Genomic DNA, 54,807 nt, shown 5'->3' with positions numbered 1-54,807 from the left:
GCCCAGGCCTGGTTGAGCCTGGCAGCGGCACTCAACGAGCGCAGCCTCGCCTATGTGCATTTGAGCGACCAACTGACCCTTGGCGCCGAAGCGATCCCGGCCGGGTTCGCCACGCAGTTTCGCCAGGCCTACCAGGGCACGCTGATCGCGGCGGGCGGCTTCAACCGTGAACTGGCCGAAGCGGTGCTGGAAAAAGGCGACCTGGACCTGGTGGCATTCGGTCGCCCATTCATCGCCAACCCCGATTTGGTGGAACGCATGCAGCACGACTGGCCGCTAGCCGACGGTGATCGTGCCACGTTCTATGGCATCGACGGCAGCCCGGCGCGGGGCTACACCGATTACCCGACGGCAACCGTCACACCGGCACGTGCAACCCGACAAAGCTCACATTTTTAAGCCGGAGGGTGTTAAGGCTTCACCCCGTCACGGATCACGGCTAACCTTGGCCACCGGCCAAGCCTGCGATCGCGCTTGCCGAACATCATGATTTCGGAAGCTGCTGCCACCATGGATATTTCCTCGACTCCTCCCTCGCCCGCCAGCAACAAGGAAAATGCCGGTGGGCGCGTTCAGGTCATCGACCGTTCGATTGTGCTGTTGCGCACCCTCGCCAGCCTCAAGCATGGCGCCAGTGCGCTGGACCTGGCGCGACTGACCGGCATCGACCGCACCACCATCCACCGCCTGCTCAAGACCCTCACCCACTGGAGCCTGATCGAGTCCCAGGGCGGCACCTATCGCATCGGCCCGGAATGCCTGATTTATTCGGCGGCGTACCTCAATCGCCTGAACCTGCGCAAGATCGCCCTGCCCTACGCCATCGAGCTGCAACGGTTGATTGGCGAGCGCCAGGCGATTGTGTCGCTGTCGGTGCCGGTGGGTGACCAGGTGGTGTTGATCGAGCGGATGTGGACGCCCACCACGCCCCTCAACGTGATTGTCGACCTGGCCGACCAGTTCCCTATCGACGGCAGCCCCAGCGGCCGTGCAGTGCTGGCCACCTACAGCGAAGCGGCGGCCCAGGCGATCCTCGGCGACGCGCGCTACGCCAAGGCGCGCCCGGCGCTGGAATTGATCCGCAGCCAGCAGGACTTTGCGTTTGGCCATGGCGAGTTCAAACCGGGGCTGTCGTCGGTGGCGTTTCCGATTCGCGTGGAGGGCGGCCAGGCCATTGGCGCGGTGGTGGTCGCGGGCCTGGAGATGGAAGACGAAACCCACCCGGCCTCGTCGCTTGCCAGCCATGTGCGCCGCGCCTGTGAAGGCATTGCGGCGCAGTTGGGCAACCTTTAAGGCTGCACGCCCAACGCGGCCAGCAGGCGATTTTTCTGCACCTTGCCGTAGTGGGAACGCGGCAGTTCATCGATGAAGTAGACCCGGCGTGGCACCTTATAGCGCGACAGCCCGGCGCGGCAGTGGTCCATCAACTGTTGCGCCGAAAGTGGCTGGGAGCCGTCCAGCACTACCGCTGCGCAGACTTGCTCGCCCCACTCCAGATCCGCCAGCCCGAATACGTGAACGTCCTGCACGCCGGGATGGCTCATCAGGTGTTGTTCCACCTCGCCAGGCTGCACGGATTTGCCGCCGCTGCGGATGATGTCTTTGCAACGCCCCAGCACGCGCAACAAACCGTCGCTGTCGATACGGCCAAGGTCGCCGCTGCGCAGCCAGCCGTTGTCCAGGGTCTTGGCGCTGAGGGCGTCGAGCTGCCAGTAGCCGCTCATCAATTGCGGGCCGCCCAGCAGGATCTCGCCCAGGCCGTTGGCGTCGGGCTGGTGGATACGAATCGCAGCACTGAACAGCGGGCGGCCGACCACACCTTCGCCGCTGCCACCGCCTGCGCGAACGGCGGCCATTTGCGCGGGCGACAGGTAGCAACTCCACGGTGCTTCGGTCATGCCGTAGAGCACGCCGATGCGCTCGGCGAACAGGCTGCACGAGCCTTCCAGCACCTCACCGGTCAACGCGGCCGCGCCCACATCCAGGCTCTTGAACAGGGGCAGATCGGCGGGCGCCGAGCCGGTTTCGCGCAGCAAACGCAGCAGTTGGGTCGGCACCAGGGAGCTGAAGGCCACGCGGTATTCAGTGAGCTGGGCGATGAAAGTCTTGCCGTCGAAACGCCCGCCCAACACCACTTGCCCGCCACTGAGCACATGGGCGAGCACCGCCACCGCCGCAATCGGCCACAGCGGGCGCACGTTGAGCAGTACATCCCCCACCGCCGCGCCCCGGCCCATCACGATGTTTTGCAACACCGCGCACAGGCTGGCGTGCCGATGCATCACCGCCTTGGGCGTGCCGGTGGTGCCGCCGGTGTAGTTGAGCGAGGCCAAGGCTTGGGGCGATTGTGCCGGGCGCGCCACGTTGTCGTCCGCCACGCCTTGGGTGACGGCTTGCAGCGCCAGGGCACGAACGCCGAGGCCTTGGGCCACGTCAGCGTAGGCCTCGGAAAACAGCAGCAAGGCCGCGCCCGCATCCTGCAACTGCGCCACCAGTTCGTCCGCCGACAGCGCCGGGTCCAGCGGCACCCGCACGCGGCCGGTGGCCATGCAGCCGTAGTCCGCCAGCAGGTAATCCACGCTGGCATCGGCCAGTAAGGCCACCCGCGCACCGGGCAGCACCTGCAAGTGGTCCAGCGCCTGGCCGACACCACTGAGGGCGCGATCCAACTGGGCAAAGGTGAGCGTTGTTTGGCTGGCGGCTTCGTGCAACGCGATGCGCTCCGGCCATTTGCAGGCGGCCTGACTTAGCAGCGTACTGATATCCATGCTTACCACCCACTCAACACAATGCGTCCAGTCACCTGGCGTGACTCCAATAAGGCATGGGCCTCGGCCACCTGCTGAAACGGCAGCACGCGGTCGATCAGCGGCTTGACCTGCCCGCCTTTGACCAACGCCAGCGCCACGCGCACTTCTTCCAACGTGGCGCTGCCCGAACCCTGCACCCGCAGGCGGCGGCCAATCAACAGGCCGGGGTTGACCGGCACGGCGGCGGGCGCAACGTTGCCCAATACCACCACGCGACCACCGAGGGCCATGCTGCGCAGGGTGTCTTCCAGGGTGCTGCCGAGGTTTTCCATGGCCACATCAACGCCGCGCTTGCCGGTGAGTTTCCACACCTGGGCGCTGTAGCTGCCGTTGGCGACGATCACTTCATCGGCCCCCAGCGTGTGCAGCAATTCGCGTTTGCCAGCGCTGCCGGTGACCGCGATCACCCGCGCACCGAAGGCTTTGGCCAGTTGAATTTGATGCGCCCCCAGACCGCCGCTGGCGCCGTTGATCAATACGGTTTCACCGGGCTTGAGCGCCGCTTCGCCGTGCAGCGCACGCACGCTGGTGCCGATGGGGCAGGAGGCCAATGCGGCCTGCACGTAATCCAGCCCTTCGGGCAGCTCAATCGCGGAAATCGCCGGCACCCGCAGGTATTGGGCATAGGCACCTTCGGTGTCCACCGAGGGCAGGCCGAGGGCGCGGCACAGGTCCTGGCGACCACGCAGGCAGTCGCGACACTGGCCGCAGAAACGCCGTTGATACACCACGACGCGGGCGCCCGGCGCCAGGTGATGGACACCGGCGCCGACTTCGACCACTTCACCGGCCACTTCATGGCCCAGCACCACACCCGTATGCGCCCCCGGCAGATGCCCGGCGCGGTGCAGCAGGTCGTGATGACACACCCCGGCCGCCTCGACTTTGACCAGCACTCCACCCGCGCCAACTGGCGGAGTGGGCACCTCCTCGACTTGCAATTGCTCCGGCCCGCCGAAGGCTTTTAGAACGATGGCTTTCATTTTATATAACCGTTTCTGACCCGATAAGAATATGTTCATATAACAAACATATTGTTTGCATTGTGCACATGCTTTAAGTTTTCCTCACTTTGACGCGGACCTCAAGGGGCAATCGCGTCTTTCTTTCACACCTGATGAAAAGCACTTCATGACAGTCGAATACCAAACAATCGGGGAAGGCATCCTGGTGGTTACCCTCAACCGCCAGGAACGTCTCAACGCGCTGGACAGCCAGGCCAAGCACGAGCTGGCCGAGGTTTGGCAACGTGCCCAGCAGGACAGCGCCGTGCGTGCCATCGTGCTGCGCGGTGCCGGTGACCGGGCGTTTTGCGCCGGTTCCGACCTCAAGGAAATCCAAGCCACCGGCGAAACCGTCAGCAGCGACGTGCTCGCCCGCGCCCTCCCCGGCGTCGGCAATGACCTGAGCAAACCGGTGATTGCCGCGTTGCACGGCCACACCCTGGGCCTGGGCATCAGCCTGGCGATCCACTGCGATTTCCGTATTGCGCGCCATGACACGCGCTTTCACTTCCCGGAAGTGCAGCACGGCATGTTGTCCGGTTTCAGTGCGATCACCCTGCCCAGCCTGATCGGCGAAGCAGCCGCCCTGGACATCATGCTCAGCGCCCGTCAATTCGACGCCCAGCAGGCGCTGGCCATCGGCCTGGTCAACCAGGTGGTGGACGACCCCTACGCCAGTGCCCTGGAACTGGCCGCACGCCTGGCCAGCCACTCCCCCAAGGCGGTGGAGTGGACCAAGATTCTGCTGCTGGCTGAACGTAAAGGCCGTTTGATCCGGCAGATGGCACTGGTCGACCAGGCCCGCCAGGACGTCATGCTCGGACGCTGATCCCCCCATAACTAGAAACAGCCAACACCCAAGCCTCCCCAGTACTGTCAGGAACTCCCACCACCAGGAATGGAAAGCGGCACCTAAACATTGGAGCCTCACCATGTCTCGCCCGTATACCCGCTTGCGTCCCAGGCTCAGCCTGCTGACGGTCGGCATCCTTGGGCTGTGCGCCCAACAGGCTGCGCAGGCTGAAGAGAAATCCCTGGGCAGCGACACCGCCCTGCAAACCGTGGTGGTCACCGGCGCCCGCGACAGCGGCCGCACCGTGGCCAAGAGCCTGGCGCCGATCGATGTGATCAGCGCCGACGACCTGGCCCGGTCCGGCAAACAGAACCTGCGCGATGCCCTGGCGGCCAGCGTGCCGTCCTACACCAACGCAGCCGGGTTTACCGGCGGCACCGGGTTGTCGGTCAAATCCGCCACCTTGCGCGGGCTGGGCGGCAACCATGTGCTGGTGCTGGTCAACGGTAAGCGCCGCCACAATACGTCGCTGATCTTTGTGCAGACCGCTGCCACCTCCAGTGGCCAGTCCCCTGCCGACCTCGACCTGATCCCCATCGCCGCGGTCGACCATGTGGAAGTGCTGCGCGACGGCGCGGCGGCGCAGTACGGTTCGGATGCGATTGCGGGGGTGATCAACATCATCCTCAAGCGCAACCACTCCGGTGGCAGCGGCAGTGCCTTGTACGGGCAGTACGCCAACCGTGTGGGCGGCAAGGGCAACTTCGGTGCCCGTGGCCAGGGCCAGGTCAACCAGGGGTTTGAGTTGCCCAATGACGGTTTCTTCAGCCTCAGCGCCGACATCGGGATCCAGGAAAGCTCCAACGTGGCCGGTGCGGTGCCGGATCGCACCAGCATCTATTTCCGCCAGAACGGCCAGCCCGACCCACGCGAGACCAGCGAAAGCCGCTATCGCCAGCAGTTGGGCCAGCCGCGCTCGCAAACCTACAACTTCGGCTACAACGCCGAGCTGCCGCTGAACGAGGACTACACGCTCTATTCGTTCTCCACCCTCAGCCACCGCAACTCCACCAGTTGGGGCACCTACCGCACCGCCAACTCGCCGCAGAACATTGTCTCGGTGTACCCGGACGGTTTCTCGCCGCGCTTTGTGGTGGAAGAAGACGACTTCCAAAGCGTGTTCGGCGTGCGCAACGACGACCTGCTCGGCTGGGCCTGGGACTTGAGCACCAGCTACGGCTACAACAACGCCAACACCCGCAACGAGCGGTCGTTGAACCCGTCCCTGGGGCCAAATAGCCCGCACGACATGGACGGCGGCAACCTGATCGCCAGCCAGTGGACCAACAACCTCGACCTGACCCGCGCGTTCGACACCGGCCTGTTCGCCAAGCCGCTGAACGTGTCCACCGGCCTTGAGTTCCGCCGTGACGGTTTCGAGATCCAGGCGGGCGAATATGCCTCCTACGCCGATGGCGGCTACGTGTTCCCCGCTGGCAGCCCGTTGGCCGGCCAACGCCCCAACCCCGGTGCGCCGGGGTTGGTGGGCTTCACCCCGGCGGATGCGCATAACTATTCGCGCACCAACACCGCAGGCTACGTGGATTTCAGCCAGAGCCTCACAGACAAGTGGGACGTCAGCCTGGCCGGGCGTTTTGAGCACTACAGCGACTTTGGCGACACCGGCAGCGGCAAGCTCTCCACCCGTTACGCCTTCACCCCGCAATTCGCTGTGCGCGGTACGGTGAGCAACGGCTTCCGCGCCCCGTCCCTGCAACAGCAGTTCTATTCCTCGTCACTGACCGCCTGGCGCACCAGCCCACTCAACGGGCAACTGGAGCAGGCCACCACCCGCTACGTGACGGTCAACGACGCCGCCGGCCAAGCGTTGGGCGCCAAGCAACTCAAGCCCGAACGCTCGATGAACTACAGCCTCGGGTTCGTGGCAACGCCCACCGAGAACCTGGACGTCACCGTCGACCTGTACCAGATCGACATCAAGGACCGCATCCTGCAAACCAGTAACCTGCAAGGCACTGCGGTGTCCAACGTGCTCGCGGCCGCCGGCCTTAACCCGAACCAGATCGTCTCCTACTTCGGCAACCTGGCCGACACCCGCACCCGTGGCATCGACCTGGTGGCCGACTACCGTTACGACCTGGGCCGCTACGGCAAAACCAAGTGGACCTTGCTCAGCAACCAGAGCCTGCAAACCATCGAGAAAATCAAGGAACCCGCCGCACTCGCCGGCACCGGTGTGAGCGCCGTGGGCCGTGACCGCCAGGGCAACCTGACCTCGGCGTACCCAAAGAACACCACCTCCCTCAATGCCGCCTGGCAGTTGGGCGACTTCGAGGTCAACCTCAAGGAAACCCGCTACTCCAAAGTCACCGGGCGTAATCAGATTGCCGCCAGCCGCGATGAAGTGGTCAAGCCGGCGTTCATCACCGACCTGAGCGTGGGTTACTGGTTGAGCGATGCGGTGAAAGTCACCGTGGGCGGCGAGAACATCTTCGACAAGCGCCCCGAGCAGTTGAATGACGAAGCCAAGCGCTTCTACTTCTTCCCCACCGACAACCCGACCTACAGCTGGTACTCGCCCTACGGCCTGGAAGGCGCCTACTACTTCGCTAAAGTCGACGTGAGCTGGTAATGACTAACTTCGAACGCCCGACGGCCGCCTTCGACCAGCGCCTGTACCGCAAACTGGCGTGGCGGATCATGCCGTTCCTGTTTCTGTGCTTCGTGCTCAATTGGCTGGACCGGGTCAACATCAGCTTCGCCCATTTGCAGTTCAAGACCGACCTGAACATTAGCGACGCCACGTTCGGCATCATCGTCGGGGTGTTCTCCATCGGTTACCTGCTGTTCGAGATTCCCAGCAACCTGCTGCTGGAAAAGATCGGCGCGAAAAAAACCATGATGCGCATCATGGTGCTGTGGGGTCTGGTGACCATCGCCACCGCGTTCGCCCAGACCCCGGCGCAGTTCTATGTGCTGCGGGTGTTGTTGGGGGCGGCGGAGGCCGGGTTTTTCCCGGGGGTGATTCTGTACCTCACCTACTGGTTCCCGGCCAGCCACCGGGCGCGCATCACCTCGCGCTTTATCATGGCGATTGCGGTGTGCGGCATCATCGGCGGGCCGCTGTCCACCAGTATCATGGGGCACTTCGCGGGTGTCGGCGGGTTTACCGGCTGGCAATGGCTGTTCGTGATCACCGGCATTCCGCCGGTGCTCGCGGGATTGTTCGCCTGGTACTGGCTGGATGACAAACCCGCCTCGGCCAAGTGGCTGAGCGCGCAGGAGAAAGCCGCCATCGCACAGGCCCTGGCCCATGAGCGCCAGCAGCGCAAGCCCGGCGGGCATAGCCGATTTGTCGAGGCATTGAAGGACCGCAAGGTGTGGTTCATCACCCTGGCGTACTGCCTGACCATCATGTGCACCGGCAACGTCACCAATATTTGGGCGCCGTCGATCATCCGCGACTCCGGGGTGAGCAACCTCGGGCAACTGGGGTTGTTGTCCGCCCTGCCCTATGTAGTCGGCGTGGGCGTGATGCTGTGGGCGTGTCGGCATTCGGACGTGCAGCAAGAGCGGCGTTGGCACTTCGCGCTGGGCGGCCTGACGGCGGCGCTGGCGATGCTGGTGTTGCCCAATTTTCTGTTCAGCCCGTATTCGGCGATTGCCGTGCTGACCCTGATGACCAGCGGTTACCTGGTGGCCACGGCGATTTTCTGGACCATCCCCACCTACTACCTGTCGGACCACGCCAAGGCTGCGGGCCTGGCGCTGGTCAATTGCTGCGGGCAGATCAGCAGCCTGCTCACGCCGATCATGATCGGCGCGATCAAGACCTCCACCGGCAGCATCAGCCTGGCGTTGTATATCGTCGCGGCGCTGGTGGCGTTAGGTACATTAATTCTGTTGTTCGGCGTTCCACGCAGCGCCCTGCGCGACGCTTCCTGACCTTTTTTGATGGACATTCCCATGACCGATTACCTCGCCCTCGCCCGCCAACTGGCCGCGCAGATCCAACCCGGCGCTGCCGACCGCGACGCGGGGCGGATCTTGCCGTATGCCCAACTCGACCTGATCCGCGAGTCGGGCCTGGGGGCTGCGCGGGTGCCCACCGAATTGGGTGGCGGTGACGTCAGCCAGCTGCACGTGGCGCAGATTTTCATCACCTTGGCCAAGGCCGATCCGAGTGTGGCGCAGGCGTTGTTCCCGCACTTCGCCACCGTTGAACACCTGCGCCTGATCGCCAACCCGGCGCAGCAGCGCGAGTACCTCGGCGCGTTTGCCAAGCGCCAGTTGTCATCGGGGGCGATTGCCGAGCGCAGCGGCACTTTTCGCGGTGAAATCCAGACGCGCCTGGAGCGGCGCGGCGACCAACTGGTGCTCAATGGCAGCAAGTTCTACAGCACCGGCTGCCTGTTTGCCGACTTGCTGAAAATCCAGGCGGTGGACGAGGCTGGCCACGCGGTGTACGTGATGCTGCCCGCCGACACGGCCGGGATTACCTTGCTGGACGACTGGGACGGCATGGGCCAGCGCGTCACCGCCAGCGGCAGCACCTTGCTGGAAAATGTGCCGGTGCGCCCGGAACAAGTGATTCCGCTGGCGCAGTGGTACCAGCGCCGCAACTATGTCGGCGCCAGCGCGCAGTTGATCCACTGCGCGCTGGATGTCGGCATTGGCCTGGCGGCGCTGGATGACGCGGTGGCATGGGCACGCACGGGTGCACGACCGGTGCGCGAAAGTGGCGTGGATTCGGCGCGCCACGACCCGTACATCCTGCACACGCTGGGTGACCTGGCGGCACGCATTCACGGCGCCGAAGCCTTGGTGGAGAAAGCCGCCGGCGCGGTGGACCTGGCGGCGCGCACCCAATTGCAGGGCCTGGCCGAGGGTGAGGAGTTGGAGGCCATTTTGGTGAAATCTTCGATTGCAGTGGCCGAAGCCAAGATTGCTTCGACCCGCGCCGCGCTGTTTGTGTGCGAGCGCCTGTATGAAGTGGGCGGCGCCGCGACAACCCAGTCGCGCTACAACTTCGACCGCCACTGGCGCAATGCGCGCACCCACACCACCCATGACGCCCTGGCCTACAAGTACAAGGCCATCGGTGATTACTTGCTGAACGCCAAAGCGCCGCCGATTGCGTTTACTTATTGAGCCCGGATATGTCCAAGCTAGCTTTTTTTCTGTTGCTGTCGTGCGGCGTCGCATCGGCCGCTGAACCTTGGGCGGATCTGGATGCACAAATCCGCCAAGCCCTGCCCGGCGTGATCGAACTGCGCCACGCCATCCACCAACAGCCGGAACTGGGCAACCGCGAATTCCACACCAGTGAACGCATCGCCCAACGCCTGCGCGAACTGGGGTTGGAGGTGCAGACCGGCATCGCCCACACCGGCGTGATCGGTATTCTGCGTGGCGGCAAGCCTGGGCCGGTGGTGGCGATTCGTGCCGAATTGGACGCGCTGCCCCTCACCGAACAGACCGGCCTGCCCTACGCCTCGACCGTGCGCAGCAAGGATGAAGGCGGGGACTTTCGCAGCCGGGGCAAGGAGGTCGGGGTGATGCATGCCTGCGGTCACGACGCCCATATGGTCATGGCACTGGGGGTGGCCGAAGTGTTGGCGGCCCATCGCGAGCAACTGCCAGGCACACTCAAGTTGATCTTCCAACCGGCCGAGGAAGGCCCGCCGCTGGGTGAGCAAGGTGGCGCACAGTTGATGATCAAGGAAGGCGCGTTGCAAAACCCGGTACCCGCGGTGATCTTCGGCATCCACGTCACCGCAGGCACGGCCGGCACCTTCACCCTCAGCCGCCAGCGCACCACGGCGGCGGCAGACACCTTTGTGGCGCACATCATCGGTCGCCAGACCCACGCCGCCTTCCCTTGGACCGGTATCGACCCCGTGCCGGTAGCAGCCCAGGTGATCCTGGCGTGGCAGACCATTCCCAGCCGCCAGTCGAACCTCAGCCTGTTGCCCGCGCCGGTGATTTCCGTGGGCCGTATCGAGGCGGGTGACCGGCATAACATCATCCCCGCCGAGGTGCGCCTGGAAGGCTCGATCCGTACTGTCAGCGATGAGCAGCGCGAGGATCTGCTGCAACGCATGACTCGCACCGCCGAGCAGATCGCCCTGGCGTCGGGGGCGTCCGCCAAGATCGAGTACCTGCCGGGCAACTACCGCGCCGGCTACAACAACACCGCGCTGGTGGACCAATTACTGCCGGAGCTGCAACAGGTGTCGACCACTCCCGTACGCATCGACAATGGCACCTATGGCGCCGACGACTTCGCCGAATACGCGCGCCAAGTGCCGGGGATTTTCATGCGCATGGGCGTCACGCCGCCCGCGCTGGAAGGCAAGACCGTATGGCCGACGCACTCGCCGGGGTTCCAGGTGGACGACCCAAGCCTGGCAGTGGGCATTCGTGCGTTGAGCCGCATGACCTTGAGTTACATGGCCAGCGCAGGTTCTGCTGAATAGATGATGGTTTGTGCGCTGTCGGGAGAGAGACTCTGGCGCGTGAAGTAGATGTCGCCTTCGTCGGTGAGGATTTCGTAGTCCACCTTCCGAGCAGCGCTGGCGTGCTTGATGATCTTCAGCACGCGCTGGAACTTCACGCTTTGGGTGCCGTTCTGGTTCGGCCCGGTCAGCACGCTGACGCTCTGGAACCAGCCGGCGTGTTTCTTGTGGGTGACCAGCGCGGCGCTCATCGCCTCGAAGCGCTCCAGGCGCGTGAAGCCCCATAGCGTCTGTTCTTCTACCGTGGCTTGCGGCGTGGCCGCACCCGTGAATACAAACAGATTGATCGCCGGGTTGTCTTCGCAGAAGAAGTCGTAGGGGACCAGGCCGTCGACCATTTTCCTGCCGGACACAAAGCCCTTTTTATGCACCTGAAACATCGCCACCTCCACTCAATCAATGGCGGCAAGTCTAATCAGGCGCCACGTACAGGGCGGTCAAGCCAATGTAATGTCGTGTAAAGATCGTGCGCTGTGGAGGTTGATCTCCACCGTGAGACCGCCGACGGGTTTGTTGCGCGCGGCGATGGTGCCGCCGTGCATTTGCACCGCCCGGGCCGCAATGGCCAGGCCCAGGCCGAAGCCCACACTGGCATCGCCGACGCCACGCTCGAAGGGATGGAAGATGCTTTGCAGCCGCTCGTTTTCAACGCCTGGGCCGTGGTCGGTGATCTGTACGCTCAATCGGTTGCCTTCGGCGTTGACCTGGGCCGATACCCGCACCGTGGTGTTCGGCCGGGTGTAGCGCACGGCATTGCGGATGACGTTTTCGAAGCAGCGGTACAGCAATTCACCGCTGACGCAGGCGATGAACGGCGGGCCGGCGTGTAGCTCGACACGACAGCCTTTGATGCCGGCTTCGAACTGGGCGTCCTCGACAATCATCCTTAGCAATTCAACAATATCCAGCGGCTCGCGCTCGATGCTCTCGGGCCGTCCCTGCAGGCGCGCCAGGGTCAGCAGCGCCTCGATGAGGGTGTCCATGCGCTCGGATTCGCGCTCGATGCGCTCCAGCATTTCCACGCGAGTAGAGTCCTGGCGAAACAGCCCGATGGCGGCCTGTATACGGGTCAGGGGGGAGCGCAGTTCATGGGAGATGTCGTGCAATAAATGTTGCTGGGCGTTCACCAACACCTTCAATTGGTTGGCCATACGGTCGCAGTCTTCGGCCAGGTCGACGATTTCATCGCGGCGATTGCCCATGGCGGGCTTGACCCGGGTTTCGAAACGCCCCTGGGCTACATCGCTCATTGCCCGGCGCAGGTACGCCAGGGGCCACGCCAGGTAATAGGCCATGTAGCCACTGAACAACGCACTCATCACCGTGCCGATGATGAGTGGGATCTCGTGCCAGGGCCGGCCGGGGTCCTTGCCGGGCGCGTGGGTGGAGCGAATCGACAGCGCCAGGCCCTCTTTGCTGGTTACTGATCGCTCATGAGCTACGTCCGTAACGGGCACCCCCGCCACCAATCGACCCGTGCTGTCATAGACACCGATACCTTCATCGGCAGGACGCTCCCAGACGATGAGCAACTCGCCACCCGCCTCGACGCCGAATTGCTGCAACAGCTTTTCCTCAGCCGCCAGGATGGCTTCGACATGGGGGTCGTTTGGGCGGAAACGGCCAAGCTCCAGTACACCTATCCCCACCAGAAAGGTCAGGGTGGTGGCCAACCAAAAGGCCAGGAATAGTTTCCAAAACAGCAGGCTGGGCTTGGTCATTCGGCGATCAACAGGTAACCGAGGCCGCGCACGCTCTGGATCCAGGCCTTGGCGTCCGGGCGCGGCCCGAGTTTTTGCCGGATGCTGCTGATATGCACGTCGATGCGCCGGTCGTAGCGGGTCAGCGGGCAGCCCAGGGCATTGAGGGACAGATCCTTTTTACTCACCACCTGGCCGGCGCTGCGGGCCAGTTCTTCGAGCAAGCTGAATTCGGTGCTGGTCACCCCCAGCTCGACGCCGTTCCACAAGGCCTGGCGCTTGCCGGGCCACAGCACCAGCGCGCCGGTCTTGATCATTTCGGTGGTTGGCTGGCCCACCGGCTGCACCCGGCGCATGATCGCGCGCAAACGCGCCACCAACTCGCCAGGGGAACTGGGCTTGGGCACGTAGTCATCGGCGCCCAGTTCAAGCCCGGTGATGCGGTCGATGTTGTCGCCACGGGCGGTGAGCAACACCACCGGCACCTGGCTCACCGCACGGATACGCCGCAGCACCTCGATACCCGAGCGTTTGGGCAGCATGACGTCCAGCACCACATGCTGTAGCGCCCCGACAGCGCCTCGACTTCACCCTCCTCCCCCGTGTGCACGGCGGTCGCGGCAAAGCCTTCGCTGGCCAGGTATTGGCTCAGCATTCCAGTCAGTTCCTGGTCATCGTCAACCAACAGTACGGAGATCATCGCGGGCTCGTCAGTGGGGGGCTGCGCATTATCAGCCTTGCGCGGGGTTTGCTGGCCAACCTTTACCTAACTTGACATTCAGTTAACCGCATCAAACGCGCGACGCTCTTAAGCTGGATATTCACCAGTCCGGCCGCGCCGGCGCTGCTTGTCGATGTGTTCTGGAAAAGATCTTGATGAATTTTTCGCGCCTGCTCTGCTCGGTTGCGCTGCTGCTCAATGCCTCCCTGGCACTCGCCCAGGGTTTCAAAATCTCGGATATTCGAATCAACGGCCTGCAACGGGTGTCGGCGGGCAGCGTGTTTGGCGCCTTGCCCCTCAACGTCGGCGACGAAGCGGACGACCGACGCCTGGTGGACTCCACCCGCGCTCTGTTCAAGACCGGCTACTTCCAAGACATCCAACTGAGCCGCGAAGGCGATGTGCTGATTATCAATGTAGTCGAGCGCCCTTCGGTTGCCAGCATTGAGTTCGAGGGCAACAAGGCCATTTCCACCGAAGACTTGATGAAGGGCATGAAGCAGTCCGGCCTGGCCGAGGGTGAGATTTTCCAGCGCGCCACCCTGGAAGGTGTACGCAACGAGTTGCAGCGCCAGTACGTTGCCCAAGGGCGTTACTCGGCGTCGGTGGAGACCGAAGTGGTGGCCCAGCCGCGCAACCGGGTGGGCGTGAAGATCAAGATCAATGAGGGCGAAGTGGCGTCGATCCAGCACATCAACGTGGTGGGCAACACGGTATTCCCCGATGAAGCGCTGATCGACCAGTTCAGCCTCAAGACCAGCAACTGGCTGTCGTTCTTCAAGAATGACGACAAGTACGCACGGGAAAAACTTTCCGGTGACCTGGAGCGGTTGCGCTCGTATTACCTGGACCGTGGCTACATCAACATGGATATCGCCTCGACCCAGGTGTCCATGACGCCCGACAAGAAGCACGTCTATATCACCGTGAATATCCAGGAAGGCCAGAAATACACGGTGCGTGCGGTGAAGCTCAGTGGCGAGCTCAAAGTGCCCGAAGACCAGGTGCAGTCACTGCTGCTGGTGCAAAAGGGCCAGGTGTTCTCGCGCAAGCTGATGACCACCACCTCGGAGCTGATCACCCGTCGCCTGGGCAATGAGGGCTACACCTTTGCCAACGTCAGCGGCGTGCCCCAAGCGGATGACAAGGACCACACGGTGGACATCACCTTCGCCGTCGACCCCGGCAAGCGTGCCTACGTCAACCGGCTCAATTTTCGCGGCAATACCAAGACCGACGACAAAGTGCTGCGCCGCGAGATGCGCCAGATGGAAGGCGGCTGGGCCTCGACCTACCTGATCGATCAGTCCAAGGTACGCCTGGAGCGCCTGGGTTTCTTCAAGGAGGTCAACGTCGAAACCCCCGCCGTGGCAGGTATGGACGACCAGCTGGATGTGAACTACGCCGTAGAAGAACAAGCGTCGGGGTCGATCACCGCCAGCGTCGGCTTTGCCCAAAGCGCCGGCCTGATCCTGGGTGGCTCGATCACCCAGAACAACTTCCTCGGCACCGGCAACTACGCAAGCCTGGGGTTGACCCGCTCGGAGTACCAGAGCAAGTACAACATTGGCTTTACCGACCCGTACTTCACCCCGGACGGTGTGAGCCTGGGCTACAACGCGTTCTACAGCAAGACCGACTACAACAAGTACTACGATGATGGGGTCTCGTATTACGCGATCAACAGCTACGGCCTGGGCGCGACCCTGGGTTACCCGATCAATGAAACCTCGCGCCTGAGCTTTGGCCTGACGGCCCAGCACGACAGCATTGAGCCGGGTACCTACAGCGCCGATGAAATCTATGATTTTGTCGAGCGCGAAGGCAAGGACTTCACCAACTTCAAGGCTAACCTTGGCTGGTCGGAATCAACGCTGAACAAGGGCGTGCTGGCCACTCGCGGGTATTCGCAGAACCTTAACTTGATGGTGACGGTGCCCGGCAGCGACCTGAGCTTCTACAAGATCGACTACACCGGGCAGTCCTACGTGCCCGTCACCAACAGCACCACCCTGCGATTTCACACCAAGCTTGGCTACGGCAACGGCTATGGCTCCACAGACAGCCTGCCCTTCTACGAAACCTACACGGCGGGTGGCGAAGGCACCGTACGCGGTTTTGAAAGCGGCACCCTTGGCCCGCGCAACACCCCGGCCACCGGCACCTATTCCAGCGCCGGCCAGGCGTATTACTCGGACCGCGATACCGAAGCGCTGGGCGGCAATATCCTGATCACCGGAGGGGTGGAATACTTGTTCCCGGTGCCGTTCATCAAAGACAACAAGTCGGTGCGCACCTCACTGTTCTGGGACGTAGGCTCGGTGTATTCGGACAAGTGCTACCTCAGCACCACCCAGGGCTGTGGCAGCGTTGACCTGAACCAGATGGCCAGTTCGGTGGGCGTTGGGGTGACCTGGTACAGCCCTCTGGGGCCGCTGAGCGTGAACCTGGCGTACCCGATCAAGACGCCTGAGAACGCAGATAAGCAGGTGTTTCAGTTCTCGATGGGGCAAACGTTCTGACGGCAGGTTTGTGTAGTTTTCTTCATGAAAAGAACTGCGTGAGCCCTATAGAGTCCGGTGCAGTCCGCATTGTCACTACAGAGCACGGCAGGGTCCGATGGAAAAGCTCTCTCCTCGATTGAACGCTTTTGATGCCTGCCGAAATACGCAAACCGGCGCAGTGTTCATCATTGCGTCCGGCCTGTCGGCTCAGTCGTTCCCCCTCGAACAATTCGCCCATGTGCCAATGATCACGATGAATGGCGCCATTTCGATGTTCTTGGGCACCGACGTCAAACCCTTGTTTTACACCTGCACCGATACGGGTTTTCCCCAACAACAGCCGGACTTATTCAATTACGCGATGACCGTCAGCCAAAACGTCGCGTTACGGAAGGAACACGCGCAGTCGTTGGGTATTCACCCGGCTGGGCGCCTTTACCCGTTGTCCAAGGCCAAGAGACCGTCCTGGTTCGATTCTGTGCGAGGTAAACACAGAGAGCTGATTGCCAATCTTCCCCTACCCGGCCTTCGCCAACGCCCTATTGGGTTCAGCAAGGACATGAGCAAAGGCTTCTTTGATGCACGAACCGTGGCCTACCTGACGCTGCAGCTGGCGTACCACCTCGGCTTCTCCAAGGTGTTTATGGTGGGCGTTGACCTGAACGAAAAATCGGGAAGGTTTTATGAGAGCCACGAGTCCATCAAATCCCCTTGCGGGCTTGATCAGCACTACTACACCCGGATATTGCCGTCGTTTGAGTTGATGGCCAGTAAAGTCGTGAGGGATGGCTTTAGGGTTTACAACGTTTCTGAGTGCTCAAGGATTCCGCAGAGCGTGGTTCCGCGGGTGAGGTTGGGAGAAGTTGAGGGGATGCTTTAGTGGGTTGTGAAGCGTTGTGAAAACCGCAAACGAAAAAGGGGGCCAATCACCTAAGTGATTGGCCCCCTTTCAAAATATGGTCGGGACGGGAACCAGCCTACCGTTTCCCTGCCTGCTGATACACCGAACTTCGCTCCCTCTTGCCGATGGCCAGCACCAGAATGACAATTCGCTCATCCTCAACGCGATACACCAGCCGGTAACCGGCGCCTCGCAATTTGATCTTGTAGCAATCCTTCATTCCGTGAAGCGCATCACTTGGCACTCGCGGGCCTGCCTGCCGCTCCTGGAGCTTTTTCAGAAACTGGAGGCGGATTGTGCCGTCAAGCTTTCGCAATTCTTTCAGTGCCTTCGGATCCCACTCGACCTCGTACTCAACGCCCATTGGCTATATCTGCCTCGGCCTCGCCAATCAGATCGTCGAGAGATACTCGAACAGGTGTTTCGTTGGCGTCGAGCCGTGCCTTGACCAGTTGGACCAGTTCCAGTTCGTCCAGGCGCGCTACCATGGCCTCGTAGACATTTGCAGGAACCATGTAGCCCATAACGCGATTGTGGTTCAGCACGGCCACGGGCAGGCCGTTGGCACCACTCAAGACGGAGGAGGGATTCTTCTTGAGTTCAGATACGCTGACGGCCACATCGGCCAGAATATTTTGCATAGATAAGACTCCTATATCGGTCTTTATTCTGGTCTTTTTATTTAGATGTGGCAAGCGCGTGCCGGACGCTCAGAACATGCTTGGGCATTTATAGAGATTGATCGCCGAGCTGCCGAGGCGCAATCCAAGTACGAGCTTGGACCTAGCGCCAGGCTTTGTTTTCGATAGGGGAGAACATTGATGCCAAAGTAAGTTTCGCTGGACGTATCCCGCTCTGATTTCAAGGCTAGGGGTCAGAGTTTTCCGGGTTCACGATTTGAAACACACCCAGCAGAAGGCTATGTGCGGCAAACGTGATAAAGGAGGATCAGAAGGCATTGCAAGGGCATAAGAACGACAGCATCACGAGCCACTATTCTACAGCTGAATTGCAGTGCCTGATTGAGGCTGCAAACAAAGTGTCGGCAACTGACTCTCGCGGGCCAGCGCTGACCATCTTGAGGAGATAAACCGTATGCCCCCGCAAAAGTCACTACCCGTAAAAAAGCCGAACTGGTTAGAGTTCGGCTAAGTTACTGAAAAATATGGTCGGGACGGAGTGATTCGAACACTCGACCCCTAGCACCCCATGCTAGTGCGCTACCGGACTGCGCTACGCCCCGACTAGGCGTGTTACTGGGTTTGCTTCGCAACGAAGCGATCAGGAATATACCGCAAGCTTTTGAAATGTGGAAGTATTTTAAAAGCCGGATTTATTTCTTCAAAACCACCAGCACATCTTCGAGCTCGGCGATCATCTGGCGGATCATTTGCTTGTATTGGGTGGTGTCGTCTTTGGCCTCATCACCGGACATACGCTGGCGCGCTCCGCTGATGGTGAACCCTTGGTCGTACAGCAACGCACGGATCTGTCGGATCATCAGCACATCCTGGCGCTGATAATACCGACGGTTCCCGGTACGTTTGACGGGGTTGAGTTGAGGAAACTCCTGCTCCCAATAGCGCAGCACGTGCGGTTTTACCGCACAAAGCTCGCTGACTTCACCAATGGTGAAGTAGCGTTTGCCTGGGATGACGGGTAGCTCGTCGTTATGACTTGGTTCCAGCATAAGCCTCAACTCGGGCCTTCAACTTCTGCCCTGGACGAAAGGTGACCACACGGCGAGCCGTGATCGGGATTTCTTCTCCCGTTTTTGGATTGCGGCCAGGCCGCTGGCGTTTGTCCCGCAGATCAAAATTGCCGAAACCGGACAATTTGACCTGCTCGTTGTCTTCCAGAGCGTGTCTGATTTCTTCAAAGAACAGCTCGACCAATTCCTTGGCCTCGCGCTTGTTCAGACCCAACTCTTCGTACAGACGTTCCGCCATCTCAGCTTTCGTCAAAGCCCCCATACGTCACTTCCTTAACGTGGCGTTCAACCTTTGTTCGAGCGAGGTGAGGATATTTTGTGTCGTGGTATTCACCTCATCGTCATTAAGAGTGCGCGATGGATGCTGCCAGGTCAAGCCAACGGCAAGGCTTTTTCTATGCGGATCAATACCTTTACCCTGATAGACGTCAAATAGCCTGAGGTCTGTCAGCCATTCCCCTGCATTTTCACGGATTACATCCAGAACGGCAGTGGCGGCCACTTCACGGTCGGCGATCAGCGCCAGGTCGCGGCGCACTTCAGGGAAGCGCGACAGCTCGCTGAATTTCGGCATCTTGCCCGAAGCCACTTCGGCCAGGACTAATTCGAATACAAACACCGGACGGTCAAGACCCAGGGTTTTCGACAGCTCTGGGTGGATGGCACCGACGAAACCGACCAAACGACCTTCACGCTCAATGCGCGCAGTCTGGCCCGGATGCAGCGCCGGGTGACTGCCAGGCAGGAAGGTGAAGGCATCCAATGCACCGGCGAAGCCCAGTACTGCTTCCACGTCAGCCTTGACGTCGAAGAAGTCCACGGCATCACGGCCTTGCGCCCAGCCTTCCGGCAGACGGCTACCGCAGACTACGCCAGCCAGCATCGGCTCTTGCTTCAAGCCATCCAACTGACCGACAAAACGCAGGCCGCTTTCGAACATGCGCACGCGGTCTTGCTGACGGTTCAGGTTGTGGGAAAGTGCTTTCACCAGACCTGGCCACAGCGACGAACGCATGGCAGCCATGTCGTTGGAGATCGGGTTAGCCAGCAACAGCGGTTCGACGCCTGGGTTGAACAGTTCGAACTGCTTGGGATCGATGAAGCTGTAAGTCACGGCTTCCTGATAACCGCGGGCCACCAGCAGACGGCGCAGCTCCGGCAGGTGCGCACGCGCCTCGGCCTTGGGTTGTGGCGCCAGACGCGCTTGTGGGTAACGAACCGGCAGGCGGTTGTAACCATACAAACGGGCCAATTCTTCGATCAGGTCGACTTCCAGGCTGATATCGAAACGATGGCTTGGTACTTCAACCTTCCACTGCCCTTCCCCGCTTACAGAGATGGCCAGACCGAGGGCAGACAGTAGTTGCTCGATTTCAGCCGGTTCGATCACCAGGCCCAGCATCTGCTCAACGCTTTTGGCACGCAGGGTGATCGGCGCAACGGACGGCAGGTACTGTTCGTTGACGGTTTCGGTGATTGGGCCAGCTTCGCCACCGGTGATTTCCAGCAGCAGGCCAGTGGCGCGCTCCATGGCTTCACGGGCCAGCTTCCAGTCCACGCCACGCTCGTAGCGGTGCGAAGCATCGGTGTGCAGGCCGTAGGAACGGGCCTTGCCAGCGATAGCGATCTGGTCGAAGAACGCGCTTTCAAGGAATACGTCGCGGGTGGTCGCGGACACACCGCTGTGCTCGCCACCCATCACGCCAGCAATCGCCAGGGCACGGGAATGGTCGGCAATGACCAAGGTATCGGCACGCAGGCTGACTTCCTGGCCATCCAGCAGAACCAGCTTCTCGCCTTCTTCGGCCATGCGTACGCGGATGCCACCGTTGATTTCGGCGAGATCGAAGGCATGCAGCGGTTGGCCCAGCTCCAGCATTACGTAGTTGGTGATATCGACGGCAGCGTCGATGCTGCGCACGTCGGCGCGACGCAGACGCTCAACCATCCACAGCGGCGTAGGCTTGGACAGGTCGACGTTACGAATCACACGGCCCAGGTAACGCGGGCAGGCGTTGGGTGCGATGACTTCGATCGGGCGCACTTCGTCGTGCACGGCCGGCACAGCAGCAACCACTGGACGGGTGACCGGCGCGTTGTAAAGCGCGCCCACTTCACGGGCCAAGCCAGCCAGGGACAAGCAGTCGCCGCGGTTCGGGGTCAGGTCGACCTCGATGCTGGCGTCTTCAAGCTCCAGGTAAACACGGATGTCCTGACCTACTGGCGCGTCGGCCGGCAGTTCCATCAGCCCATCGTTGCCCTCGCCCACTTGCAGCTCGGACTGGGAGCACAGCATGCCGTTGGACTCAACGCCACGCAGTTTGGCTTTCTTGATCTTGAAGTCGCCTGGCAATTCGGCACCGATCATGGCGAACGGAATCTTCAGGCCCGGACGCACGTTTGGCGCACCGCACACGACCTGGAAGGTTTCCGTACCACTGCTGACCTGGCACACACGCAGTTTGTCGGCATCCGGGTGCTGCTCGGTGCTCAGCACCTCACCCACGACAACGCCGCTGAAAACACCGGCGGCCGGCGTAACGCTATCGACCTCAAGACCGGCCATCGACAGACGAGCAACCAGCTCGTCGCGATCTACCTGCGGGCTTACCCAGCCACGCAGCCATTGTTCACTGAATTTCATCCTGCTCTCCTAAAGATTCGTTACGACTAGCGAAATTGCGCGAGGAACCGCAAGTCGTTGTCGAAGAACAGACGCAAGTCGTTCACGCCGTAACGCAGCATGGCCAGACGCTCAACGCCCATGCCGAAGGCAAAGCCCGAGAATTCTTCTGGGTCGATCCCAGACATGCGCAGCACGTTAGGGTGAACCATGCCGCAGCCCATCACTTCCAGCCAGCCGGTCTGCTTGCAGACGCGGCAGCCTTTACCGCTGCACATCACGCATTCCATGTCGACTTCAGCGGACGGCTCGGTGAACGGGAAGAACGATGGACGGAAACGCACCGCCAGCTCCTTCTCGAAGAACACCCGCAGGAACTCTTCGATGGTGCCTTTGAGGTCGGCGAAGTTGATATCGCGATCAACCAGCAGGCCTTCGACCTGGTGGAACATCGGCGAGTGGGTAATATCGGAGTCGCTACGGTACACACGGCCTGGGCAGACAATGCGGATCGGCGGCTTGTTCGCTTCCATGGTGCGGACCTGTACCGGCGAGGTATGGGTGCGCAACAGCATGTTTGCGTTGAAATAGAAGGTGTCGTGCATCGACCGGGCCGGGTGATGGCCTGGGATGTTGAGCGCCTCGAAGTTGTGGTAGTCGTCTTCGACCTCAGGGCCTTCGGCAATGCCGTAGCCAATATGGGTGAAGAACTGCTCGATACGTTCCAGAGTCCGGGTAATCGGATGCAGGCCGCCCGAGGCCTGGCCACGACCAGGCAAGGTTACGTCAATGGACTCGGCGGCGAGTTTGGCCGCTAGATCGGCCTCCTCCATCGTCGCCTTGCGCGCATTGAGCACCTCTGTAACACGCTCCTTGGCGACGTTGATCAGCGCACCGACTTGCGGACGCTCTTCAGCCGGCAAATTCCCCAGGGTCTTCATCACCTGAGTCAATTCACCTTTTTTACCAAGGTAGTGAACCCGGATTTGCTCCAGGGCATTGATATCTTCAGCGCTTTGCACAGCCTCAAGAGCTTGAGCGACGAGCGCGTCCAGGTTTTCCATGTACAGACTCCAGATACAAAATAGGGGAAGAGCTTGAAGGCTCTTCCCCTATTTAAGACGTTTACCACCTTGGGCTACAGGAGCAGCCCAGGGTGATTGTCGGGGGTACTTAAGCCAAGGTGGCTTTAGCTTTCTCGACAATCGCAGCAAACACCGCTTTTTCGTTCACTGCCAGTTCGGCCAGAACCTTACGGTCGATCTCGATGGAAGCTTTTTTCAGGCCAGCGATGAAACGGCTGTAGGACAGACCGTTAACACGAGCACCAGCGTTGATACGAGCGATCCACAGAGCGCGGAACTGACGTTTTTTCTGACGACGGTCGCGGTAGGCGTATTGGCCTGCCTTGATTACCGCTTGCTTGGCAACACGGAATACGCGTGAACGCGCGCCGTAGTAGCCTTTAGCAAGTTTCAGAATTTTTTTGTGACGTTTACGGGCAATGACGCCACGCTTTACACGAGCCATGAGTTACTTCCTCTATTCTTGATCCAAAAATTAACGAAGGCGCAGCATGCGCTCGACTTTTGCCACGTCAGACGGATGCAGCAAGCTGCTACCGCGCAGTTGACGCTTACGCTTGGTCGACATTTTGGTCAGGATGTGGCTCTTGAAAGCGTGCTTGTGCTTGATACCGTTAGCAGTTTTCAGAAACCGCTTAGCAGCACCACTTTTAGTCTTCATCTTTGGCATGTTCGGATACTCCGCATTCAGTTGATAAACATAATCAGAAGGCCTGCCGTGCCCTGTTGATTACTTCTTCTTTTTCGGGGCGATGACCATGATCAGCTGGCGTCCTTCCATCTTAGGATGCTGTTCGACCGAACCGTACTCGAGCAGGTCAGCTTCAACCCGCTTGAGGAGTTCCATCCCCAGCTCCTGGTGGGCCATCTCACGGCCGCGGAATCGCAAGGATACCTTGGCCCTGTCCCCATCACTCAGGAAACGTACCAGGTTGCGCAGTTTTACCTGGTAATCCCCTTCCTCCGTCCCTGGACGAAACTTGATTTCTTTTACTTGAATCTGCTTCTGGTTCTTCTTCGCCGCAGCAATCTGCTTCTTCTTCTCGAAGATCGACTTGCCGTAGTCCATCACCCGGCAAACAGGCGGGACTGCGTCGGCGGAGATTTCCACCAGGTCCAATTTGGACTCTTCAGCGATACGAAGCGCTTCATCAATCGAGACGATGCCAATCTGCTCGCCGTCAGCGCCAATTAACCGAACCTCGCGTGCCGAGATATTCTCGTTGATCGGGGCTTTCGGTGCAGCTCGTTTATCTTGTCTCATTTCACGCTTAATAATAATTACTCCGAATCTGGGCGACCACGCCGGGAAACCGCTTGCGCGAGGAACTCAGCGAACTGGGCGACGGGCATCGAGCCCAGGTCAGCACCTTCACGAGTACGCACAGCGACAGTCTGCATCTCGACTTCCCGATCTCCGATAACCAAAAGATAGGGAACCTTGAGCAAAGTATGCTCGCGGATTTTAAAGCCGATCTTTTCATTTCTCAAGTCGGACTTGGCACGAAACCCGCTTTCGTTGAGAGTTTTTTCAACTTCGGCGGCAAAATCTGCCTGTTTATCAGTGATATTCATGATCACTGCCTGGGTCGGAGCCAGCCACGCAGGGAATGCACCCTCGTAGTGCTCGATCAGGATACCGACGAACCGTTCGAACGAGCCAAGGATCGCCCGGTGCAGCATAACCGGGTGTTTACGGCTGTTGTCTTCGGAGACGTATTCGGCTCCCAGACGGATCGGCAGGTTAAAATCGAGCTGGAGAGTACCACACTGCCAGACACGGCCAAGGCAATCTTTCAGCGAGAACTCGATCTTAGGACCGTAGAAAGCCCCCTCACCCGGCTGCAGATCGTACGCAAGGCCCGCACTGTCTAGCGCTGCGGCCAGTGCAGCTTCGGCGCGATCCCACAGCTCGTCGGAACCGACGCGTTTTTCCGGACGAGTGGACAGCTTCATCTCGACTTCGGTAAAGCCGAAATCGCGATAAACGTCCATGGTCAACTTGATGAACGCAGCGGATTCAGCCTGCATCTGCTCTTCAGTGCAGAAGATGTGCGCGTCGTCCTGAGTAAAGCCACGCACACGCATGATGCCGTGCAGCGCACCCGAAGGCTCGTTACGGTGGCAAGCACCGAACTCGGCCAAACGCATCGGCAGCTCGCGGTAGCTCTTCAAGCCTTGGTTGAACACCTGCACGTGGCACGGGCAGTTCATGGGCTTGATGGCGTAGTCGCGGTTTTCCGACTGAGTGGTGAACATGTTGTCGGCGTAGTTGGCCCAGTGCCCGGATTTCTCCCACAGGCTGCGGTCAACGACCTGGGGAGTCTTGATCTCCAGGTAGCCGTTGTCGCGCTGAACCTTGCGCATGTACTGCTCAAGTACCTGGTACAGGGTCCAGCCGTTCGGGTGCCAGAACACCATGCCCGGCGCTTCTTCCTGGAGGTGGAACAGGTTCAGGCGTTTGCCGATCTTGCGGTGGTCACGTTTCTCGGCTTCTTCGATGCGCTGGATGTAGGCGGCCAGCTGCTTCTTGTCAGCCCAGGCAGTGCCGTAGATGCGCTGCAGTTGCTCGTTCTTCGCATCGCCACGCCAGTAGGCGCCGGACAACTTGGTCAGCTTGAACGACTTGAGGAAACGCGTATTCGGCACGTGCGGGCCACGGCACATGTCGACGTATTCTTCGTGGTAGTACAGGCCCATGGCCTGTTCGTCCGGCATGTCTTCTACCAGACGCAACTTGTAGTCTTCGCCACGGGCAGTGAACACATCGATCACTTCGGCGCGCGGCGTGACTTTCTTGATCACGTCGTAATCTTTTTCGATCAACGCATGCATGCGCTGCTCGATCGCAGCCAGATCGTCCGGGGTGAAAGGACGCTCATAGGCGATGTCGTAATAGAAGCCTTCGTCAATGACCGGACCGATCACCATTTTTGCCGTCGGGTACAGCTGCTTGACCGCATGGCCAATCAGGTGAGCGCAAGAGTGGCGAATGATCTCCAACCCCTCTTGATCCTTGGGCGTGATGATTTGCAGGCTGGCATCGGTGGTGATCAGGTCGCTGGCATCAACCAGCTTGCCGTCGACCTTGCCGGCAACGGTGGCCTTGGCCAGGCCTGCACCAATGGATGCGGCGACCTCGGCTACGGAAACCGGATGATCGAATGAACGTTGACTGCCGTCGGGAAGAGTAATAGTTGGCATGGCGCCTCCTCTCCTAGTGGTGACCCCTACCAAAGGTCACGTGGGTTGGGATGAGCCAGTACAAGATCCAATACCAGGCCGTTCAGAGATGAACGCCTGCCTTACAGCGGCAGGAGCCTTTCGGCCAACCGATAATCGAACCAGAGTGACTGGAGTGAGCTAAAAAAACATGGCAAGGCGGCAAATGGCACGCCTGGGAATAGCCAGGCCGAGGATGCTAGCACAGATGAACGGTCACCGCGCCGACGCTACCCCACGTAATGACAAATTCCCGGCTTTGTAGCTGCAAAACGGAACTTGAGCTGTACGCAATGCCTCAAACCCACTGAGAATCGCCGTTCGTCCTCGACCCAAAGGAGCATCCCATGATGCGTTTTACCTCTACTCTCGCTCTCGCCGCATCCCTGACCCTTATCTCACTCGGCGCCCAGGCAGCAGCCCCGTCGAACTGGCCAGCCGGTGCCCGCGACAGCTTCGTCAAAGACTGCAGCGCTGCAGCTAGCCAGAACGTGGACGTCAAAACCGCCAAAGACCATTGCGAATGTGGCGCCGACAAAATTAACGCTGAATTGAGCACGGCGGAAATCAAGGAACTGATGACCAACCAGAACGCCAAACCCGAGCTCAAAAACAAAGCCGTCGCGGCCATTTCGTCCTGCAAAGTCGTGAAGAAAAAGTAAGAACAGCCCCTGATCAGACGGCCGTTTTGCTGAAAAAACCGCCCGAAAACTGCCATTTCTTACAAATTACGCAGCTTTTACGGCTTTTTTTACCAGCTGATATTTCGCGCCAAAGCCCCGTAGATCGGGGCTTTCAGCCGACTCAAGCACTAAACGCAACGCTATTGATTAGCAAACAATGCCTTGGGGGGGCTCCCAAGCCGAACATTTCGACTATGATAGCCCGGTGTGCCCAGTTGGCCTGAGCAGCACAGTACTACTGAAAATATATGTTTCTTGGAGATACACCATGTCTAATCGCCAAACCGGCACCGTTAAATGGTTCAACGATGAAAAAGGCTTCGGCTTCATCACTCCTCAAGGTGGCGGTGACGACCTGTTCGTACACTTCAAAGCTATCGAAAGCGACGGTTTCAAAAGCCTGAAAGAAGGCCAAACCGTTTCCTTCGTGGCTGAGAAAGGCCAAAAGGGTATGCAAGCTGCACAGGTTCGCGGCGAGTAATTCTCCGCTGAGCTAAAAAAACCCCGTCCATGTGACGGGGTTTTTTATGGGTGCTGCAAAAACCAGGAACGACTTAGCCGCAATTGACCCGCGTGATCACCAGATTGTCGTCGGTGTTCAGGTTAAGGCGGTCGGAGCGGTACTCCAGGGTGATCATGTCGTTAGGCTTGAGGATCCGGGCGTTCTGCGCGCCAGCGCGAGTACGGGCCTGTTCCAGCAACTGGGGCGACGCTTTCTGGCCGATGGTGAATTCGGCGGCCTTTGCCTCACAGCGGCTATGACCGGCATCGGCCACGGTGGCGTCTTTGGCTGGCTCAGAGGCACCCGGGGTGCTGCAACCCGCCAACGCGAGTGCTGCCAACAAAGTACCGAATGATGCGAGCTTCCAAGGCATGAAGCCTCCTATGATAAAAAATGGACAGAGATCGTGCGACAGCGGTCTGGCAAATTGGTTTCAAGACGTAAACTGCCGTTGGCCAAGTCTGCCTGACTATCGGCAGGCATTCGCCCGGGCAATCGTGACCAGATATGAACGCAATCAGTAGATGTCGATGTAATCAAACGGCGGCTTTGGCCAATTCTGCTTCAGCGCGTTGAAAATCTGCGTGACCCAGACCTCGTCACTGGCCGCTACATTACCGACATAACCTGAGCCCTTGGCCCAGGTTTCCAGGCGGAACAGCAACCCGTCGATATCCACCCCCCCCACGGCCTTCCCCGACGAGATATACGCGATACCGGCCTTGGTGACCCGCAGTTGGGTGTGTTCGTCGTCACTGGCACTGGCAAGCAGTTGGCGCACGGCGGCCAGGGTGAGGCTCTCGGCGTTATTCAAATCGATCTGCACGTGGAGTTCCCCGTCAATTAAACAGGCAGGCAGTGTCGCACAGCGCCCGCTCCATTCCGAAGCACCTCATGCCTAAGTATCAGTGCCAAACGCGATACAAAATGGTTAACTGCCCCAGTAAGACCCGCTTTTTAGCACTGCCCTGCATTTTCCAGCCCCGTGAGACTTCCATGACCACCGTAACGCTCCAAGCCGATATCAAAGCCAAGTGGCCCCAAGGGCAAAGCTCCTACAGCCCCGGTAGCCCGGAAGAGTTGGCGATCATCGGCATCGACCTGCTGGTCAAGGAATTGGGGACCCAGGCAGCACAAGCATTCATCGGCCAGGTATTCGAAAAGTACCCAGCCGATCACATGGGCGCACATAACCCCGAGCGCGAATAAGAACCGGCCGGCGAACGCCGACCGGCCAGCCGCTTACTTGAGGCGCGCCAGGCGTTCGGTCAGCAGATCGAAGAAGCCCTGGGCGTCGCCATTCTCAACCCAGAACACATTTTTTTCCTGCTTGAGCCCGTCGTACCAGTCGACGATGGTTTGGCCAAAGGTAGGACCTTCGCGACTGTCGACCACCATGTTGGCTTGGCGCCCACTGAACAACGATGGCTTGAGCAGGTAGGCGATGACGGTAGCGTCATGCACCGGGCCACCCGGGATGCCGTAGTGCTCCATGTCACCCTTAACGTATTCATTGAGAATATTACTGACGACTTTGCTGGCGTTGTTATTCAGGTCGGCGATTTTCTTCAAGCGCGCTTCACTGGTCAGCACCTTGTGGGTGACGTCCAGCGGCAGGTAGGTGAGCTTGACACCACTCTTGAGCACAATTTCCGCCGCCACAGGGTCGGCAAACAGGTTGAACTCCGCCACTGGCGTGATATTGCCGCCATTGAAGTGCGCACCACCCATCACCACGACTTCCTTGATGCCTTGGGTGATCTCGGGAGCCTGGCTCAGCGCCAGCGCCAGGTTGGTCTGCGGGCCGAGCATTGCAATTGTGATGCTGTGGGGCTTGGCGGCGCTCAGGGTCTTGATCAGGTAATCCACGGCATTGCCTTCAGACAGGCCTTTTTTCGGCTCATGCACGGTGACGCCGGAAATACCTTCCTTGCCATGGATGTTCTCAGCGTAGATCGGCGTGCGCAGCAGCGGTTTCGGTGCGCCGGCGTATACCGGTATATCCTCCCGCCCTGCCCACTCACGCGCCAACCGTGCGTTGCGGGAAGTCTTGTCCAGGCGCACGTTGCCAGCAACCGTGGTCAATGCACGAATACTCAGCTCCTGCGGGGAGGCCATGGCAAACAGCAACGCCACCACATCGTCGGCGCCTGGGTCGGTGTCGATGATCAGGTCGATTTTTTCCGCCGCCTGGGCGCTTGCAGCAGTCAGTGCGGACAAAAGCAGGACACTCCGAAACAGGTTTCTCAGGATGGGAAGACCACGTTGCATAAAACACTCCTTGTCGCAGGGCTACTTTAGAAGGTTACGCCAGACACCAACGCAATATTGCAGTACGGCTGGCACTCGCCAGTGCGCACCACAGCACGCGCCTTGCGGCTCAACTGCTTGAATTCCTCATGATTGACCAGGCGTCGTTCACCGAGGGCCGCCTGCTCCGTGAGGGTATTGAGCGCGCTCAGTGCCGGTGGCTGCTTGAGCAGGATTTCTTCGGCGAGCACATGGCTTTCCACCTGCATTTCGCTAAGCACAACGCGCAACGTGCTGATGAAGTCCGGAATGCCTTGGGTCAACGCCAGATCAATCAGTTCGACGCCCGGCGGCACCGGCAAACCGGCATCACCGATCACCAGGATATCTCCGTGGCCCAGGGCGGCGATCACGCGCGACAGGGCGATATTGAGCAGTGGGGTCTTTTTCATGGGGACACAAAACCTTGTACGTCATGCAGCGTAGGAATGGAGGGTTGCGCACCGGCGCGGGTCACCGACAACGCCGCCGCAACCTGGCCAAAACGGATCGCCTCGGCTTCGCTTTTGCCACTGGCCAACGCCGCGGCAAAACCGCCGACAAAGGTGTCACCGGCTGCCGTGGTATCCACGGCCTTGACCTTGGGCGCCAGCAGATGCTCATACGCCTGGCCGTCAGTAAATAAAGCGCCTTGTGAGCCCAGCGTGATGATGACCTTGCCCGCGCCGGCTTTGATCAGGTGAGTAGCGGCCAACTTCGCGCTGTCCAGGGAGTCGACCGTAATGCCGCTCAACGCAGTGGCTTCGCTTTCGTTGGGAATCAGGTAATCAACCGAGGCGTACCATTCGGCCGGCAGCGGCGCGCTGGCCGGCGCCGGGTTGAGGATGACCGTCTTGCCCAATTCGCGGCCGCGCTTAAGTGTGAAGCCCACGGTATCCATCGGTACTTCCAACTGGCAGACCACCACATCGGCCGCCTGCAGTACTGCGTCAAACGCCTGCAGCGAAGCTGGCGTCAGCTCACCGTTGGCGCCAGCGACGATCACAATTGCGTTCTGGCTGCTGTCATCCACCACAATCAGCGCCACGCCGCTGGAACCGTCCACGCTGCTGACGGCCTGGCAATCGATCCCCTCCACCCGCAACGCGTTACGCAATTGAGTGCCGTAGGCATCGGTGCCGACGCAGCCAATCATCGCAACATCCGCCCCCAGCCGCGCCGATGCCACCGCCTGGTTGGCGCCCTTGCCGCCGGGCACTGTGGTGAACGTCTGGCCGACCAGGGTTTCACCTGCACGGGGCAACCGGCTGGCGCGGGTGACCAGGTCCATGTTCAAACTGCCTACTACCACTACTTTTGCTGGCATACATCAGTACTCATCAATTCGGTTCAGCGGTATTGGGCGAAGACACCGGCGACGGGCGCCGTGGACTCACGCAATACAATGCTCGGCGTCACAATGCGTTGATCGATCGGCAGTTGGGGTGTAGCAATTCGTTTCAGTAAAAGCTCAGCCGCCGTCTCACCCAATTGCACGATGGACTGTCCGACCGTCGTCAACGCCGGGTAAACGTAACGGCCCATTTGAATATCGTCGAAACCGATCACCGAGAGCTCGCCGGGCACGCGGATATTGCGCTCGGCCGCTGCACGCAACACGCCGAAACCGATCATGTCGTTACTGGCGAAAATTGCGCTGGGCGGGTTTTGCGCCAACAAATGCACGGCGGCGGCATACCCGCCAGTGCTGGTGAAATCGCTTTCTTGGACTCGATTGGTCGCCACCTCCACCCCTGCTTCACGCAGGGCGCGGTGATAGCCCGCCAAACGCATCTGCGCGACACGGGTTCGGGCAGGGCCGCCGATACAGGCGATATCCCGATGCCCCAACTCCAGCAAATGCCGCGTCGCCAGGTAGGCGCCCTCCTCGTGGTCGATGCGCACCAGGTCAACATCAATGCCGTCCAGCGCCCGGTCGACAATCACCATGGGCGTGCGTACCGCGCTCAAGCCGGCGGCCAGGCCACTGTCATCGCCGCCCACCGAGGTAACGATCAGGCCGTCGATGCGCTTCTCAAGCAACACTCGTAAATAGTTGCGCTGCTTTTCGGCGTTGTCGTCGGAATTGCACAGGATCACGCAATAGCCATTACGCTCGCAGTAATCCTCGATACCTCGGGCCAGTTCGGCAAAGTAGGGGTTGAGGCTGTTGGGCACCAGCAAACCGATGGTGGCCGTGGTCTTGGCCTTGAGCGACCGCGCAACGGCACTGGGCACGTAGTCCAGTTGCTTGATCGCCGCTTCAACCTTGATCCGTACCGGCTCACTGACCGGGCGCGTCTTGTTCACCACATGGGACACCGTGGTGTAGGAAATACCCGCAAGCGCTGCCACATCCTTGATCGTTGCCATGGCTCAGCCCCGCCGACTGGCGCGGCGGCTGCGGTAGGTATCGAGGACTACGGCAATCACAATCACGGCACCGGTAATGATGCGCTTGGTGGGTTCCGTCGCGCCGATCTGCGCCAGACCTGCGGCCAATACCGAAATAATCAACACCCCAAAGAAAGTGCTGATAACCGAACCGCGTCCGCCCATCAGGCTGGTGCCGCCGATAACCACCGCTGCGATCACTTGCAGTTCCAGGCCGGAGCCGGCATTCGGATCCGCCGCTTCCAGGCGCGAAATCTGGAACAGCGCTGCCACACCGGCCAACAGGCCCATCAGGCTGAACACCAGGATCTTGTAGGGCTTGGGATTGATCCCCGCCAGGCGCACGGCCTCTTCGTTGGTGCCAATGCCGATCAGGTATCGACCAAACACGGTGCGGGTCAACACCAGTTGGGCGACGATGATCACCAGCAACGCAATAATGAATGAAGGCGAAATACCGAAAGCAACCGGGTTGGACAGCCAAGCAAACGAATCGCCGATATAGGCCGTACGCGAACCGGTCATCTGGTACGCGACGCCACGGGCCATTTCCAATACGCCGAGGGACACGATAAACGACGGAATGCGCCAGGCCACAGTGATCGAACCGGTAATAGTACCGGCCAGTGCCGCACAACCCATGCCCAATACGGCAGCCGGCAATACGCTCCAGCCCCAGCCAAGGATCGCCACACTGACCGCTGACGCCGCCAGCGCCAGCACCGAGCCCACCGACAGGTCAATGCCGCCAATGATCAAAATAAACGTCATGCCGACGGCCAGCACCATCAAATCCGGGATCTGGTTGGCCAGCGTGCTGAAGGTGTCATAGGACAGGAAGTGATCGCTGAGTACCGAGAACAGCGCAATCATCGCCAACAAAGCACCCGCCAGCCCCAGATAGGTGCCCAGGCCGTAGAAGTTGCCGCCGGCTTTACCGGGGGAAGTTGTGGTTTTCATGGGGCATCCCTAAGCACTGCGTCGTTGAGCAGCGCATCACGTTTTTGATAGCCGGCAAAGGCGGCAGCAAGCAATTCGTCCTGGGTCCAGCTGTCACGCTCGAACGTTTCGATCAGGCGCCCGGCAGACAGCACGCCGATGCGGTCACAGATCAACATGAGTTCACGCAGGTCACTGGACACCACCACCAGCGCTTTGCCCTGGCGGGTCAATTCGCCAAGCAAGGCATAGATGTCGAACTTCGCACCGACGTCGATGCCACGGGTTGGCTCATCAAACAGCATCACCGCGCAGTCGCGCTCCAGCCAGCGGCCAATCACCACTTTCTGCTGGTTACCGCCGGACAGCTCGGACACCAACTGTGCCGGGCTGGAACTGCGAATACGCATGGCATCGATCTGGCGTTTGGCCAAAGCCGTTTCGTCGCGGCCATTGACCACCCCGCCACCGGAGATTTCGGGCATGTTGCCCAGCGCGATATTGGCGCTGATGGATTGGGTCAGTAGCAGGCCTTCGCCCTTGCGGTCCTCGGTGATCAGGGCAATGCCATGGCCTACCGCGTCCACCGGCGAACGGATGCTCACCACTTGGGCCGGCGAGCCCAGCGCCACAGTGCCGCTGTCGGCCAGGTCGGCGCCGAAGATCAAGCGCAGCAGCTCGGTACGGCCTGCGCCGATCAAGCCGGAAATGCCATAGATCTCACCAGCACGTACTTCAAAGGACACGTCACGGACTTTGTCCGAACGGGTCAGGCCTTTCACCGTCAGGGCCGGGCCGCCGATGGTGCGTGGGCCCAGGTCAAACTGTTCGCCCAGTTCGCGACCGACCATCAAGGTCACCAGTTGCTCGCTGTTGTAGTTGGCCATCGGCTCGACGCACACCAGCTTGCCGTCACGCAGTACCGCAATGCGCTGGGCGACACGGGCGAGCTCTTCCAGCCGGTGCGAAATATAAATGATCGCCACGCCACGTGCCTGCAGGCGGGTGATTTGTTCAAACAGCATTTCGACTTCACGGGCCGTCAACATGGCCGTGGGTTCGTCGAGGATCAGTACGTGGCAGTCACCGATCAGGTTGCGGGCAATCTCGACCATTTGCTGGTGGCCGATACCGAGGCTGCCGACCAGGGTATCCGGGTCGATGGCGTCCAGGCCGACCTGGGCCATGGCTTCGATGGCGGCCTTGCGCAACTGTTTGCGACTGATCCAGCCACAGTGGCTGGGCAGGTTATCCAGGAACAGGTTTTCGGCCACGGTCAACGTCGGCAGCAGGTTGAGCTCTTGCATAACCATGCGCACGCCCAGTTCTTCAGCCTGGGTACGACTGCCAGGGCGATAGTCCTGACCGTTGAATTGCATGTGCCCGGTGGTTGGTGTGACCAGCCCGCCGATAATCTTCGACAAGGTGCTCTTGCCTGCACCGTTCTCACCGGTCAGCGCCAGCACTTCCCCGCGATTGAGCGTCAGGGTGATGTCGGACAGCACCGGTTGGGCATAGGTCTTGCCGATACCGCTGACCGAGAGGACAGCGTTCGGTGCGGAAGATGACATAGGAAAATCTCCAGGCGCCCGCTCAGGACGAGCGGGCGCTGTTGGGTGCCGCCAGGATTACTTCTTGAGGACGAGTTCGACGGGGGTTTCGATCACGCCGTCTTTGGCATCGACTTTTTCACCCTTGATCAGCTTGAGCGCATTCTGGATACCGAACACGGCCTGATCCTTGGCAGCCTGGTCGGCGGTCGCCAGCACACGGCCATCCTGCAACATCGGCTTGATGGCTTCGATGTTGTCGTAGCCAACCACCAGCACCTTGCCGGCCTTGCCTGCCGCACGTACGGCGGAGACAGCGCCCAGGGCCATGTTGTCGTTACCGGCCAGCAGGGCCTTGAGGTCTGGGTATTCACTCAGCATGGCGGAGGCGACTTTCTGGCCCTGGTCGATTTCCCAGTTACCGGATTGGGTGGACACGATCTTCATGCCGGCGGCATCCATCGCATCCTTGTAGCCTGCAGTGCGCTGCTGAGCGTTGGTGGTGGTGGGTACGCCCTCGATGATGCCGACCTTGTCACCTGCCGTCAGTTGCTTGGCCAGGTAGTCACCCACCAGCTTGGAACCTTTGCGGTTGTCCGGGCCTACGAAGGGGATGTCGAGGTTTTTGCTTTTCAGCACATCCGGGTCCAGGCGGTTGTCGATGTTGACCACCTTGATCCCGGCTTTGGAAGCATCTTCCAGCATCTTTACCAGCGCCTTGGAGTCTGCCGGCGCAATAACGATGGCATCTACCTTGGACAGGATCATCTGCTTGACGATATCAATCTGCGCGCTGGTATCGGTTTCGTTCTTGATCCCGTTGGTGATCATGTCGAAGTCGTTGGCGTGGGCTTTTTGGTAGTCCTTGGCGCCGCCTTGCATGGTCACGAAAAACTCGTTGGCGAGAGATTTCATAACCAGGCCGACCTTGGGTTTGGCGGCGTCAGCGAATGCAGAGGAGAAAGGTAGAGCAGCGGATGCGGCAGCAAGCACAGCGACAGCAAGAAGACGTCCTGCAAATGGCAGCTTCATGGGTTCACTCCGATCTTATGATTATTGTAAGCAACGCTTGCACCGAAGCGTGCTTCGGCAGCCTCCCACCCGGGTGGCTGATACGAGCTATCACGTGGCCCCTGGAGCGCTACGTGAAACATCTCGCAAACGTTTGCGTTATTCAAACTATGCGAATCTTGTCGAGATTTGTCAACGGTAGAAAACAGTCTTTCATGCAATCCCTCTAGCCCCTGCCTTCGCGCCCTGCGATGGGTATTGTTAAACATCGACTGCCCCTGGCCGTTCTCTAAAACGACAGACCAGTACGGCATTGCCACACAGCCGCCCGAGCCAGCCGATGAACCTTTTTCGGACAACCGAACGCGACACGCTCCGACGTTCGGAAAGCCGGACAACTGTCAGAAAAACCTTACTGATAAATAAATTAAATCCCTTATGGAACAATCACTTAATTTAAAACCAATAACTGATTCAGCTTGGTACAGATCCTGCTCTAACCCAGCACCTCGCGGCATTCAGCATCGCCCGGGTGTTCTAGATGAACCTGCTACAGCACTCATCAAAAACCAGAGAGAAAAATAATGAAATCTGCACTGAAGAACTTTGTCCCGGGCGCATTGGCCCTCCTGCTGCTGTTCCCCGTTGCCGCCCAGGCAAAGGAAGCTGAAACCAAGACCAAACTGTCCAACGTGGTGATCCTTGCCACCGGCGGCACCATCGCCGGTGCGGGTGCCAGCGCGGCCAACAGTGCCACCTACCAGGCGGCCAAGGTCGGTATCGAGCAATTGATCGCCGGTGTTCCTGAGCTTAGCCAGATCGCCAATGTGCGCGGCGAGCAAGTGATGCAAATTGCGTCAGAAAGCATCAACAACGACAACCTGCTGCAACTGGGCCGTCGCGTCGCCGAACTGGCCGACAGCAAAGACGTGGACGGCATCGTGATCACCCACGGTACCGACACCCTGGAAGAAACAGCCTACTTCCTCAACCTGGTGGAAAAGACCGACAAGCCCATCGTCGTGGTCGGCTCCATGCGTCCAGGCACCGCCATGTCGGCGGACGGCATGCTCAACCTGTACAACGCCGTGGCTGTGGCCGGCAGCAAAGATGCACGCGGCAAAGGCGTGCTGGTGACCATGAACGACGAGATCCAGTCGGGTCGCGACGTCAGCAAGATGATCAACATCAAGACCGAAGCGTTCAAGAGCCCATGGGGCCCATTGGGCATGGTGGTTGAAGGCAAATCCTACTGGTTCCGCCTGCCGGCCAAGCGTCACACCACCGACTCGGAATTCGACATCAAGAACATCAAGAGCCTGCCCGATGTTGAAATCGCCTACGGTTACGGCAACGTAAGCGACACCGCCTACAAAGCCCTGGCCCAGGCTGGTGCCAAAGCCATCATCCACGCGGGCACCGGCAATGGCTCGGTGTCGTCCAAAGTCGTTCCGGCCTTGGTGGAACTGCGTAAGCAAGGCGTGCAGATCATTCGTTCTTCCCACGTCAATGCCGGCGGTATGGTTCTGCGTAACGCCGAACAGCCTGACGACAAGTACGATTGGGTTGCAGCACTTGACCTGAACCCACAGAAAGCCCGCATTCTGGCGATGGTCGCCCTGACCAAGACCCAGGACAGCAAAGAGTTGCAACGTATTTTCTGGGAATATTGATCCCCCGGTGATACCTCGGCAGCGGCGGGTTCACTCGCCTCTGCCACCTCGAAAAACCCTTCGTTAAAAATCCTCCGCCCTACACCAACCCACCTAAACCGCTGTCAGATGGACGCCTTGAGTTTTAAGCAGTTGCGAAATCGCTTACAGTTAAATACTGTATGCACGTACAGCTAATTAAGGAACTCTCCGTGGCAAAGTCCTCCTCCGCAGCGCCAACTCCACCTGACGCTTACGCACGCCTGGCCATTCGTGTGCAAAAGATCATCAACTCGACCAACGCCCAGAAGGCCAAGGCCGCCTTGATCTTCCGCTTGCCGGACGAACCCGAGGATGAATGGCAGCGCTTGCTGGAGGAAATCGCGGAGAACGACAACGTCACCCTTGCTTACCGGGATGATGGTGGTGTGCAGATTTTCTGGGTTGTGCCGAAGGAAGACTGATTCAATGAGTGCCCGTTTTATTGCTGCGTGTTGCCTGTTTTTTGCCGTCACTGCCCATGCCCAGGCACCTCGAACTTTCAGCGAAGCCAAGAAAGTCGCCTGGACGCTCTACGCACCGCAATCCACCGAGTTTTATTGCGGCTGTAAGTACACCGGCAACCGGGTGGACCTCAAAGCCTGCGGCTACGTCCCACGCAAAAACGCCAGCCGCGCCGCACGCATCGAGTGGGAGCACATCGTCCCGGCCTGGCAGATCGGGCATCAGCGCCAATGCTGGGAGGCTGGGGGCCGCAAGAACTGCACGCGCAATGACAAGGTGTTCCAGCGCGCCGAAGCCGACCTGCACAACCTGGTGCCAAGCATCGGCGAGGTCAACGGCGACCGTAACAACTTCAGTTTTGGCTGGCTGCCGGCGCAACGCGGGCAGTACGGGTCCTGCCTGACCCAGGTGGACTTCAAGGCCAAGAAGGTCATGCCGCGCCCTTCCATTCGGGGGATGATCGCACGCACCTATTTCTACATGAGCAAGCAGTACGGCCTGCGCCTGTCGAAACAGGATCGGCAATTATACGAAGCCTGGAACAAGACCTACCCAGTTCAGGCCTGGGAGCGCCAGCGCAACCAGACCGTGGCCTGCGTGATGGGGCGCGGCAATGAATTTGTCGGCCCGGTGAACCTCAAGGCCTGCGGTTGAAGGTGGGCGGGACGCCCGCCCAGCCTTCTCGTCACTGTGCGGGGGTGTGTTCGATGACCTCGGACACCGTATCGGTTTTCTTGGCGCGAGCCATTTTCTCGTTGAGCAGTGCCTGCTTGGCTTCGGCTTCGGCCTTGGTGGCGAACGGGCCCAATAGCACTTCGTCCTTGCCGTCGACTTTCACGATATAAAAATTGAAACCATGTTCCAGCAACCAGGCGGTCAGATCTGTGATTGCCTGCAACTTGTGGTCCGGCGGGCCGACCCGCAAGTCCCATTCCTGGGCGGCAATTGCGCCGGCTTGTGGCTGGCTTTGGACCACGGCAGGCTTGGCCTTGGGGGCATCGACGCTTTTGCCTTCACCGCAACCGGCCAATGCCAACACCGCAATTGCCATCGCTACTCTACGCACTGCCCTGCTCCTTTAAGGATAAAGAGGCGACTTTATCATTCACTGTCTATTCTGGCCGTCATAAACGTTGGCTTAAACAATGCGAATCATGTATCGCAGACCTGTATGATGCCGCCATGGGAATTAATGTCGCCTCTATGCGTCCTAAAAGAGGCAGTCACAGGGAAGCGCTTAGCAGTAAGCTATACACATACGACATCTGCCCTGTCTGAAACATGTGTCCTTAAAAGTAATCAAGGAGAAGTCCATGCTTATACTCACCCGCAAAGTTGGTGAAAGCATAAACATCGGTGATGACATTACGATCACCATCCTGGGCGTCAGCGGCCAGCAAGTACGAATCGGCATCAACGCCCCCAAGGATGTTGCCGTGCATCGCGAAGAGATTTACCAGCGCATCCAGGCCGGCCTGACTGCTCCGGACAAAAATCAGACACCTTGAAGCGCCCTCAGTAGCCAGCCCTTTCGTTCACTGTAACGGCTGGCGAAAACCCCTTCGAACCACTCATGTCCTGGCGACGGAACAACGTCTTGACCGTTGCCGCAATATGGCATGTGCTCACGTCTGAAGCTTGTCGCCCCCTTCACAACCGAAGGCTTGCGACTGACCCGTATCTCGATCTGATCGCCGGTATTTACAGGTACGCAACACTGCCTATGCTTTGGCTTGAATGGTCAGATAAAGGCGCAGAAGTAGATGGACTCCCTGAGTAAATCCGAAATCGAATCCGCCCTTGCGGCTCGCCTGCCCAGCTACAACGTCACCTGCACGCTGCACGCCGACGGTACTCTTTCGGCCGTGCTCAGCGGCCCTGAAACCGACCACTTTGCAATTACCGGCATAGTGCGGGCGCACTATCGAGGCCCCGAGGCAATCGCCCGACTGGCCAATGAACTGCTCAGGGAAATGGTGCTTTCACGCCAAGGTATTCGAAAAGGCCGAGACCAATGATGGGCTCGGCCTTTTTTACATCAGCTCAAACGTTCAACACGTACAGCAAGCCCTCGGCATCACGCTGCACGTGCAAGTGCTCATACCCGTCGGTCGAAGGATGCGCCGTCACCATCGGGGCATGATGGGTCGAGCTCACTACCATCACATCTGCTCCCGCCGCTTCTGCCGCGCGGATACCCACACTCGCGTCCTCGAACACCAGACAATCCTGCACCGGCACGCCCAGACGCTGGGCACCGAGCACGTAACAGGCTGGGTTTGGCTTGCCAATGGCCACATCTTCAGCCGTTACCAGCACCGCAGGGGGCTCGATGCCCGCCGCGTGCAACCGGCGCAACGCCAACGCCCTGGGTGCGGAGGTCACCAACGCCCACTGGTCACCCGGCACACCGTTCAGAAACGCGACGGCGCCAGCAATCGCCACCACGCCTTCGACATCATTGATCTCGGCCTCGGTAATCCACTGCGCCTCGGCCTCGGGATCAACGCCGGGCAATGCCTGGCGCGTAATGGTGTCGATGGCGCGCGCACCGTGGATCGTCGCCAGGAACGCCTCAACATCCAGGCCGTGGCGTTGAGCCCAGGTACTCCACACCCGCTCGGCGGCGGCGATGGAGTTGAGCAGGGTTCCGTCCATATCGAACAGGAAGGCGCGATAACGTCGGGCAAATACGGCTGAACCAGGGGTGGACACTGCGTGGTTTCCTCGCGGGCGGTAACAAATAATCGGCCCGATGCAATCTACGGATCACCCCGCAGCTTGTAAACGCCATCGCCGCATCACGGTTGCATTACAGGTTTGTAATCCCACGCCAAGGAAATCACAGACCTGATCCTCGAAGCCTCTGGCCGCCAGCCTTAAGCCTTTCATTACAAACTTGTCATCGTCCTGTTGGCGAGCTGTTCGGGTCGCCTGGTTAACGTGAACGCACTGCTACGACCTGGCAGCCCCCCCCTAAAGAGAGAGATCGCCATGAAACTGATTATGTTCGGCTTCGCCGCCTTGCTTGCCACCGGCTCTGTGTTTGCAGCCGATGCCCCCGCCGTGATTCACGACAAGACCGGCTTCTTCGTGCACCTGGACGTGGATAAAGTGCTGTCGAGCACCGACACCTACGGACAATGCGGCATCGTCCCTGCACGGCTCGACTACCTGGACCATCAGGGTCGCGAGCACGTACTCGATTACCAGGTGCAGGGCATGGGCTGCCCCAGTGACAACTGATCGGACTACACTTGCGCAACGCTAGAGACAGGGCACCTCCCATGAACATCCTTGTAGTTGAAGACGAACCCAAGGCCGGCAATTACCTGCTCAACGGCTTGCAGGAATTGGGCTACTCCGTAAGCCTCGCCCGCGATGGCGTGGACGGCTTGCACCAAGCGCTGGAAACCCCGTTCGATGTGATCGTGCTGGATGTGATGATGCCCAAAATGGATGGTTGGGAAGTGCTGCGGCGCCTGCGTAAAGAAGCCGACACCCCGGTACTTTTCCTCACGGCCCGCGATGACATTGCCGACCGCATCAAGGGCCTGGAACTGGGCGCCGATGACTACCTGATCAAGCCTTTCTCGTTCGCCGAACTGGTCGCACGCCTGCGCACCCTGACCCGCCGTGGCCCCAGCCGCGAAGAAGAGCAACTGCAGATCGCCGACCTGCACATCGACGTCTTGAAGCGTCGCGTCATCCGCGCCGACACACGTATCACCCTGACCAACAAAGAGTTCGCACTGCTGCATTTGTTTTCCACGCACCAGGGCCAGGTGCTGTCGCGCTCGCTGATCGCCTCTCGGGTGTGGGACATGAACTTCGACAGCGACACAAACGTGGTCGATGTTGCCGTACGGCGCCTGCGCCTGAAAATCGACGACCCATTCCAGCTCAAGCTGATCCACAGCGTGCGCGGTATCGGCTACCGCTTCGACACCCAACCATGAGCAAACACCGCCATCATTCCCTGACCCTGCGCCTGGCACTGATCTTTGCCCTGCTCGCCTTCGCATTGCTGGCAACCCTGGGCGTGGCGCTGTACCGCGAGCTGGAGCGAGAGTTGGTCATGCGTGACGACGCCTCACTGATCAGTCGCGTGGACCAACTGCGCAACCTGCTCAACGACAGCAATACCCTGGACCTGATCAAGACCAAGCCCGAACTGTTCCAAAACATGCTGGGTAACCGTGAGTCAGTGTTGAGCATCACCGCGCCAGGGCAGAAACCGCTGCTGCTGGTAAACCCAGGCAATATCGACTTGCCATCCATACCTGCCGTACCGAAAAACCATGAACTTGGGTTTGCCGACGTCTACCACTTCGCCAACGGGAATGGCGTGCCCTTTGCCACTGTGGCGGCGACCATCGACACCGGCGACCTGGGCAGCCTGCAAGTCACCACCGGGCGCCTGATGACCGAGCGCACCGCCGTGCTGGCCAGCTATCGGCTGAGCGTCTATATCCTGGCAAGCATCGCCGCGATCATCCTGGCGCTGGCGGGTTACCTGCTAGTACACAGAGGCCTGTTGCCACTGCGGCGCCTGGCCCTGCATGCCCAGGGAATCGGCGTCAACAACCTCGCCGAGCGCTTGGATAGCCAAGGCGCCCCCAAAGAACTGCTGCCCATGATCGATGCGTTCAACACCATGCTCGAACGCCTGGCCAAGGGCTTTGTGCAACTGGGTCAGGTGTCCACCGACATGGCCCACGAACTGCGCACACCGATCAACAACCTTTTGGGCGAAACCCAGGTCGCCCTTCAACAGAGCCGCAGCATCGAGAGCTATCAGCAACTGCTGGCCTCCAATGTCGAGGAGCTTGAGCGCCTGGCGCGGATGCTCGACAACATGTTGTTCCTGGCCCGCACCGACCCAGCCAGTGCCTTGCGACAACGCCAGCAATTGAGTGCGGCCGATGAGGTTGAGCGCATTGCCGATTACTTTGAAGGCTTGGCCGGCGATGTGGATATCGGCATCCATGCCGAAGGCGAAGGCATGATCTGGGCTGAACCGATGCTGCTGCGCCGGGCGTTGGCCAACCTCTGTGCCAACGCCATCAAGTATGGCGCGCCGGGCTCCGAGCTGGTGATCCGAGCGGTGCCAAATGCCGAAGGCGTCAACCTCAGGGTCAGCAACCGAGGTGAAACCATCCCGGCTGAGCACCTACCGCGATTGTTCGAGCGATTCTACCGAGTGGATCAATCGCGGGAACGCTCGTCCCACTCCAATGGCTTGGGCCTGTCAATCGTGGCGACCATCATGCAGTTGCATAATGGCCGATACAGTGTGAGCAGCGAGGCGGGCGTGACGTGTTTTGAGTTGTTCTTTCCACGGCAGGAGGACTGAAAAGTACACGCCAGACACTCGGTGGTATTTTGCAAAAATTTGCCTATCACCAACGCTCCAAACTCCCACTACTCTTGCTTCCCAAATGCACTCTCACAGTATTTGAAACAGGTGGCATGCTTTGGAGAAGAAACAATATCAGTTGAGTGGCGCGAACGCGCTGGACATCCCGTTTCAAGGTGGAAACGGTGGTGGTAATGACGGAGGCTCAGGCATGGAAAAACGCGTGGGCTTACTGGAAAAGAGGCTAGCCGAAATGAAAGAGAAGCTATTTGCCGTTTCGAGCAAGACAGACACCCTTGAAAAACACTTCGCCACCAAGGCTGACCTGGCGACCACCGAGCTGAACCTCATCAAATGGTACGTCGCCACCGCCTTCGCAATGACCGGATTGGCCTGCGCCATCACCTTTGGGCTTACCCGCTTGTTGGTGACCTGAGACCCAGCGGGCAGGTCAACTGACCTGCCCACCCGCTTCGGTGGCATCCACGGATGTTTGCCAGGCGGCCAGCACAGCACGGCGCAAACCCTCGACAATCCTGTCCAACGCCATCGAAGGCCTGCCCGAGCCCACCACCTGCTCAGGCAGCCAGGGCACGTGAATAAAACCACTGCGTACAGCTGTCCCTGCGAGCGCATGCTGCAACAGATAAAACACCTGGTTGCACACAAACGTACCGGCGGTCTGCGAGACAGACGCCGCCATGCCCGCATCGCGCACAGCCTTGACCATTGACTTGATCGGCAGTGTCGAGAAGTAGGCCGCCGGGCCACCGTCCACCACTGGCGTATCGACAGGCTGCTCCCCCAGGTTATCGGGGATACGTGCATCGTTGACGTTAATCGCCACTCGCTCGATGGAAATATCGCTACGCCCAGGGCCAAGGCCAGTGGCGATGACCATCGCCGGGCGTAACTCGTTGATCGACCGGGCGAGGCATTCACCCGCCGTGGCAAACGCGCAAGGCAGGCGACGCGCAACAATCTGCACATCGACATCCAGCAACACGCCATCCAACTGGCGAACGGCTTCCCAGGAGGGGTTCACGTCATCTTGATCGAAGGGCTCGAACCCCGTCAGCAGTACGGTTTGCATCCTGGCCTCACATCAACAGATACAGCAGCACGATATTCACCACCAGCATCATCAGCGCCGTTGGCAATTGCGCCTTGATCACCGCGTTCTTGTCCGGTAACTCGAGCAACGCCGCCGGCACGATATTGAAGTTCGCGGCCATCGGGGTCATCAAGGTGCCACAGTAACCCGAGAACATGCCGATCGCCGCCATCACTGCCGGGTTGCCGCCGTAGATACCCACCAGCACCGGCACGCCGACACCACCGGTCATGACCGGGAAGGCCGCGAAGCCATTGCCCATGATCACGGTGAACAACGCCATGCCCAGCACGTAGACCATCACCGCCACCAACTTGAAATCCAGGTTGATATACGTGGTGGTGACATGGGCGACAGCCGTGCCGACACCTGCTTCATTAAACAGCAGCCCCAGCATCGCCAGCATCTGCGGCAGCACCATGGCCCAGCCGAGGGCTTCGGTGAGGCGACGGGATTCGCGCAGGGCTTGCACCGGTGTATCGCGGGTCAGCCAGCACGCCAGGCCAAGGGCGATCAGGCAACCGATGCCCAGGGAAACGAAGGTGGTATTTTTTGGGTCCAGCAGCGGTACGCCGCCGATCTCGGTGTGCTTGAGCAACACCGAACCAATCACCGTGGTCAGGGGAATGGCCAATGCCGGGATAAACAACTTGTGCCCCAGGCGGCCAGCACTGGCGCGGGAGGCCTTGTCATGCAACTCGGCGTGCTTGCCACGCCCTACGCCGCCCATGCCGGCGATCAACGCCATTACCACTACACCCGCGCCGATCACCACCGATGGCAAACGCTCACCCACCAGGAACGGAATGGCAAACAACAGCCAGAACAACGCACTGGACCAGCGCTTGGGGTGGGTTCGGTCAAGCAGGATCATGCCCGCGGTAATCAGCAGCAGGACGCCGGCCAGCCAGTAAAGGTATTGAATAGAGATGATCATTGCGCAGCCTCCACTGGGGTGGCGGCCGGTGTCATTTCACGGGTGAGCCTTCGGTCAAATCGATGGAGCCGGATCGCATGCACGATAAACGCACAGATCGCTGTAGGAATTCCCCACACCGCAATGTGCAGCGGCTCAACGTCAATCCCCGAGCCCAGCAGAAAGGTGTGCATCAGTGCAATCGCACCAAAGGCCACAAAGATATCCTCGCCAAAAAACAGCCCGACGTTATCGGTTGCCGCACACATGGCCAGCACCTTGTGGCGCAGCTTGTCCGGCAGTTTGCCGTAGCGTTTCTCCGCCGCCCCCTCGGCCATCGGTGCCAACAGCGGGCGCACCATTTGCGGATGCCCGCCCAGGCTGGTCAAGCCCATCGCCGCGGTGGATTCACGCACGAACAAATAGATGATCAACAAACGCCCGACCGTCGCACGCTCGAACCGTGCAATCCAGTTCTGTGCATGCAGGCGCAACCCGTGGCGCTCCAGCAGGCCGATGACCGCCAGGGGCAATAACAAGATCAATTGCAGGGCACGGGTCTGAAGGAAGCCCTCCCCCATGGTGGCGAGAATTTTCTCCAGCGGAAAATGGGCTGCCAGCCCAGTGGCGATAGCGGCAGCGGTAACCACCAACAGCGGGTTGAAGCGCAAGACAAAGCCAACCACGATGACAAGTACGCCGATCAACGGCCATAGATTCACAACAGTTTGCATGACGGTGAGGTCCTTAAGTGCGCGCTGCGGCGCCATTACAGCAGGATGTGAACAAAGGGTTCACAGCAGGAAGGTGGCGTGCAGTCGGCTCGGTTTTTTATTGTTGACCCGGAAGGTCGAGCGTCAGTGGCGGCAACTTTGCTGCCTGAGGCGGGAGGTGTCCAACAAGAAAAATTGTTGCTGCACACCAATTAATTTTGTGGGCGGTCGAACACCTTGCGTAACAAGCTGTAGACAGCTGCCGAGGGATTCGCGCATGGTAGCGCCGCCCGTTAATTGGGCGTACGCCTCTTATTATTGTTGTGGATATGGAAATTCAATGAAAACCCAAAAGGTCTTGATCGCCCTCTCCTGCGCCGTTGCCCTGTCCCTGCTGGGTGGCTGCGCAGCCAAGGTCAAAAGTGGCGGCAGCGACGCACTGGCCATCCCGGAATCCGCCAAGCAGAACCTGGTGGTGAGCATCAAGGGTGAAGGCCAGGTCGAACAGAACCCGGACTGGAACCTGCTCAAGCGCGACTGGAACAACGCGCTGCAAGTGGAAGCCCGTCAGGCAGGCTTCAATGTCACCGAAAGCCCATCGGTGGCGCCAAACGGCCAAGACGGCGTAGGCATCAGCGTCAACGTCAGTAAGTTCCGCTACATTGAGCCGGGCTCGCGCTACGTCGCCGGAGCACTCGTGGGTAATGCCTGGGTGTTCTCCCGCGCCGACTATTCCGACCTCAAATCCGGCACGCCCATTGGCTCGCGTACATACGATACGTCGTCGTCCGCCTGGGAAGGGATTGCCTCGGCGATGACGCAGAAACAGGTCCAGGCCATTGCCAAACAAATGATCAGCGATATCAAGAACGCCAAAGCCAAGTAAAACTCATCGGGTAGGGTGGTGGCCGCTGAGACAAACGCCCGGTATGGTCAACCCTCAGTGATAAAGAGGCCGTACCGGTGACTTCTCCCGCCACACCTATTCCAGATACCGCCCTCAGCCTGCAAACCCGCCTGATCGCCCTGGTGGTCGCCGTGACCTTCTTCATGGAGAACCTCGACGCCACCGTCATCGCCACGGCACTGCCGACCATGGCCAGCGCCTTCGGGGTCACCCCGGTCGATATGAACATCGGCATCACCGCCTACATTCTCGCCGTGGCGATCTTCATACCACTGTCCAGTTGGGTCGCTGATCGCTTTGGTGCGCGCAGGGTGTTCGCTGGCGCGATCATCGTGTTCACCCTCGCCTCATTGCTCTGCGGGCTTAGCCAGAGTCTTGAAATGTTTGTCTTCGCCCGTGTGCTACAAGGCATCGGCGGCGCACTGATGGTGCCCGTGGGACGCTTGGCGGTGCTGCGCAATACCGACAAAAAAGACCTGGTGAAGATGATCGCGATCATCACCTGGCCCGGTCTGGTTGCGCCAATCCTTGGGCCATTGGCCGGCGGATTGATCGTCACCCACGCGTCGTGGCCGTGGATCTTCTACGTTAACCTGCCACTCGGTGCCCTGGCGCTGGGCGCTGCACTCTGGCTGGTACCGGAAGGCCGCGAAGCGAGCGTACGCGCGTTCGATGCCAAAGGTTTTGTGTTGCTGGCAGGCGCCTGCGTGGCGCTGCTGGGCGGGCTGGAATGGCTGGGAAGCCAGACCGGAGAAAGACTGCTTCCGGGCTTGGGGCTGGTCGCCGCGGGCTTACTGCTAACGGTGTGGGCCGTGCATCATTGCCGGCACTACACCGACCCGCTGCTGCCACTGCACACCCTGTCCATCAATACCTTTCGCGTGAGCATCTACGGTGGCTCGTTGTTTCGCCTGGCCATCAGCGCACTGCCGTTCTTGCTGCCGCTGCTATTTCAAGTTGCCTTTGGTTTATCCCCGGTGGATGCAGGCTTGTTGGTGCTGGCGGTGTTCGCCGGCAACCTGGCGATGAAACCGTTTACCACTGCCATCATGCAGCGCTACGGATTTCGCAACGTATTGCTGGTGAATGGGCTGATCGGGGTGGTATCGATTGCTGCTTGTGCGTTTTTCACTGCCCAGACACCATTTGCTCTGATTGCGGCCGTGTTGTTTGTGGGCGGGCTGTCACGCTCGATGCAGTTCACCTGCTACAACTCAATCGGCTTTGCCGACGTGCCCAAGACGCGTATGAGCGAGGCGTCGGCGCTGTTCAGCATGTCATTCCAACTGGCCATGGGGATGGGCGTGACGGTGGCGGCGTTATTGCTGCGAGCCTCCATGACCGTGCAGGGGCATGACGTCCAGGCCCAGGCGGGAGACTTTCGTGTCGCATTTGTAGGGGTAGCGCTACTGGGAATACTGGCACTGATAGACGTGTACCGGTTGCCGGCAGGGTCTGGCGAAAGTGTGTTGAAGCGCGGTTGAGCGCATCAACACACCCTCCGCGCAATCAAGCCGTGGTGCTGACCATTGAACCCGATGTGCTGCCACCCTCTTGCGTGAGGGCTTGCAGCAGAGCGGAAGTCGCTGTCTGCAGCGCAGCGCTGGTGGCCGCAATCTGCGTTTGAGCCGCTGCGACTGCCGCAGCCTTGGCATCGTCGCTCTGGTTGCTGGACTGCACTTTTTGCAGGGCTTGTTGCTGCTCTTGAAGTTGCTTTTGCAACTGTTCGATCTGCTTCTTCAACTCCTTGACCGTATCAGAGTCTTCCGAGGTCGACGAAGCCTCGCTGCTGCCGCCTACGCCGCCAGCGCCTTGCGCGCCCGCCTTCATGTCGACAGTTGTACCGCCTGTGCTGCTCGTGCTGGTGGTAGCGGAGCTGTCGGTAGTCGTGGCATCAGTTGAACTGGCAACGCTTGGAGTAGCTGATACGGAGGCGAGACCGCTGGTGTTGATAAGCATGCCAAATGTCCGATGACGAGGAAGTACTAACAACATCGACCTGGTGGGCGAATACTTTAGGCCGGAGTCAGCGTTTTCTGTAGGAAAATTCTAGACAACAAAAAAGGGCCCACCTTTCGGTGAGCCCTTCTAGACCGCCCAGCAGAGCGGATTTTGTTTGGTAGGCGCGATTGGACTCGAACCAACGACCCCCACCATGTCAAGGTCTGCTTGCGCAAGCTGCAAGCCTTGCTGCTCTTGGATTTCACAGAACGCCCATTCACATCATGAGGCGTCAAAAATGGCCACTTTCCGCTTACTTCCGTCCGGCAACTGGAATGCTCAGGTACGGATTCAAGGCAAATCTCCCCAGTCGAAAACCTTCAGCACCAAGGCAGAAGCTGAGTCATGGGCGAACCATCTCGAAGCCGTGACGGTGGAACGCAAGCATCACACTATATATACGCTGGGCATGACCTATTGCGAAACCATGCTCAAAGGTAAAGGCAGCTACGACCATGCACTTAAAATCGTGGAGCATCTGGGCAGGCATTTCACGCAGCCTATTCACGAAATCACGCCGCAGATGATCAATGACTTCAAGATTATGCGATTGAAGAAGGTGAAACCGTCCACGTGCAGGACGCAACTCGCATTCATGTCCCGCTTCTACAGGTTCGCTAAACGCGGCCTACTGATTGACATTCACAACCCTGTCAGTGATATCGCACTTCCAAAGCCAGACCGGTCTTCAGACAAGGTGATCCGGGTAAGTGAGCTTGAGCGCTTGCTGGAAAAGCTCTCTCCCACCATGAAACTCATCGTTGAACTAGCATACGAAACTGCGATGCGACGCTCTGAAATACTGAAGCTGACCAAAGAGTGTCTGCACCTCAAAGAGCGTATTGCCGATGTGATCGATGGGAAGAACGGCACACGGTCAGTTCCCCTCACCCACCGTGCGGTAGAGATTCTTGAGCTCGCCCAATTGTGGGCTACTGTAGAATGTCACCCCAACAACTTAATCTTCACGGTCACTCCGCATGCCGTCTCTCAGGCCGTGCGTCTGGCACGCGTTAAAGCTGGACTAGATAGTAGCGTTAGGTTGCATCAACTGAGACACACCAGAATCACCAACGTAGCTAAAAAGGGATTCAATAACGCTCAGATCATGATTGTCTCAGGGCACAGAGATACACGATCCGTAGCGCGATACTCCCACTTGAATGTCAGGGACGTACTACACCTGATCGACTGATCAAGCCGGGCAGGCAACCATGATGAGTTAGTTGTTGGCTGCCCCCCTTCCAAATGATCGAAGCAATCAAACACCCCTGCCTTGACCTTGAAAAGAAACTTAAAAAGAGTTGACAAAATCACTCAACAGGCATTTACAAATGAGAGTCATTCGCGTATAATGAAGCATATATAGAGGAAAACGATGCTCCATCTTATGGTGAGTCTGTTAGATTATTAGTCGTTTATTGACAGCTATATTGATAACTCTCTCCTCTAATTTCTAGAACCACAATCATCATAGATTGTGGTTTTTTATTGCCACACCAAAACACACTTAATTCTTTATAACCAATCCTCAAATGGAGGTATCACCATGCCCGTCGTAAAACGCTGTCTAACTTGCAACAAAGCAATGATCGGCTTTCGTAGCCACGCCGTCACTTGCTCATCTACCTGTCGCGGAATTCGCTGGAGGGCAAACAAAACACCATTGGTGTCTCTGAAGCTAGCATTTCGCATCCATCACTTTGAAGCAATCAAAGAAGCTGCTAAGGCATCTGGCGCATCTATTAACAAGTACGTGCATGGTCGTCTAATTAAAGATTTGGAGCTTTCACAATGAAGGTATTCCTCAATCAACAAGCTGTTTTCCAACTGGAAGCGCTAATGCGTCGAGCTGGGCATAAGAATCATCAGCACTGCCTACAGGTTTTGATTAGTACCGTCACCAATAACCTTAGACGTGCAGACGAGAGGAAAGCTGCGCATATATGACACATACCAACCCAAAGGATAAATAATGAATACTTATACTGACAAAGTTTTTACCACACCAATGCTTGAACGTCACTTAGCAGTCAAGCAAATTCAGCACTACCAGCATCTCCAGCAGTCGGCATTATCAACTAGTGACAAGCAAGAACTCAGACGTACTACTAACATTATTGACAAGCTTTCGACAGAGTATGGCGCTTCATTACTTCATGAAGCTCGGGCGCAATCCAAATGAGTACCAGCCTACATCACGTCCACAGGGCACTTGTAAGGGCATTTGAACGGCAGTGTGCAAAAGGAACGACACGGCAACAAGTCACACAAACTGTACAAAAGCTTGATAGTGATGCAGTCAGCATAAGCGCCAGCACCAATACCACTAAGCTCAGTGATGAAGAGTATAAAGCCACCCTAGTGCAGAAAATGATTGCACTAATTCACAAAAGGAATCTGAAATGAGCCACAAGACTAAGATTGTAATTAACGGAACTCCACCCAATTGGTGCGATGCAGAATTCGAGACACGTGTTGATGCATGGTTGAATGTTTACCGGGGCACCACCCAATGCATGAAGCATGTACGGTCACCACTTCCGCATGACTTTCTGGAATTAGTAGCTTTGAAAGTATCAGAGGGATACACAGTAGCTCGCAATCAAGGCGTTACACACGAATCGCTCAACCATTCGTGCTGGATGATTAAGCCAGACTATAAGCAGCAGAAAGATATTGATGACATTCGAATTCGAATCAAAGCTGAGTATGTTGAATTCCTACAAGGTGAGCATGTCCGATATCAAGACTTGCTACGTCAACAACTTATCCAAGCAGCTGAAGCGAAAGAGCAGAAGAAGCTCGACGACGCTCGTAACAAACGGCTGTTAGAAATCGACAAAGAGGTGAGCGACACATATTCCCCACTTGTTATTCCGGGGTAATCCAGTGATCCAGTGACAGACGCTGCTAGCGATACCTGCTAAAAGCTCCCACAACGGCTTTACAGAGCGTTCCTGATGCAACCCTACCCAGCGTAGCCCCGACAGCTTAAAGGGCTGTACGGGGCTTTTGTTTGCCCACAGGAAAGGTGGTGAACTGCTCCACTTTTCTAAACGAGAATGATCACTAAATGAGAATAGGTCCTGACAGAATGTGTTTTTACCTGTAGAATGGGCATTCAGCCGCCGAGCGTAGCGAGGTGGGTAAAGCAAAAGCTTTATATTTAAGAATATGTATATTCTCTGCTAGCAAGCAGAGTAAGTATATTAGAGATAGATAAGAGGAGAGAGAGGATACACCTCTCTAATAAAAGAGTATTATCTTTAAAGAATAATATTACAAGGTAACCACCTTGTATAACTATTAAGAATAACTCTTCTGAGTAAACTCAGGGTAAGATCAAAAGCGAGATAGCTTCGCTACTCATCTCTTCTGAAAAGCATTCGCTGACGCTCACTGGCGGACACGTCTTTGTATGAGAGTGGTTAAACTCTAGATACCATCACTGATTGTCAATCAGAACATATCAGCATCTTCTGTGTCTCACACAGAAATCATTTGAAGAACATTCAGGCAAGGAGGAATGAAGTGGAACCAAACACCAGACATTCACCTCCCACCGTTACGGTGATACAACATTCTCATCAATCAGACTCTTGATGGTTCACCATCGTCATTTGATGATAGCTGTAACGCTCCATGGTCACGCCTGAAAGGCTTTACGCTCAACTCAATACCAACGCAAGCCTACCGACCTCTGGCTGCTCACGCAGCGTCAGGGGCTTTTTGTGGGCGATGATATTTTCCATTTATAAATTCGTACCACATTCGATTGCCATCATGATTGATCGCTGTCAGGAGCATTATCAGGAATATAACTACACCCATAACATACGAATTTACACACCACCTCCCCTACAGCCCTGATTTTTAAAGGTCTTCAGCTTTTCCCTAGTTAAGCTCGATTGCTTTCCCCTCCAATTCCCCTGACGTGCGTTGGAATGCGGATGAAAACGACGCCATTTTAAGTCTGAAATCATTAAAACCTCCCGACTCCCGTTGCTTAGCTCGACTTTATCAATGCTCCCGCACCCTGAAGGCAGCGGTGATATGGTCCAGTTCATCCCAAGGCCGTGAGCCTTGGCCTGCATGCCCACATCCAGCCAGATATACAAACAATGACGCCTTATCTGATTCCTTTGCGATGCACCGCAAGTCTTACAGGACGCCACGCCCTGTTGTAGGCGCCACTGGGCGCTCCAATTAATCAAATCGTCGTTAGCAGACATCACCGCGCTTCCCAATCTGAATTTCTGTACAAGGTTATGATTTTGTAAAGGATTCTATATTCAAAGCTCCCTCAGCCCTTAGCCCCATCACCAGCACATCGGTAAAAATCACAATCGTGGCAGTCATGAATCATGGCATAATGCTATCTAGGCGACTTGGAGTCGCCCGATACCTGATAGAGCCCATACCGATAAAGGACTTACGATGAACTGTCGCATTAAGATGTTTGGAGCCGCTATAGGCTTCGCTTTCCTCACCGGCTGCGCATCCGTGCCAATGGGCGCATCTGATGCAGACGCCAAGCTAAAGACCTTCTCGCCGCCCCCACAGGACCAAGCCGGACTTTACATCTACCGGGATAGCTTCGTAGGTCAGGGCTTGAAGAAGACTGTGACAGTGGATGGCAAGGCCATTGGTGAGACAGCTAACCGCGTCTACTTCTACCGACTGGTAAATGCTGGTAACCATACGATTGGTACAGAGTCGGAGTTCAGCGACAACATGATTAACTTGGTCGCGGTAGGTGGCAAAAATTACTATATCCGGCAGTCAATAAGGATGGGGGTGTTTGTAGGAGGCGCCAGTCTTACGGTCGTGCCTGAGGCTGTAGGTCAAGCACACCTGCAAAAATGCGAGCTAGCAGCTTCACAGTAAAGCCAACAGACAATCCTGTGGGCGCATTTGCTGAGCATCACAGGATGCCTCACCTCTGATAAAAACCTGCATAGCGTGTCATTAAGGGTGTACATCAGGCATCACAGGATAGCTGTACATAAAGTATCCAAAAGAAAGCCCGAAAGAACGTGAATACATTTATTGACACACCCTTCGTGACACACCATAATGTGATACATCCTAAATGACACGCAGGGGCTTCAACATGTTTATCCGTGCCTACCTTCGGGCATCAACCTCTGAGCAAGATGCCAGCCGTGCCAAAGCAGCCCTTGTATCATTCGCTGCTGAAAATGGTCATAAGATCGCAGCCTTCTACATAGAGAATGAATCAGGCACGAAGCTGGAACGTCCTGAGTTGTTCCGTCTTTTGGAAGACAGTCATGAAGGCGACGTGCTGCTGATTGAACAAGTCGACAGACTCTCCCGCTTGTCTCCTGATGATTGGGCAACACTGAAAGCTAAGATCGCAGTCAAGAAAGTGACAGTGGTATCCCTCGACCTGAGCACCAGTCACGCAGTATTGAAACCAACCGAAGGTATGAACGACTTCACAAAGGGAATGATTGCAGCGATCAATGGCATGTTGCTCGACATGCTGGCTGTAGTCGCCCGTAAGGACTATGAAGACCGTCGTCGTCGTCAGGCTGAAGGTATCGAGAGGGCGAAGCAGCAGGGCTCCTACAAAGGTCGTCAGGCGGACACAGAACTGCGCAACCGCATTACAACACTGCTGAATGACGGCAAGAGTATTCGTTCAGTTGCTGGGCTATTGGAGTGCAGCACAACCACAGTCCAAAAGGTGAAGGCATCTATCAATCCAGAGTTATAAGCAAAGCTCACAGGAGCAACGAGAAAGCAGGGTGAGCTGGTGCATTCCCACTCAGTTAAACCTTCCTATACGCACTCCTACGCAGTCCTATGCGTCACCTCAGACACCCCGCCGGATTTCTGCATTCTTTGACGGGGATGTTCTGCCAAAAAGCCTAAGGCGTTAAACCCATCAGACCAATATCCAGCACCCACCGGATTTGGCCATCTGCAAATAAGGATTCGACTTAGAATCGAGATTCAAAAATACATGGGGTTAGTATTTTTGGGGGGGATTGTTTACCCTCTAGCTCTTATTCGACGTCGAAATAATCACGTCACTCTGGTTGCTCTCAGTGCAAGCTGAATGCTGATGCTGCTTGAGCGGCGAAAAAAGAATCGTTGATAGAATCGCTGTTCTATAGAACCCATGCAAGGGCGGATCGGAACGCTAACGTAGGCTAATGCTAGGCGATTCACCGGGTGGCATCTATGTGCGATGATGGCATTTTGGATGGTCTAAGGAGTAGGACGTGGAATTTTCGGATGAGTTTTTAGCAAAAATCAATGAGGACCCCATAGGTGTTGGATGGTCAGTCTGTCGAACCGTAACGGGGCGGTGTAAACCGGCTACTGCGGACGCCCATGGTCCACTTTTGCTAGAGGCGACTTTACTTCTAGGTTCGATGGTAAAGGGCGGGTTGTTGCAAACGCTCGCTACGCCACCAGTAATCAATAATGGTAGCTTGCGTAGAGCAACTGACGCCTACTCTTACGTTATGCAAATCCAGCGGGAAATCGAAGCGATTCGGGCGCGTGAAAGTGCTGTCCAATGTAAGCGAACGGTGAACACGCCTACCGATCTCCCAAATTAAGGGCGATGGTGTCCGCCTATTTTTAAGCGGACGCGATAGCCCTTAAATGCGCCAACGAAGCTCT

At 58.3% G+C, this 54,807-nt stretch carries 57 protein-coding genes, 2 tRNA genes and 2 pseudogenes (1 of these 61 only partly in view); 29 read left to right on the top strand and 32 right to left on the bottom strand.

Annotation, left to right across the window (positions count from 1 at the left end):
* Both ACLD1Y_RS28340 and ACLD1Y_RS28335 read left to right on the top strand, forming a co-directional pair.
* Positions 1-399 carry the end of an alkene reductase gene (locus ACLD1Y_RS28340; protein WP_429480977.1) on the top strand. It extends 741 nt beyond the left edge of the window, so 399 of the gene's 1,140 nt are visible here — the last part of the coding sequence; its start codon lies off the left edge, out of view; the stop codon is at positions 397-399.
* 111 nt (positions 400-510) lie between these two features.
* Positions 511-1,293, top strand: coding sequence for an IclR family transcriptional regulator (locus tag ACLD1Y_RS28335; RefSeq protein ID WP_429480976.1), 783 nt, complete (start codon positions 511-513; stop codon positions 1,291-1,293).
* On the opposite strand, the gene ACLD1Y_RS28330 is transcribed toward ACLD1Y_RS28335, so the two are convergent.
* The gene (locus ACLD1Y_RS28330) at positions 1,290-2,768 is read right to left on the bottom strand and encodes a class I adenylate-forming enzyme family protein (RefSeq protein WP_429480975.1); all 1,479 of its coding nucleotides are present in this window, start codon (positions 2,766-2,768) and stop codon (positions 1,290-1,292) included. The two genes, ACLD1Y_RS28335 and ACLD1Y_RS28330, sit on opposite strands and share 4 nt — an antisense overlap.
* A gap of 2 nt (positions 2,769-2,770) precedes the next feature.
* Positions 2,771-3,793, bottom strand: a complete 1,023-nt coding sequence (locus ACLD1Y_RS28325; protein WP_429480974.1) for an alcohol dehydrogenase catalytic domain-containing protein — start codon at positions 3,791-3,793, stop codon at positions 2,771-2,773.
* A gap of 148 nt (positions 3,794-3,941) precedes the next feature.
* Here ACLD1Y_RS28325 and ACLD1Y_RS28320 point away from each other — a divergent pair, with 148 nt between their 5' ends.
* From ACLD1Y_RS28320 to ACLD1Y_RS28300, 5 genes are all read left to right on the top strand, one after another.
* The gene (locus ACLD1Y_RS28320; protein WP_429480973.1) at positions 3,942-4,643 is read left to right on the top strand and encodes an enoyl-CoA hydratase/isomerase family protein; all 702 of its coding nucleotides are present in this window, start codon (positions 3,942-3,944) and stop codon (positions 4,641-4,643) included.
* Between the two features lie 103 nt (positions 4,644-4,746).
* Positions 4,747-7,260 carry a TonB-dependent receptor plug domain-containing protein gene (locus tag ACLD1Y_RS28315; protein ID WP_429480972.1) on the top strand — a complete coding sequence of 838 codons (2,514 nt, stop codon included), beginning with the start codon at positions 4,747-4,749 and terminating at the stop codon, positions 7,258-7,260.
* Positions 7,260-8,573 carry an MFS transporter gene (locus ACLD1Y_RS28310; protein WP_429480971.1) on the top strand — a complete coding sequence of 438 codons (1,314 nt, stop codon included), beginning with the start codon at positions 7,260-7,262 and terminating at the stop codon, positions 8,571-8,573. The genes ACLD1Y_RS28315 and ACLD1Y_RS28310 overlap by 1 nt, the downstream gene beginning before the upstream one ends.
* Positions 8,574-8,594: 21 nt before the next feature.
* Positions 8,595-9,779, top strand: a complete 1,185-nt coding sequence (locus tag ACLD1Y_RS28305) for an acyl-CoA dehydrogenase family protein (protein WP_429480970.1) — start codon at positions 8,595-8,597, stop codon at positions 9,777-9,779.
* A gap of 8 nt (positions 9,780-9,787) precedes the next feature.
* Positions 9,788-11,107: an amidohydrolase gene (locus tag ACLD1Y_RS28300; protein WP_429480969.1), complete on the top strand. Its 1,320-nt coding sequence runs from the start codon at positions 9,788-9,790 to the stop codon at positions 11,105-11,107.
* Here the strand turns inward: ACLD1Y_RS28300 and ACLD1Y_RS28295 are convergent.
* From ACLD1Y_RS28295 to ACLD1Y_RS28285, 3 genes and pseudogenes are all read right to left on the bottom strand, one after another.
* Complete coding sequence (locus ACLD1Y_RS28295; RefSeq protein WP_429480968.1) at positions 11,077-11,526, bottom strand: hypothetical protein; 450 nt, start codon at positions 11,524-11,526, stop codon at positions 11,077-11,079. The genes ACLD1Y_RS28300 and ACLD1Y_RS28295 overlap by 31 nt on opposite strands.
* A 57-nt stretch (positions 11,527-11,583) precedes the next feature.
* Complete coding sequence (locus ACLD1Y_RS28290; RefSeq protein WP_429480967.1) at positions 11,584-12,867, bottom strand: HAMP domain-containing sensor histidine kinase; 1,284 nt, start codon at positions 12,865-12,867, stop codon at positions 11,584-11,586.
* Positions 12,864-13,546, bottom strand: a pseudogene (locus tag ACLD1Y_RS28285) (response regulator). The gene ACLD1Y_RS28290 and the pseudogene ACLD1Y_RS28285 overlap by 4 nt, the downstream one beginning before the upstream one ends.
* A 176-nt stretch (positions 13,547-13,722) precedes the next feature.
* On the opposite strand from ACLD1Y_RS28285, the gene bamA reads away from it, so the two are divergent.
* The gene (bamA, locus tag ACLD1Y_RS28280; protein WP_429480966.1) at positions 13,723-16,089 is read left to right on the top strand and encodes an outer membrane protein assembly factor BamA; all 2,367 of its coding nucleotides are present in this window, start codon (positions 13,723-13,725) and stop codon (positions 16,087-16,089) included.
* Positions 16,090-16,186: 97 nt separating this feature from the next.
* Positions 16,187-16,951: a lipopolysaccharide biosynthesis protein gene (locus tag ACLD1Y_RS28275; RefSeq protein WP_429480965.1), complete on the top strand. Its 765-nt coding sequence runs from the start codon at positions 16,187-16,189 to the stop codon at positions 16,949-16,951.
* 97 nt (positions 16,952-17,048) lie between these two features.
* Here the strand turns inward: ACLD1Y_RS28275 and ACLD1Y_RS28270 are convergent, their stop codons facing one another.
* Together ACLD1Y_RS28270 and ACLD1Y_RS28265 are read right to left on the bottom strand one after the other, a co-directional pair.
* Positions 17,049-17,336 carry a type II toxin-antitoxin system RelE family toxin gene (locus ACLD1Y_RS28270; RefSeq protein ID WP_429480964.1) on the bottom strand — a complete coding sequence of 96 codons (288 nt, stop codon included), beginning with the start codon at positions 17,334-17,336 and terminating at the stop codon, positions 17,049-17,051.
* Entirely contained in the window at positions 17,326-17,613 is a 288-nt protein-coding gene (locus ACLD1Y_RS28265) for a type II toxin-antitoxin system Phd/YefM family antitoxin (RefSeq protein ID WP_429480963.1), read from the bottom strand. Before ACLD1Y_RS28265 ends, ACLD1Y_RS28270 begins: the two co-directional genes overlap by 11 nt.
* A gap of 229 nt (positions 17,614-17,842) precedes the next feature.
* Here ACLD1Y_RS28265 and ACLD1Y_RS28260 point away from each other — a divergent pair.
* Positions 17,843-18,062, top strand: a pseudogene (locus ACLD1Y_RS28260) (tyrosine-type recombinase/integrase); the annotation flags it as partial.
* 76 nt (positions 18,063-18,138) lie between these two features.
* Here ACLD1Y_RS28260 and ACLD1Y_RS28255 read toward each other — a convergent pair.
* The 9 genes from ACLD1Y_RS28255 to thrS all read right to left on the bottom strand — a co-directional run bounded on the left by ACLD1Y_RS28255 (position 18,139) and on the right by thrS (position 25,595).
* Positions 18,139-18,215, bottom strand: a tRNA-Pro gene (locus ACLD1Y_RS28255).
* Between the two features lie 90 nt (positions 18,216-18,305).
* Positions 18,306-18,662 carry a MerR family transcriptional regulator gene (locus tag ACLD1Y_RS28250; protein WP_010209127.1) on the bottom strand — a complete coding sequence of 119 codons (357 nt, stop codon included), beginning with the start codon at positions 18,660-18,662 and terminating at the stop codon, positions 18,306-18,308.
* Positions 18,643-18,945, bottom strand: a complete 303-nt coding sequence (ihfA, locus tag ACLD1Y_RS28245; RefSeq protein WP_002553164.1) for an integration host factor subunit alpha — start codon at positions 18,943-18,945, stop codon at positions 18,643-18,645. Before ihfA ends, ACLD1Y_RS28250 begins: the two co-directional genes overlap by 20 nt.
* A gap of 3 nt (positions 18,946-18,948) precedes the next feature.
* Positions 18,949-21,327, bottom strand: a complete 2,379-nt coding sequence (pheT, locus tag ACLD1Y_RS28240) for a phenylalanine--tRNA ligase subunit beta (RefSeq protein WP_429480962.1) — start codon at positions 21,325-21,327, stop codon at positions 18,949-18,951.
* Positions 21,328-21,353: 26 nt separating this feature from the next.
* Positions 21,354-22,370: a phenylalanine--tRNA ligase subunit alpha gene (gene pheS, locus ACLD1Y_RS28235; RefSeq protein WP_017737822.1), complete on the bottom strand. Its 1,017-nt coding sequence runs from the start codon at positions 22,368-22,370 to the stop codon at positions 21,354-21,356.
* Between the two features lie 109 nt (positions 22,371-22,479).
* Positions 22,480-22,836: a 50S ribosomal protein L20 gene (gene rplT / locus ACLD1Y_RS28230; protein ID WP_003174975.1), complete on the bottom strand. Its 357-nt coding sequence runs from the start codon at positions 22,834-22,836 to the stop codon at positions 22,480-22,482.
* A 30-nt stretch (positions 22,837-22,866) separates the two neighbouring features.
* Positions 22,867-23,061, bottom strand: a complete 195-nt coding sequence (gene rpmI / locus ACLD1Y_RS28225) for a 50S ribosomal protein L35 (RefSeq protein WP_002553160.1) — start codon at positions 23,059-23,061, stop codon at positions 22,867-22,869.
* Positions 23,062-23,121: 60 nt separating this feature from the next.
* Complete coding sequence (gene infC / locus ACLD1Y_RS28220; RefSeq protein ID WP_169850653.1) at positions 23,122-23,673, bottom strand: translation initiation factor IF-3; 552 nt, start codon at positions 23,671-23,673, stop codon at positions 23,122-23,124.
* Positions 23,673-25,595, bottom strand: coding sequence for a threonine--tRNA ligase (thrS, locus tag ACLD1Y_RS28215; protein WP_429480961.1), 1,923 nt, complete (start codon positions 25,593-25,595; stop codon positions 23,673-23,675). Before thrS ends, infC begins: the two co-directional genes overlap by 1 nt.
* 365 nt (positions 25,596-25,960) lie before the next feature.
* Here thrS and ACLD1Y_RS28210 point away from each other — a divergent pair, with 365 nt between their 5' ends.
* Both ACLD1Y_RS28210 and ACLD1Y_RS28205 read left to right on the top strand, forming a co-directional pair.
* Positions 25,961-26,275 carry a hypothetical protein gene (locus ACLD1Y_RS28210; RefSeq protein ID WP_429480960.1) on the top strand — a complete coding sequence of 105 codons (315 nt, stop codon included), beginning with the start codon at positions 25,961-25,963 and terminating at the stop codon, positions 26,273-26,275.
* A 289-nt stretch (positions 26,276-26,564) separates the two neighbouring features.
* Positions 26,565-26,777 (top strand): cold-shock protein, encoded by a 213-nt coding sequence (locus ACLD1Y_RS28205; protein ID WP_003234260.1) that lies wholly within the window; start codon positions 26,565-26,567, stop codon positions 26,775-26,777.
* A 73-nt stretch (positions 26,778-26,850) separates the two neighbouring features.
* Here ACLD1Y_RS28205 and ACLD1Y_RS28200 read toward each other — a convergent pair whose 3' ends face one another.
* Positions 26,851-27,171, bottom strand: a complete 321-nt coding sequence (locus ACLD1Y_RS28200; RefSeq protein ID WP_429480959.1) for an I78 family peptidase inhibitor — start codon at positions 27,169-27,171, stop codon at positions 26,851-26,853.
* A gap of 144 nt (positions 27,172-27,315) precedes the next feature.
* Positions 27,316-27,624: a hypothetical protein gene (locus tag ACLD1Y_RS28195; protein ID WP_429480958.1), complete on the bottom strand. Its 309-nt coding sequence runs from the start codon at positions 27,622-27,624 to the stop codon at positions 27,316-27,318.
* 170 nt (positions 27,625-27,794) lie between these two features.
* On the opposite strand from ACLD1Y_RS28195, the gene ACLD1Y_RS28190 reads away from it, so the two are divergent.
* Positions 27,795-28,007: a hypothetical protein gene (locus ACLD1Y_RS28190; protein WP_032886978.1), complete on the top strand. Its 213-nt coding sequence runs from the start codon at positions 27,795-27,797 to the stop codon at positions 28,005-28,007.
* 33 nt (positions 28,008-28,040) lie between these two features.
* Here the strand turns inward: ACLD1Y_RS28190 and ACLD1Y_RS28185 are convergent, their stop codons facing one another.
* The 7 genes from ACLD1Y_RS28185 to ACLD1Y_RS28155 are packed head-to-tail and all read right to left on the bottom strand — an operon-like array spanning position 28,041 to position 35,002.
* Positions 28,041-29,069: a nucleoside hydrolase gene (locus tag ACLD1Y_RS28185; protein WP_429480957.1), complete on the bottom strand. Its 1,029-nt coding sequence runs from the start codon at positions 29,067-29,069 to the stop codon at positions 28,041-28,043.
* A 26-nt stretch (positions 29,070-29,095) separates the two neighbouring features.
* On the bottom strand, positions 29,096-29,500 hold the full coding sequence (gene rbsD, locus ACLD1Y_RS28180) for a D-ribose pyranase (RefSeq protein ID WP_429480956.1): 405 nt from the start codon (positions 29,498-29,500) through the stop codon (positions 29,096-29,098).
* Positions 29,497-30,414 (bottom strand): ribokinase, encoded by a 918-nt coding sequence (gene rbsK, locus ACLD1Y_RS28175; protein WP_429480955.1) that lies wholly within the window; start codon positions 30,412-30,414, stop codon positions 29,497-29,499. Before rbsK ends, rbsD begins: the two co-directional genes overlap by 4 nt.
* 23 nt (positions 30,415-30,437) lie before the next feature.
* Positions 30,438-31,460: a LacI family DNA-binding transcriptional regulator gene (locus ACLD1Y_RS28170; protein ID WP_429480954.1), complete on the bottom strand. Its 1,023-nt coding sequence runs from the start codon at positions 31,458-31,460 to the stop codon at positions 30,438-30,440.
* A 3-nt stretch (positions 31,461-31,463) separates the two neighbouring features.
* Entirely contained in the window at positions 31,464-32,441 is a 978-nt protein-coding gene (locus ACLD1Y_RS28165) for an ABC transporter permease (RefSeq protein WP_185704152.1), read from the bottom strand.
* Positions 32,438-33,991: a sugar ABC transporter ATP-binding protein gene (locus ACLD1Y_RS28160; protein ID WP_429480953.1), complete on the bottom strand. Its 1,554-nt coding sequence runs from the start codon at positions 33,989-33,991 to the stop codon at positions 32,438-32,440. Before ACLD1Y_RS28160 ends, ACLD1Y_RS28165 begins: the two co-directional genes overlap by 4 nt.
* A 57-nt stretch (positions 33,992-34,048) precedes the next feature.
* Positions 34,049-35,002, bottom strand: coding sequence for a sugar ABC transporter substrate-binding protein (locus ACLD1Y_RS28155; protein WP_429480952.1), 954 nt, complete (start codon positions 35,000-35,002; stop codon positions 34,049-34,051).
* Positions 35,003-35,565: 563 nt separating this feature from the next.
* Here ACLD1Y_RS28155 and ACLD1Y_RS28150 point away from each other — a divergent pair.
* From ACLD1Y_RS28150 to ACLD1Y_RS28140, 3 genes are all read left to right on the top strand, one after another.
* Positions 35,566-36,654 (top strand): asparaginase, encoded by a 1,089-nt coding sequence (locus tag ACLD1Y_RS28150; RefSeq protein WP_429480951.1) that lies wholly within the window; start codon positions 35,566-35,568, stop codon positions 36,652-36,654.
* 191 nt (positions 36,655-36,845) lie between these two features.
* Entirely contained in the window at positions 36,846-37,097 is a 252-nt protein-coding gene (locus ACLD1Y_RS28145; RefSeq protein ID WP_429480950.1) for a DUF1654 domain-containing protein, read from the top strand.
* Positions 37,098-37,101: 4 nt separating this feature from the next.
* Complete coding sequence (locus tag ACLD1Y_RS28140; protein WP_429480949.1) at positions 37,102-37,791, top strand: endonuclease; 690 nt, start codon at positions 37,102-37,104, stop codon at positions 37,789-37,791.
* A gap of 31 nt (positions 37,792-37,822) precedes the next feature.
* On the opposite strand, the gene ACLD1Y_RS28135 is transcribed toward ACLD1Y_RS28140, so the two are convergent.
* Positions 37,823-38,188 carry an SPOR domain-containing protein gene (locus ACLD1Y_RS28135; protein ID WP_429481002.1) on the bottom strand — a complete coding sequence of 122 codons (366 nt, stop codon included), beginning with the start codon at positions 38,186-38,188 and terminating at the stop codon, positions 37,823-37,825.
* 262 nt (positions 38,189-38,450) lie between these two features.
* On the opposite strand from ACLD1Y_RS28135, the gene csrA reads away from it, so the two are divergent.
* On the top strand, positions 38,451-38,645 hold the full coding sequence (gene csrA, locus ACLD1Y_RS28130) for a carbon storage regulator CsrA (protein WP_003192511.1): 195 nt from the start codon (positions 38,451-38,453) through the stop codon (positions 38,643-38,645).
* A 255-nt stretch (positions 38,646-38,900) separates the two neighbouring features.
* Complete coding sequence (locus ACLD1Y_RS28125) at positions 38,901-39,155, top strand: hypothetical protein (RefSeq protein WP_429480948.1); 255 nt, start codon at positions 38,901-38,903, stop codon at positions 39,153-39,155.
* Between the two features lie 25 nt (positions 39,156-39,180).
* Here the strand turns inward: ACLD1Y_RS28125 and ACLD1Y_RS28120 are convergent, their stop codons facing one another.
* Positions 39,181-39,852, bottom strand: coding sequence for an HAD-IA family hydrolase (locus tag ACLD1Y_RS28120; RefSeq protein WP_429480947.1), 672 nt, complete (start codon positions 39,850-39,852; stop codon positions 39,181-39,183).
* Between the two features lie 279 nt (positions 39,853-40,131).
* Here ACLD1Y_RS28120 and ACLD1Y_RS28115 point away from each other — a divergent pair, with 279 nt between their 5' ends.
* The 4 genes from ACLD1Y_RS28115 to ACLD1Y_RS28100 all read left to right on the top strand — a co-directional run bounded on the left by ACLD1Y_RS28115 (position 40,132) and on the right by ACLD1Y_RS28100 (position 42,932).
* A complete protein-coding gene (locus ACLD1Y_RS28115) occupies positions 40,132-40,383 on the top strand; it encodes a DUF2790 domain-containing protein (protein ID WP_429480946.1) in 252 nt (83 codons plus the stop codon).
* A gap of 41 nt (positions 40,384-40,424) precedes the next feature.
* Complete coding sequence (locus ACLD1Y_RS28110) at positions 40,425-41,096, top strand: heavy metal response regulator transcription factor (protein WP_429480945.1); 672 nt, start codon at positions 40,425-40,427, stop codon at positions 41,094-41,096.
* Positions 41,093-42,493 carry a heavy metal sensor histidine kinase gene (locus ACLD1Y_RS28105; RefSeq protein WP_429480944.1) on the top strand — a complete coding sequence of 467 codons (1,401 nt, stop codon included), beginning with the start codon at positions 41,093-41,095 and terminating at the stop codon, positions 42,491-42,493. The genes ACLD1Y_RS28110 and ACLD1Y_RS28105 overlap by 4 nt, the downstream gene beginning before the upstream one ends.
* Positions 42,494-42,614: 121 nt before the next feature.
* Positions 42,615-42,932 (top strand): hypothetical protein, encoded by a 318-nt coding sequence (locus ACLD1Y_RS28100; RefSeq protein ID WP_429480943.1) that lies wholly within the window; start codon positions 42,615-42,617, stop codon positions 42,930-42,932.
* 15 nt (positions 42,933-42,947) lie between these two features.
* Here the strand turns inward: ACLD1Y_RS28100 and pcp are convergent, their stop codons facing one another.
* The 3 genes from pcp to ACLD1Y_RS28085 are packed head-to-tail and all read right to left on the bottom strand — an operon-like array spanning position 42,948 to position 45,260.
* Positions 42,948-43,589 carry a pyroglutamyl-peptidase I gene (pcp, locus tag ACLD1Y_RS28095; RefSeq protein WP_429480942.1) on the bottom strand — a complete coding sequence of 214 codons (642 nt, stop codon included), beginning with the start codon at positions 43,587-43,589 and terminating at the stop codon, positions 42,948-42,950.
* Positions 43,590-43,596: 7 nt separating this feature from the next.
* Positions 43,597-44,547 (bottom strand): DUF979 domain-containing protein, encoded by a 951-nt coding sequence (locus tag ACLD1Y_RS28090; RefSeq protein ID WP_429480941.1) that lies wholly within the window; start codon positions 44,545-44,547, stop codon positions 43,597-43,599.
* Complete coding sequence (locus tag ACLD1Y_RS28085; RefSeq protein WP_429480940.1) at positions 44,544-45,260, bottom strand: DUF969 domain-containing protein; 717 nt, start codon at positions 45,258-45,260, stop codon at positions 44,544-44,546. Before ACLD1Y_RS28085 ends, ACLD1Y_RS28090 begins: the two co-directional genes overlap by 4 nt.
* Positions 45,261-45,579: 319 nt before the next feature.
* Between ACLD1Y_RS28085 and ACLD1Y_RS28080 the strand changes: the two genes are divergently transcribed.
* Entirely contained in the window at positions 45,580-46,125 is a 546-nt protein-coding gene (locus ACLD1Y_RS28080; protein WP_429480939.1) for a hypothetical protein, read from the top strand.
* Positions 46,126-46,202: 77 nt separating this feature from the next.
* A complete protein-coding gene (locus tag ACLD1Y_RS28075) occupies positions 46,203-47,630 on the top strand; it encodes an MFS transporter (protein ID WP_429480938.1) in 1,428 nt (475 codons plus the stop codon).
* 25 nt (positions 47,631-47,655) lie between these two features.
* Here the strand turns inward: ACLD1Y_RS28075 and ACLD1Y_RS28070 are convergent, their stop codons facing one another.
* Entirely contained in the window at positions 47,656-48,105 is a 450-nt protein-coding gene (locus ACLD1Y_RS28070; RefSeq protein WP_429480937.1) for a hypothetical protein, read from the bottom strand.
* Between the two features lie 158 nt (positions 48,106-48,263).
* Positions 48,264-48,334 (bottom strand) — tRNA-Val (locus ACLD1Y_RS28065).
* A 51-nt stretch (positions 48,335-48,385) separates the two neighbouring features.
* Here ACLD1Y_RS28065 and ACLD1Y_RS28060 point away from each other — a divergent pair.
* From ACLD1Y_RS28060 to ACLD1Y_RS28040, 5 genes are all read left to right on the top strand, one after another.
* On the top strand, positions 48,386-49,342 hold the full coding sequence (locus tag ACLD1Y_RS28060; RefSeq protein ID WP_034107569.1) for a tyrosine-type recombinase/integrase: 957 nt from the start codon (positions 48,386-48,388) through the stop codon (positions 49,340-49,342).
* 780 nt (positions 49,343-50,122) lie between these two features.
* The gene (locus tag ACLD1Y_RS28055; protein ID WP_187681850.1) at positions 50,123-50,332 is read left to right on the top strand and encodes a hypothetical protein; all 210 of its coding nucleotides are present in this window, start codon (positions 50,123-50,125) and stop codon (positions 50,330-50,332) included.
* 220 nt (positions 50,333-50,552) lie between these two features.
* Positions 50,553-51,035, top strand: coding sequence for a hypothetical protein (locus ACLD1Y_RS28050; RefSeq protein ID WP_187681849.1), 483 nt, complete (start codon positions 50,553-50,555; stop codon positions 51,033-51,035).
* A 1,552-nt stretch (positions 51,036-52,587) separates the two neighbouring features.
* On the top strand, positions 52,588-53,037 hold the full coding sequence (locus ACLD1Y_RS28045) for a DUF2846 domain-containing protein (protein ID WP_187681848.1): 450 nt from the start codon (positions 52,588-52,590) through the stop codon (positions 53,035-53,037).
* A gap of 226 nt (positions 53,038-53,263) precedes the next feature.
* A complete protein-coding gene (locus ACLD1Y_RS28040) occupies positions 53,264-53,890 on the top strand; it encodes a recombinase family protein (protein WP_429480936.1) in 627 nt (208 codons plus the stop codon).
* Positions 53,891-54,807 lie beyond the last annotated feature (917 nt).

Origin of the sequence: Pseudomonas sp. 18175, assembly GCF_050432925.1 — a bacterium.
Taxonomy (GTDB): domain Bacteria; phylum Pseudomonadota; class Gammaproteobacteria; order Pseudomonadales; family Pseudomonadaceae; genus Aquipseudomonas.
The sequence above is the reverse complement of the archived record's forward strand: the minus strand, read 5'-3'. Positions and strand labels throughout refer to the sequence as shown.

What these genes read in the sequence shown, in the direction of transcription:
- ACLD1Y_RS28335 (WP_429480976.1), top strand. Translation starts at nt 511, where the DNA reads ATGGATATTTCCTCGACTCCTCCCTCGCCCGCCAGCAACAAGGAAAAT.
- ACLD1Y_RS28210 (WP_429480960.1), top strand. Translation starts at nt 25,961, where the DNA reads ATGATGCGTTTTACCTCTACTCTCGCTCTCGCCGCATCCCTGACCCTT.
- ACLD1Y_RS28165 (WP_185704152.1), bottom strand. Translation starts at nt 32,441, where the DNA reads ATGAAAACCACAACTTCCCCCGGTAAAGCCGGCGGCAACTTCTACGGC.
- ACLD1Y_RS28115 (WP_429480946.1), top strand. Translation starts at nt 40,132, where the DNA reads ATGAAACTGATTATGTTCGGCTTCGCCGCCTTGCTTGCCACCGGCTCT.
- ACLD1Y_RS28320 (WP_429480973.1), top strand. Translation starts at nt 3,942, where the DNA reads ATGACAGTCGAATACCAAACAATCGGGGAAGGCATCCTGGTGGTTACC.
- ACLD1Y_RS28295 (WP_429480968.1), bottom strand. Translation starts at nt 11,526, where the DNA reads ATGTTTCAGGTGCATAAAAAGGGCTTTGTGTCCGGCAGGAAAATGGTC.
- pheT (WP_429480962.1), bottom strand. Translation starts at nt 21,327, where the DNA reads ATGAAATTCAGTGAACAATGGCTGCGTGGCTGGGTAAGCCCGCAGGTA.
- ACLD1Y_RS28105 (WP_429480944.1), top strand. Translation starts at nt 41,093, where the DNA reads ATGAGCAAACACCGCCATCATTCCCTGACCCTGCGCCTGGCACTGATC.
- ACLD1Y_RS28140 (WP_429480949.1), top strand. Translation starts at nt 37,102, where the DNA reads ATGAGTGCCCGTTTTATTGCTGCGTGTTGCCTGTTTTTTGCCGTCACT.
- ACLD1Y_RS28060 (WP_034107569.1), top strand. Translation starts at nt 48,386, where the DNA reads ATGGCCACTTTCCGCTTACTTCCGTCCGGCAACTGGAATGCTCAGGTA.
- thrS (WP_429480961.1), bottom strand. Translation starts at nt 25,595, where the DNA reads ATGCCAACTATTACTCTTCCCGACGGCAGTCAACGTTCATTCGATCAT.
- ACLD1Y_RS28315 (WP_429480972.1), top strand. Translation starts at nt 4,747, where the DNA reads ATGTCTCGCCCGTATACCCGCTTGCGTCCCAGGCTCAGCCTGCTGACG.
- bamA (WP_429480966.1), top strand. Translation starts at nt 13,723, where the DNA reads ATGAATTTTTCGCGCCTGCTCTGCTCGGTTGCGCTGCTGCTCAATGCC.
- csrA (WP_003192511.1), top strand. Translation starts at nt 38,451, where the DNA reads ATGCTTATACTCACCCGCAAAGTTGGTGAAAGCATAAACATCGGTGAT.
- ACLD1Y_RS28070 (WP_429480937.1), bottom strand. Translation starts at nt 48,105, where the DNA reads ATGCTTATCAACACCAGCGGTCTCGCCTCCGTATCAGCTACTCCAAGC.
- ACLD1Y_RS28200 (WP_429480959.1), bottom strand. Translation starts at nt 27,171, where the DNA reads ATGCCTTGGAAGCTCGCATCATTCGGTACTTTGTTGGCAGCACTCGCG.
- pcp (WP_429480942.1), bottom strand. Translation starts at nt 43,589, where the DNA reads ATGCAAACCGTACTGCTGACGGGGTTCGAGCCCTTCGATCAAGATGAC.
- ACLD1Y_RS28170 (WP_429480954.1), bottom strand. Translation starts at nt 31,460, where the DNA reads ATGGCAACGATCAAGGATGTGGCAGCGCTTGCGGGTATTTCCTACACC.
- ACLD1Y_RS28205 (WP_003234260.1), top strand. Translation starts at nt 26,565, where the DNA reads ATGTCTAATCGCCAAACCGGCACCGTTAAATGGTTCAACGATGAAAAA.
- ACLD1Y_RS28125 (WP_429480948.1), top strand. Translation starts at nt 38,901, where the DNA reads ATGGACTCCCTGAGTAAATCCGAAATCGAATCCGCCCTTGCGGCTCGC.
- ACLD1Y_RS28305 (WP_429480970.1), top strand. Translation starts at nt 8,595, where the DNA reads ATGACCGATTACCTCGCCCTCGCCCGCCAACTGGCCGCGCAGATCCAA.
- ACLD1Y_RS28110 (WP_429480945.1), top strand. Translation starts at nt 40,425, where the DNA reads ATGAACATCCTTGTAGTTGAAGACGAACCCAAGGCCGGCAATTACCTG.
- ACLD1Y_RS28080 (WP_429480939.1), top strand. Translation starts at nt 45,580, where the DNA reads ATGAAAACCCAAAAGGTCTTGATCGCCCTCTCCTGCGCCGTTGCCCTG.
- ACLD1Y_RS28155 (WP_429480952.1), bottom strand. Translation starts at nt 35,002, where the DNA reads ATGAAGCTGCCATTTGCAGGACGTCTTCTTGCTGTCGCTGTGCTTGCT.
- ihfA (WP_002553164.1), bottom strand. Translation starts at nt 18,945, where the DNA reads ATGGGGGCTTTGACGAAAGCTGAGATGGCGGAACGTCTGTACGAAGAG.
- ACLD1Y_RS28040 (WP_429480936.1), top strand. Translation starts at nt 53,264, where the DNA reads ATGTTTATCCGTGCCTACCTTCGGGCATCAACCTCTGAGCAAGATGCC.
- ACLD1Y_RS28185 (WP_429480957.1), bottom strand. Translation starts at nt 29,069, where the DNA reads ATGCAACGTGGTCTTCCCATCCTGAGAAACCTGTTTCGGAGTGTCCTG.
- ACLD1Y_RS28290 (WP_429480967.1), bottom strand. Translation starts at nt 12,867, where the DNA reads ATGACCAAGCCCAGCCTGCTGTTTTGGAAACTATTCCTGGCCTTTTGG.
- ACLD1Y_RS28150 (WP_429480951.1), top strand. Translation starts at nt 35,566, where the DNA reads ATGAAATCTGCACTGAAGAACTTTGTCCCGGGCGCATTGGCCCTCCTG.
- ACLD1Y_RS28050 (WP_187681849.1), top strand. Translation starts at nt 50,553, where the DNA reads ATGAGCCACAAGACTAAGATTGTAATTAACGGAACTCCACCCAATTGG.
- ACLD1Y_RS28300 (WP_429480969.1), top strand. Translation starts at nt 9,788, where the DNA reads ATGTCCAAGCTAGCTTTTTTTCTGTTGCTGTCGTGCGGCGTCGCATCG.
- ACLD1Y_RS28190 (WP_032886978.1), top strand. Translation starts at nt 27,795, where the DNA reads ATGACCACCGTAACGCTCCAAGCCGATATCAAAGCCAAGTGGCCCCAA.
- ACLD1Y_RS28325 (WP_429480974.1), bottom strand. Translation starts at nt 3,793, where the DNA reads ATGAAAGCCATCGTTCTAAAAGCCTTCGGCGGGCCGGAGCAATTGCAA.
- rbsD (WP_429480956.1), bottom strand. Translation starts at nt 29,500, where the DNA reads ATGAAAAAGACCCCACTGCTCAATATCGCCCTGTCGCGCGTGATCGCC.
- ACLD1Y_RS28265 (WP_429480963.1), bottom strand. Translation starts at nt 17,613, where the DNA reads ATGCAAAATATTCTGGCCGATGTGGCCGTCAGCGTATCTGAACTCAAG.
- rbsK (WP_429480955.1), bottom strand. Translation starts at nt 30,414, where the DNA reads ATGCCAGCAAAAGTAGTGGTAGTAGGCAGTTTGAACATGGACCTGGTC.
- pheS (WP_017737822.1), bottom strand. Translation starts at nt 22,370, where the DNA reads ATGGAAAACCTGGACGCGCTCGTCGCTCAAGCTCTTGAGGCTGTGCAA.
- ACLD1Y_RS28270 (WP_429480964.1), bottom strand. Translation starts at nt 17,336, where the DNA reads ATGGGCGTTGAGTACGAGGTCGAGTGGGATCCGAAGGCACTGAAAGAA.
- ACLD1Y_RS28160 (WP_429480953.1), bottom strand. Translation starts at nt 33,991, where the DNA reads ATGTCATCTTCCGCACCGAACGCTGTCCTCTCGGTCAGCGGTATCGGC.
- ACLD1Y_RS28330 (WP_429480975.1), bottom strand. Translation starts at nt 2,768, where the DNA reads ATGGATATCAGTACGCTGCTAAGTCAGGCCGCCTGCAAATGGCCGGAG.
- ACLD1Y_RS28250 (WP_010209127.1), bottom strand. Translation starts at nt 18,662, where the DNA reads ATGCTGGAACCAAGTCATAACGACGAGCTACCCGTCATCCCAGGCAAA.
- ACLD1Y_RS28275 (WP_429480965.1), top strand. Translation starts at nt 16,187, where the DNA reads ATGGAAAAGCTCTCTCCTCGATTGAACGCTTTTGATGCCTGCCGAAAT.
- rpmI (WP_002553160.1), bottom strand. Translation starts at nt 23,061, where the DNA reads ATGCCAAAGATGAAGACTAAAAGTGGTGCTGCTAAGCGGTTTCTGAAA.
- ACLD1Y_RS28085 (WP_429480940.1), bottom strand. Translation starts at nt 45,260, where the DNA reads ATGCAAACTGTTGTGAATCTATGGCCGTTGATCGGCGTACTTGTCATC.
- ACLD1Y_RS28055 (WP_187681850.1), top strand. Translation starts at nt 50,123, where the DNA reads ATGAATACTTATACTGACAAAGTTTTTACCACACCAATGCTTGAACGT.
- ACLD1Y_RS28045 (WP_187681848.1), top strand. Translation starts at nt 52,588, where the DNA reads ATGAACTGTCGCATTAAGATGTTTGGAGCCGCTATAGGCTTCGCTTTC.
- rplT (WP_003174975.1), bottom strand. Translation starts at nt 22,836, where the DNA reads ATGGCTCGTGTAAAGCGTGGCGTCATTGCCCGTAAACGTCACAAAAAA.
- ACLD1Y_RS28135 (WP_429481002.1), bottom strand. Translation starts at nt 38,188, where the DNA reads ATGGCAATTGCGGTGTTGGCATTGGCCGGTTGCGGTGAAGGCAAAAGC.
- ACLD1Y_RS28310 (WP_429480971.1), top strand. Translation starts at nt 7,260, where the DNA reads ATGACTAACTTCGAACGCCCGACGGCCGCCTTCGACCAGCGCCTGTAC.
- ACLD1Y_RS28090 (WP_429480941.1), bottom strand. Translation starts at nt 44,547, where the DNA reads ATGATCATCTCTATTCAATACCTTTACTGGCTGGCCGGCGTCCTGCTG.